Origin of the sequence: Phenylobacterium sp., from assembly GCF_035569475.1 — a bacterium.
Classification (GTDB): Bacteria; Pseudomonadota; Alphaproteobacteria; order Caulobacterales; family Caulobacteraceae; genus Phenylobacterium.
Genome location: NZ_DATMNA010000078.1, coordinates 1 through 55,830 on the forward strand (window position 1 = coordinate 1; position 55,830 = coordinate 55,830).

At 69.8% G+C, this 55,830-nt stretch carries 52 protein-coding genes, 1 other RNA gene and 1 pseudogene (1 of these 54 only partly in view); 32 read left to right on the plus strand and 22 right to left on the minus strand.

The annotated features are described in order from the left end of the window. Positions 1-419, plus strand: a 419-nt coding sequence (locus tag VNW53_RS11790; protein ID WP_325555860.1) for an MFS transporter, incomplete at its 5' end; no start/stop codon positions are given. On the opposite strand, the gene VNW53_RS11795 is transcribed toward VNW53_RS11790, so the two are convergent. Next, on the minus strand, positions 412-1,527 hold the full coding sequence (locus tag VNW53_RS11795; RefSeq protein WP_325555861.1) for an Mrp/NBP35 family ATP-binding protein: 1,116 nt from the start codon (positions 1,525-1,527) through the stop codon (positions 412-414). The genes VNW53_RS11790 and VNW53_RS11795 overlap by 8 nt on opposite strands. Before the next feature lie 128 nt (positions 1,528-1,655). Between VNW53_RS11795 and hflK the strand changes: the two genes are divergently transcribed. From hflK to VNW53_RS11810, 3 genes are read left to right on the plus strand one after another with little or no spacing between them, the layout of a single operon-like run. Next, on the plus strand, positions 1,656-2,858 hold the full coding sequence (gene hflK, locus VNW53_RS11800; RefSeq protein ID WP_325555862.1) for an FtsH protease activity modulator HflK: 1,203 nt from the start codon (positions 1,656-1,658) through the stop codon (positions 2,856-2,858). After that, positions 2,855-3,769, plus strand: a complete 915-nt coding sequence (locus tag VNW53_RS11805) for a protease modulator HflC (protein WP_325555863.1) — start codon at positions 2,855-2,857, stop codon at positions 3,767-3,769. The genes hflK and VNW53_RS11805 overlap by 4 nt, the downstream gene beginning before the upstream one ends. Beyond that, positions 3,769-4,311, plus strand: a complete 543-nt coding sequence (locus VNW53_RS11810) for a GNAT family N-acetyltransferase (RefSeq protein WP_325555864.1) — start codon at positions 3,769-3,771, stop codon at positions 4,309-4,311. Before VNW53_RS11805 ends, VNW53_RS11810 begins: the two co-directional genes overlap by 1 nt. A gap of 151 nt (positions 4,312-4,462) precedes the next feature. Here VNW53_RS11810 and VNW53_RS11815 read toward each other — a convergent pair whose 3' ends face one another. Next, complete coding sequence (locus tag VNW53_RS11815; protein ID WP_325555865.1) at positions 4,463-5,134, minus strand: HAD family phosphatase; 672 nt, start codon at positions 5,132-5,134, stop codon at positions 4,463-4,465. A 48-nt stretch (positions 5,135-5,182) separates the two neighbouring features. Further along, the gene (gene serB, locus VNW53_RS11820) at positions 5,183-6,079 is read right to left on the minus strand and encodes a phosphoserine phosphatase SerB (RefSeq protein ID WP_325555866.1); all 897 of its coding nucleotides are present in this window, start codon (positions 6,077-6,079) and stop codon (positions 5,183-5,185) included. On the opposite strand from serB, the gene miaA reads away from it, so the two are divergent. Then, positions 6,078-7,007: a tRNA (adenosine(37)-N6)-dimethylallyltransferase MiaA gene (gene miaA / locus VNW53_RS11825; protein WP_325555867.1), complete on the plus strand. Its 930-nt coding sequence runs from the start codon at positions 6,078-6,080 to the stop codon at positions 7,005-7,007. The two genes, serB and miaA, sit on opposite strands and share 2 nt — an antisense overlap. Positions 7,008-7,176: 169 nt before the next feature. Continuing rightward, positions 7,177-8,970, plus strand: coding sequence for an acetolactate synthase 3 large subunit (locus VNW53_RS11830; RefSeq protein ID WP_325555868.1), 1,794 nt, complete (start codon positions 7,177-7,179; stop codon positions 8,968-8,970). A gap of 13 nt (positions 8,971-8,983) precedes the next feature. Here VNW53_RS11830 and VNW53_RS11835 read toward each other — a convergent pair whose 3' ends face one another. Further along, the gene (locus tag VNW53_RS11835) at positions 8,984-9,295 is read right to left on the minus strand and encodes a DUF6665 family protein (RefSeq protein ID WP_325555869.1); all 312 of its coding nucleotides are present in this window, start codon (positions 9,293-9,295) and stop codon (positions 8,984-8,986) included. A gap of 92 nt (positions 9,296-9,387) precedes the next feature. Here VNW53_RS11835 and VNW53_RS11840 point away from each other — a divergent pair, with 92 nt between their 5' ends. Then, positions 9,388-9,906, plus strand: a complete 519-nt coding sequence (locus tag VNW53_RS11840; RefSeq protein WP_325555870.1) for a DUF4262 domain-containing protein — start codon at positions 9,388-9,390, stop codon at positions 9,904-9,906. Here the strand turns inward: VNW53_RS11840 and VNW53_RS11845 are convergent. Beyond that, positions 9,903-10,268: a nuclear transport factor 2 family protein gene (locus VNW53_RS11845; protein WP_325555871.1), complete on the minus strand. Its 366-nt coding sequence runs from the start codon at positions 10,266-10,268 to the stop codon at positions 9,903-9,905. The genes VNW53_RS11840 and VNW53_RS11845 overlap by 4 nt on opposite strands. 173 nt (positions 10,269-10,441) lie before the next feature. Here VNW53_RS11845 and ilvN point away from each other — a divergent pair, with 173 nt between their 5' ends. Next, positions 10,442-10,993: an acetolactate synthase small subunit gene (ilvN, locus tag VNW53_RS11850; RefSeq protein ID WP_325555872.1), complete on the plus strand. Its 552-nt coding sequence runs from the start codon at positions 10,442-10,444 to the stop codon at positions 10,991-10,993. A 10-nt stretch (positions 10,994-11,003) separates the two neighbouring features. Here the strand turns inward: ilvN and VNW53_RS11855 are convergent, their stop codons facing one another. Further along, on the minus strand, positions 11,004-11,600 hold the full coding sequence (locus VNW53_RS11855) for an inner membrane-spanning protein YciB (protein WP_325555873.1): 597 nt from the start codon (positions 11,598-11,600) through the stop codon (positions 11,004-11,006). Positions 11,601-11,729: 129 nt separating this feature from the next. Here VNW53_RS11855 and ssrA point away from each other — a divergent pair. The 15 genes from ssrA (at position 11,730) to VNW53_RS11930 (ending at position 26,113) form a co-directional block, all read left to right on the plus strand. Continuing rightward, positions 11,730-12,105: a transfer-messenger RNA gene (gene ssrA / locus VNW53_RS11860) on the plus strand. Positions 12,106-12,200: 95 nt separating this feature from the next. After that, positions 12,201-12,695, plus strand: coding sequence for an SspB family protein (locus VNW53_RS11865; RefSeq protein ID WP_325555874.1), 495 nt, complete (start codon positions 12,201-12,203; stop codon positions 12,693-12,695). 10 nt (positions 12,696-12,705) lie between these two features. Further along, positions 12,706-13,176 carry a PaaI family thioesterase gene (locus VNW53_RS11870; protein ID WP_325555875.1) on the plus strand — a complete coding sequence of 157 codons (471 nt, stop codon included), beginning with the start codon at positions 12,706-12,708 and terminating at the stop codon, positions 13,174-13,176. A 2-nt stretch (positions 13,177-13,178) separates the two neighbouring features. Next, the gene (locus VNW53_RS11875; protein ID WP_325555876.1) at positions 13,179-13,961 is read left to right on the plus strand and encodes a C13 family peptidase; all 783 of its coding nucleotides are present in this window, start codon (positions 13,179-13,181) and stop codon (positions 13,959-13,961) included. A 100-nt stretch (positions 13,962-14,061) separates the two neighbouring features. Further along, positions 14,062-16,302 carry a serine hydrolase domain-containing protein gene (locus tag VNW53_RS11880; protein WP_325555877.1) on the plus strand — a complete coding sequence of 747 codons (2,241 nt, stop codon included), beginning with the start codon at positions 14,062-14,064 and terminating at the stop codon, positions 16,300-16,302. A 165-nt stretch (positions 16,303-16,467) separates the two neighbouring features. Beyond that, positions 16,468-18,114, plus strand: a complete 1,647-nt coding sequence (gene fliF, locus VNW53_RS11885) for a flagellar basal-body MS-ring/collar protein FliF (protein WP_325555878.1) — start codon at positions 16,468-16,470, stop codon at positions 18,112-18,114. Continuing rightward, positions 18,111-19,142 (plus strand): flagellar motor switch protein FliG, encoded by a 1,032-nt coding sequence (fliG, locus tag VNW53_RS11890; protein WP_325555879.1) that lies wholly within the window; start codon positions 18,111-18,113, stop codon positions 19,140-19,142. The genes fliF and fliG overlap by 4 nt, the downstream gene beginning before the upstream one ends. Further along, positions 19,142-19,828, plus strand: coding sequence for a flagellar assembly protein FliH (locus tag VNW53_RS11895; protein ID WP_325555880.1), 687 nt, complete (start codon positions 19,142-19,144; stop codon positions 19,826-19,828). The genes fliG and VNW53_RS11895 overlap by 1 nt, the downstream gene beginning before the upstream one ends. A 10-nt stretch (positions 19,829-19,838) precedes the next feature. Continuing rightward, positions 19,839-20,195 (plus strand): flagellar motor switch protein FliN, encoded by a 357-nt coding sequence (fliN, locus tag VNW53_RS11900; RefSeq protein WP_414693277.1) that lies wholly within the window; start codon positions 19,839-19,841, stop codon positions 20,193-20,195. 28 nt (positions 20,196-20,223) lie between these two features. Then, the gene (locus tag VNW53_RS11905) at positions 20,224-21,594 is read left to right on the plus strand and encodes a sigma-54 dependent transcriptional regulator (protein WP_325555881.1); all 1,371 of its coding nucleotides are present in this window, start codon (positions 20,224-20,226) and stop codon (positions 21,592-21,594) included. A gap of 145 nt (positions 21,595-21,739) precedes the next feature. Beyond that, a complete protein-coding gene (gene flhA, locus VNW53_RS11910) occupies positions 21,740-23,830 on the plus strand; it encodes a flagellar biosynthesis protein FlhA (protein ID WP_325555882.1) in 2,091 nt (696 codons plus the stop codon). A gap of 64 nt (positions 23,831-23,894) precedes the next feature. Further along, the gene (locus tag VNW53_RS11915) at positions 23,895-24,446 is read left to right on the plus strand and encodes an SRPBCC domain-containing protein (RefSeq protein WP_325555883.1); all 552 of its coding nucleotides are present in this window, start codon (positions 23,895-23,897) and stop codon (positions 24,444-24,446) included. 149 nt (positions 24,447-24,595) lie between these two features. Next, the gene (locus VNW53_RS11920) at positions 24,596-24,958 is read left to right on the plus strand and encodes a DUF4282 domain-containing protein (protein ID WP_325555884.1); all 363 of its coding nucleotides are present in this window, start codon (positions 24,596-24,598) and stop codon (positions 24,956-24,958) included. Between the two features lie 17 nt (positions 24,959-24,975). Continuing rightward, entirely contained in the window at positions 24,976-25,515 is a 540-nt protein-coding gene (locus tag VNW53_RS11925; protein WP_325555885.1) for a MarR family winged helix-turn-helix transcriptional regulator, read from the plus strand. A gap of 151 nt (positions 25,516-25,666) precedes the next feature. Beyond that, the gene (locus tag VNW53_RS11930; RefSeq protein WP_325555886.1) at positions 25,667-26,113 is read left to right on the plus strand and encodes a nuclear transport factor 2 family protein; all 447 of its coding nucleotides are present in this window, start codon (positions 25,667-25,669) and stop codon (positions 26,111-26,113) included. A gap of 51 nt (positions 26,114-26,164) precedes the next feature. Here VNW53_RS11930 and VNW53_RS11935 read toward each other — a convergent pair whose 3' ends face one another. The 5 genes from VNW53_RS11935 to VNW53_RS11955 all read right to left on the minus strand — a co-directional run bounded on the left by VNW53_RS11935 (position 26,165) and on the right by VNW53_RS11955 (position 32,045). Next, positions 26,165-26,899: a transporter gene (locus VNW53_RS11935; protein WP_325555887.1), complete on the minus strand. Its 735-nt coding sequence runs from the start codon at positions 26,897-26,899 to the stop codon at positions 26,165-26,167. Positions 26,900-26,901: 2 nt separating this feature from the next. Further along, positions 26,902-28,866 carry an ATP-binding protein gene (locus VNW53_RS11940; protein ID WP_325555888.1) on the minus strand — a complete coding sequence of 655 codons (1,965 nt, stop codon included), beginning with the start codon at positions 28,864-28,866 and terminating at the stop codon, positions 26,902-26,904. Between the two features lie 486 nt (positions 28,867-29,352). Next, the gene (locus VNW53_RS11945; RefSeq protein WP_325555889.1) at positions 29,353-29,778 is read right to left on the minus strand and encodes a flagellar export protein FliJ; all 426 of its coding nucleotides are present in this window, start codon (positions 29,776-29,778) and stop codon (positions 29,353-29,355) included. A gap of 10 nt (positions 29,779-29,788) precedes the next feature. Further along, positions 29,789-31,126: a flagellar protein export ATPase FliI gene (fliI, locus tag VNW53_RS11950; protein WP_325555890.1), complete on the minus strand. Its 1,338-nt coding sequence runs from the start codon at positions 31,124-31,126 to the stop codon at positions 29,789-29,791. A gap of 109 nt (positions 31,127-31,235) precedes the next feature. After that, positions 31,236-32,045: an SDR family NAD(P)-dependent oxidoreductase gene (locus VNW53_RS11955; RefSeq protein ID WP_325555891.1), complete on the minus strand. Its 810-nt coding sequence runs from the start codon at positions 32,043-32,045 to the stop codon at positions 31,236-31,238. A gap of 309 nt (positions 32,046-32,354) precedes the next feature. Here VNW53_RS11955 and ctrA point away from each other — a divergent pair, with 309 nt between their 5' ends. Beyond that, positions 32,355-33,056: a response regulator transcription factor CtrA gene (ctrA, locus tag VNW53_RS11960; RefSeq protein WP_325555892.1), complete on the plus strand. Its 702-nt coding sequence runs from the start codon at positions 32,355-32,357 to the stop codon at positions 33,054-33,056. A gap of 82 nt (positions 33,057-33,138) precedes the next feature. On the opposite strand, the gene fixJ is transcribed toward ctrA, so the two are convergent. Together fixJ and VNW53_RS11970 are read right to left on the minus strand one after the other, a co-directional pair. Beyond that, a complete protein-coding gene (fixJ, locus tag VNW53_RS11965) occupies positions 33,139-33,747 on the minus strand; it encodes a response regulator FixJ (protein ID WP_325555893.1) in 609 nt (202 codons plus the stop codon). Further along, complete coding sequence (locus VNW53_RS11970) at positions 33,731-36,241, minus strand: PAS domain S-box protein (protein WP_325555894.1); 2,511 nt, start codon at positions 36,239-36,241, stop codon at positions 33,731-33,733. Before VNW53_RS11970 ends, fixJ begins: the two co-directional genes overlap by 17 nt. Positions 36,242-36,662: 421 nt before the next feature. Between VNW53_RS11970 and VNW53_RS11975 the strand changes: the two genes are divergently transcribed. From VNW53_RS11975 to VNW53_RS11995, 5 genes are all read left to right on the plus strand, one after another. After that, a complete protein-coding gene (locus VNW53_RS11975; protein WP_325555895.1) occupies positions 36,663-37,049 on the plus strand; it encodes a response regulator transcription factor in 387 nt (128 codons plus the stop codon). Positions 37,050-37,114: 65 nt separating this feature from the next. Then, positions 37,115-39,499 (plus strand): M20/M25/M40 family metallo-hydrolase, encoded by a 2,385-nt coding sequence (locus VNW53_RS11980; protein WP_325555896.1) that lies wholly within the window; start codon positions 37,115-37,117, stop codon positions 39,497-39,499. A 39-nt stretch (positions 39,500-39,538) separates the two neighbouring features. Then, positions 39,539-39,889, plus strand: coding sequence for an arsenate reductase (glutaredoxin) (gene arsC, locus VNW53_RS11985; RefSeq protein WP_325555897.1), 351 nt, complete (start codon positions 39,539-39,541; stop codon positions 39,887-39,889). Positions 39,890-40,039: 150 nt separating this feature from the next. After that, positions 40,040-41,395: a M23 family metallopeptidase gene (locus VNW53_RS11990; protein WP_325555898.1), complete on the plus strand. Its 1,356-nt coding sequence runs from the start codon at positions 40,040-40,042 to the stop codon at positions 41,393-41,395. Positions 41,396-41,422: 27 nt separating this feature from the next. Further along, positions 41,423-42,229 carry a hypothetical protein gene (locus VNW53_RS11995; RefSeq protein ID WP_325555899.1) on the plus strand — a complete coding sequence of 269 codons (807 nt, stop codon included), beginning with the start codon at positions 41,423-41,425 and terminating at the stop codon, positions 42,227-42,229. Positions 42,230-42,284: 55 nt separating this feature from the next. Here VNW53_RS11995 and VNW53_RS12000 read toward each other — a convergent pair whose 3' ends face one another. Next, a complete protein-coding gene (locus tag VNW53_RS12000; protein WP_325555900.1) occupies positions 42,285-43,370 on the minus strand; it encodes a Zn-dependent alcohol dehydrogenase in 1,086 nt (361 codons plus the stop codon). Between the two features lie 168 nt (positions 43,371-43,538). Between VNW53_RS12000 and chrA the strand changes: the two genes are divergently transcribed. Then, the gene (gene chrA, locus VNW53_RS12005) at positions 43,539-44,753 is read left to right on the plus strand and encodes a chromate efflux transporter (protein WP_325555901.1); all 1,215 of its coding nucleotides are present in this window, start codon (positions 43,539-43,541) and stop codon (positions 44,751-44,753) included. Here chrA and VNW53_RS12010 read toward each other — a convergent pair. The 5 genes and pseudogenes from VNW53_RS12010 to ubiG form a co-directional block, all read right to left on the minus strand. Beyond that, positions 44,750-45,682 (minus strand): alpha/beta hydrolase, encoded by a 933-nt coding sequence (locus VNW53_RS12010; RefSeq protein ID WP_325555902.1) that lies wholly within the window; start codon positions 45,680-45,682, stop codon positions 44,750-44,752. The two genes, chrA and VNW53_RS12010, sit on opposite strands and share 4 nt — an antisense overlap. Positions 45,683-45,763: 81 nt before the next feature. Then, entirely contained in the window at positions 45,764-47,395 is a 1,632-nt protein-coding gene (locus VNW53_RS12015) for a long-chain fatty acid--CoA ligase (RefSeq protein WP_325555903.1), read from the minus strand. Positions 47,396-47,533: 138 nt separating this feature from the next. Beyond that, a pseudogene (locus VNW53_RS12020) lies at positions 47,534-47,848 on the minus strand (TolC family protein); the annotation flags it as partial. Positions 47,849-47,972: 124 nt separating this feature from the next. Continuing rightward, entirely contained in the window at positions 47,973-48,776 is an 804-nt protein-coding gene (locus VNW53_RS12025; protein WP_325555904.1) for an FkbM family methyltransferase, read from the minus strand. Between the two features lie 32 nt (positions 48,777-48,808). Beyond that, the gene (gene ubiG / locus VNW53_RS12030) at positions 48,809-49,564 is read right to left on the minus strand and encodes a bifunctional 2-polyprenyl-6-hydroxyphenol methylase/3-demethylubiquinol 3-O-methyltransferase UbiG (protein ID WP_325555905.1); all 756 of its coding nucleotides are present in this window, start codon (positions 49,562-49,564) and stop codon (positions 48,809-48,811) included. A 121-nt stretch (positions 49,565-49,685) separates the two neighbouring features. Here ubiG and VNW53_RS12035 point away from each other — a divergent pair, with 121 nt between their 5' ends. Next, positions 49,686-50,936 carry an aspartate kinase gene (locus VNW53_RS12035; protein ID WP_325555906.1) on the plus strand — a complete coding sequence of 417 codons (1,251 nt, stop codon included), beginning with the start codon at positions 49,686-49,688 and terminating at the stop codon, positions 50,934-50,936. Between the two features lie 244 nt (positions 50,937-51,180). Here the strand turns inward: VNW53_RS12035 and VNW53_RS12040 are convergent, their stop codons facing one another. From VNW53_RS12040 to VNW53_RS12050, 3 genes are all read right to left on the minus strand, one after another. Further along, positions 51,181-52,581, minus strand: a complete 1,401-nt coding sequence (locus tag VNW53_RS12040) for an MFS transporter (RefSeq protein WP_325555907.1) — start codon at positions 52,579-52,581, stop codon at positions 51,181-51,183. A 26-nt stretch (positions 52,582-52,607) separates the two neighbouring features. Beyond that, a complete protein-coding gene (locus tag VNW53_RS12045) occupies positions 52,608-54,341 on the minus strand; it encodes an alpha/beta hydrolase (RefSeq protein ID WP_325555908.1) in 1,734 nt (577 codons plus the stop codon). 166 nt (positions 54,342-54,507) lie between these two features. Then, positions 54,508-54,831, minus strand: coding sequence for a hypothetical protein (locus VNW53_RS12050; RefSeq protein WP_325555909.1), 324 nt, complete (start codon positions 54,829-54,831; stop codon positions 54,508-54,510). A gap of 678 nt (positions 54,832-55,509) precedes the next feature. On the opposite strand from VNW53_RS12050, the gene VNW53_RS12055 reads away from it, so the two are divergent. Further along, positions 55,510-55,830: the 5' portion of an endonuclease domain-containing protein gene (locus tag VNW53_RS12055; RefSeq protein WP_325555910.1), read on the plus strand. The gene runs 87 nt beyond the window's last position; 321 of the gene's 408 nt are visible here — the first part of the coding sequence; its start codon is at positions 55,510-55,512; its stop codon lies off the right edge, out of view.

A 55,830-nucleotide genomic window follows, 5' to 3' on the forward strand; every position in this document is an offset into this window, starting at 1 on the left:
GCGGCTCGGCCTTCATCGTGCTGATCCGCGCCATGGTGGCCGACGTGGCCGACGAACTGCGGCTGGAGACCGGCCGGGAGCGGGCCGGCGTGCTCTACGCCCTGGTGACCCTGACCCAGAAGCTGGGCTCGTCCCTGGCCGTGACCATCATCTACCCGATCCTCGACATGGTCGGGTTCATCCCCAAGCCCGGCGCGGTGAACACACCGGCGGCCATCCGCGGCCTGGAGATGTGCTACGTCTTCGCGCCGATCGTCCTGGTGGTCATCGGCTCGGCTTGCCTGATCGGCTACAAGCTCGACTCCAAGCGGCAGAGCGAAATCCGCACGGCCCTGGAAGACCTCGAAGCGCGCAACTTCGCCGCGTCCATCGAGGTCATGGGCGGCCCCGGGGAGAACATCGCCGCGCGGGCTAGCTGATCAGCCGGCGCGCAATGTCCATGAAGACGTGGGCGGCCGGGCTGTCCGGCTTGGAGGCCACCAGCGGCTCGCCGTCGTCGCAGGCCTGACGCAGCGCCACGTCGATGGGCGCCTGGCCCAGCAGGGGCACGCCGAGCGCCTGGGCCTCGCGCGCCGCGCCGCCCTCGCCGAAGATCGGGATTCGCGCGCCGGTGGCGGGATCGGGGAACCAGGACATGTTCTCCACCACGCCCAGGATCGAGGCGCCGGTCTTGCGGAACATGGTGGCCGCGCGGCGGGCGTCGATCAGCGCGATCTCCTGCGGCGTCGAGACGATCACCACCCCGTCGAGCTGCAGCTTCTGGACCAGGGTAAGCTGTATGTCGCCGGTGCCGGGCGGCAGGTCGATGACCAGCACGTCCAGCGGGTCCTCCGCGGTGCCCCAGACGCTGTTCATCAGGGTGCGCAGGGCGGAAGACGCCATCGGCCCGCGCCAGATGTTGGCCGTGCCGTCCTCGACGATGAAGCCGATGGACATGACCTTCACGCCCCAGGCCATCAGCGGGATCAGCCGCTTCTCCTCGTCGAAGGTCGGCTCCTCGTGCTTGATGCCCATCATGTGCGGGGCCGAGGGGCCGTAGATGTCGGCGTCCAGCAGGCCGGCCTTCAGGCCCAGCCGCGCGAAGGCCGCCGCCAGGTTCACCGCCACGGTGGACTTTCCGACCCCGCCCTTGCCGCTGGCGATGGCGATCACCTTTCCGACGAAGGGCGGGCGCTCGGCCTCGCCCATGGGCGAAAGCTTCGCCTGCGGATCCTCCTGCACGCGCGCGGTCGGGCGGCGGCGCGGGGCGAGGTCGAACTGGGCGCCGGCGCTCTCGGCGGTCAGCACCACCTGGGCTGTGGCGACGCCGGGCACGGCGGCCATGGCCTTCTCGGCCGCGTCGCGGACCGGGGCGTAGAGCCCGGCGTCGGCCGCCGGGATCTCCATCATGAAGGCCGCCTTCTCGCCGCGGATCGTCAGGCCGCGGACCAGACCCGCCGTCGTCAGTCCCTGGCCGGACTTCGGGTCGCGCACGGCGTCCAGGGCGGCCAGGATCGCGGCTCTATCGGGGGCGGGCTGTTCGCTCATGACGCCTTAAGCTTGCTTTGACGGAGGCTGGGTCTCATATCCATGGACCGCGCCGGCCTTATATGGGCGCTGGGCCTGGATCGACCATAACAAAGCCCAAAGCGTAAGAACAAAGACCGACCCGGCAAATGCCCTGGAACGACAACGCCAATCCCGGCCCCTGGGGCTCCCCGCCCTCGGGCGATGACGGTGAGCGCAAGGATTCGCCTCAGCGCCGGCCGGGTGGCGGCGGGCGCGGGCCCAGCCGTCCCGGCGGCCCGGACCTGAACGCCGGCATGGAGCGCCTGCGCGAGCGGCTGCAGGCGCTGTTCGGCGGCGGCGGGCGCGGCGTGCAGCCGGGCGTCATCGCCGTGGTCGCCGGCGCGGCCTTCGCGCTCTGGGCGCTCTCGGGCCTCTACCAGGTCGGGCCCAACGAACAGGCGGTGGTCACCACCTTCGGGGCCTATTCGCGCTCCGAGGCGCCGGGCCTGCGCTACCACCTGCCCTATCCGATCGAGGCGGTGGAGAAGGTGCCGGTCACCAGCCTGCAGCGCCTCGACATCGGCGGCGGCGGAACGGCCGACAGCGATGTGCCGCAGGAAAGCCTGATGCTGACCAGCGACCAGAACATCGTCGACCTCAATTTCAGCGTCACCTGGCGGGTGGCGGACGCCAGGAGCTACGTCTTCGCGACCCGCAATCCGGAAGAGGCGGTCAAGGCCGTCGCCGAGAGCGCAATGCGCGAGGTGATCGGCAAGACCCTGCTGGACTCCATCTTCACCAACGGCCGCGGCAAGGTGCAGTTGGAGACCGCCGACCTGATGCAGAAGACCCTGGACAGCTGGGGCGCCGGCATCCGGGTGGTCGAGGTGCAGATCCGCGCCGTGAACCCGCCGCAGGAAGTGGTCGCCGCCTTCCGCGACGTGAGCAACGCCCAGCAGGACGCCTCCACCGCCGTCAACGAGGGCGAGACCTACTCCAACCGCGTGGTCAACGAGGCCAAGGGCGACGCGGCCAAGATCGTCCAGTCCGCCCAGGGCTATCGCGAGCAGTCGGTGCGCACCGCCACCGGCGACGCGGCCCGCTTCAACTCGATCTACAACGAGTACAGGCGCGCGCCCCAGGCCACCCGCGACCGGCTCTATCTGGAGACCATGGAGCGCGTCCTGGCCGCCTCCAACAAGGTGGTGATCTCCGGCAAGGGCGTGACCGCCCCCGTGATCCTGCCGCCCGACGTCTTCCGCCCGCGCAGCGGCCCGGCCGCGGCCCAGCCGCAGGCCCCCGTGCAGGTCGCGCCGGCGCAGCAGCAGCAGCAGCAGCAACAACCGGCGCCGTCGGGAGCGTACCAATGAGCCGCTCCACGCCCCTGTTCCTCTGGCTGATCCTGGGCTTCGTGGCCTTGATCGTGGTCGCCAACACCCTGTTCGTCGTCGACCAGCGCGAGGAGGCCCTCGTCCTGCGGTTCGGCGAGCCGGTGCGGGTGATCCACGCCCCCGGCCAGCCGGGCGCGGGGCTCAACATCAAGCAGCCTTTCGTCGAGAACGTGATCAAGTTCGACCGCCGCAACCTGGCGCTCGAGGCCGACCAGGAAGAGATCATCGACGCCGACCAGCAGCGGCTCGTGGTCGACGCCTTCCTGCGCTACCGCATCTCCGACCCGTTGCAGTACTACCGCACCCTGCGCAACGAGCAGATCGCCCAGGACCGCCTGGAGCGGCTGGTGAACTCGTCGCTGCGCCAGGTGCTGGGCTCCACCACCCAGTCGGACATCATCTCCGCCCGCCGCGACCAGTTGATGCAGCAATCCAAGCTGGACGTGGCCCGCCGGGCCAAGGAATCGCGCCTGGGGATCGAGGTCATCGACCTGCGCATCAAGCGCGCCGACCTGCCCGAGGCCAACCGGGTCTCGGTCTATCGCCGCATGCAGACCCAGCGCCAGCAACAGGCCGCCCAGATCCGCGCCCACGGCGAGCAGCAGAAGCGCGAGATCATCGCCACCGCCGACAAGCAGGTGGCGATCACCCTGGCCGACGCCCAGCAGATCGGCGAGACGACCCGCGGCGAAGGCGACGCCCTGCGCACCCGCATCTTCGCCCAGGCCTACGGCAAGGACCCCAGCTTCGCGGCCTTCTATCGCTCGATGCTGGCCTATGAGGCGGGCCTGGGCCAGGGCGACACCACCCTGGTGCTCTCGCCCGACAGCGCCTTCTTCAAATACTTCGAGCAAGGGCCCAACGCGGGCGCCGGCGGCGCCAAGCGCTGATGCCGACGCTCGTCCGGCCGGACCTGGCCTACATGGCCAGCTACGTCGACGCCCTGCACGAAGGCTATTCGCGCGACAGCCTGCGGCCCGAGAGCCCGGGGCTGATCGCCCAGATCGCCCGCGAACCCGAATGGTTCGTCCGCCTGGTCAACAATCCGCCGACCACCATCGTCCTGCCCGACGCGACCCTGGGCGAGCGCGTGCCGGAGACCGAGCTCTGGTGGACCGAGGGCGATCGGTTCCTGGGCTCGGCCAGCGTGCGCCATCGGCTGAACGAAATTCTGGAGAAATGGGGCGGCCACATCGGCTATTCGGTCCGTCCCGCCGCCCGCGGCCAGGGCCACGCCACGGCCCTGCTGGCCGCGATGCTGGACCACGTGCGCGCCAACCTGCCGCTGGAACGCGTGACCCTGACGGTCAACCTGAACAACCCCGCCTCCATGCGGGTGATCGAGAAGAACGGCGGCGTCTTCCGCGACGAGGTCCCGCACCCCTGGGTCGAGGGCGACATCGGCCGGCGCTACTGGATCGTGCTGCGCTAATCCCCTTTGAACCGCTCTTCCCGGCGAAGGCCGGGATCCAGATGGAATGACTCAGACGCGCACTCTTTGGGCTCAGAGCCCCTCCGATCAGCCATCGTGCTTTGAGATCTGGATCCCGGCCTTCGCCGGGACGAGCGGCTTGGGTATGGGCTCATGGGGCGCACTGCGCCTCCAGCAGCTCGCGCACCTCATGCAGGTCGCGGGCGATGCGGACGGTGAGGGTGCGCATCTCCTCGGTGGGGTCGAGCATGTCGGGGACCATGATGGTCATCATCCCCGCGGCGCTGGCGGAGCGCACGCCGTTGTGGCTGTCCTCCAGGGCCAGGCAGTCGGCGGGATCGACGCCCAGGGCCTCCGCCGCCTTCAGGAACGGTTCGGGGTGCGGCTTGCCCTGCGTCTGGACGTCCCGTGGGATCAAGGCCTGGAAACGGTCGAGCAGGCCGTGCGGCGTGAGGTTCCGCCGGATGGCCTTGAGGCTGGACGAGGTGGCGATGGCCCGCGGCACACCGGCGCGGTCGAGATAGTCGACGATTTCCAGGACCCCGGCCTTCAGCGCGACGCCCGCATTGCGTTCTTCGTCGGCGTAGACGCGCACGGCCCTCGACCAGGCCTCAAGGTCGAAGCCCGGGCCGAAATGCTCCACCACGATGAGGTCGGAGTCCGTATCCTGCAGGCCCACCATCCGCTGGAAGACGGAGAACGGGATCTCAGCCCCGATGTCGGCGCTGGCCCGCTCCATGGCGTGGAAGATCAGGGTTTCGGTGTCGACCAGCAGGCCGTCCATATCGAAGACGACAGCTTTGACGGTGCGCGGCAGGTTCATGGGGCGGACTAAGCGGAGTCGGCTCGGCAAGCCAAATCAAGGCGGACTTCAGTCTGTAACGAAGGCGTCTTCCGAGTAGCCCTGGAAATAGAGCAGGGTCGTGAGGTCGGTGTGCTCGATCCGCGCGTCGGCCCGCGCGGCCACGATCGGCTTGGCGTGGTAGGCGACGCCCAGGCCCGCGGCCTCGATCATCGCCAGGTCGTTGGCGCCGTCGCCGATCGCCAGGGTCTCGGAAAGCGGGATGTCGCGAGCCTTGGCCTCCTCCATCAGCGCCGCCAGCTTGGCCTCGCGCCCCAGGATCGGCTCGCCGACCCGGCCGGTGAGCGCGCCGTCCGCATCCTCGAGGATGTTGGCCCGGTGGGCGTGGAACAGCGCCGCCTGCGCCACGCGGCTCGTGAAGAAGGAAAAGCCGCCGCTGACCAGCACGCAGCGCGCGCCGTTGGCCGCCATGGTCCGCACCAGGGTCCGCGCCCCGGGGTTCAGCCGCACCCGCTCGTCATAGGTGGCTTGCAGGGCCGTCACCGGCAGGCCCTTCAGCATCGCCACCCGCTCGCGCAACGCGCCCTCGAAGGCCAGCTCGCCGCGCATGGCCCGCTCGGTGATCGCCGAGATTTCCGCCTTCAGCCCGGCGAAGTCGGCCAGTTCGTCCAGGCACTCGACATTGATGATGGTCGAATCCATGTCGGCCACCAGCAGCCGTTTTTTCCGGCCCGCCACCGGCTGGACGCACCAGTCGAGCGCCTGGCCGGCCATGGGCTCCTCGAGCGCCGCGCGCACCGCCGCCAGGTCCGGCGCCTCCAGGAAAACGTCGGTGGCGGCGCTCTCGCCGGCGTCCAGCTTGCGCGACGACGTCCCCTTCGCGCCCACGCTCGCGAAGATCTCGCGCAGCGCCAGCGAGAAAGCGCCTGCGTTGGGCGGCGCAACAACGGTAAGAACCAGATCCATGGCGCCCCGCATCTGGCTGATCGCCGGTCCCACCGCAAGCGGCAAGTCCGCGCTCGCCCTGCGCCTCGCCGAGGCCACAGGCGCCGAGATCGTGGGCGCCGACTCCATGCAGCTCTATGCCGACCTGCGCCAACTCACCGCTAGGCCTTCGCCAAAGGACGAGGCGCGCAGGCCGCACCACCTGTTCGGGACGGTGGACGCCGCCGACGCCTGGTCGGTGGGCCGCTGGCTGCGGGCGGCCCATGAGGCGCTGGCCGCCATCGCCGCGCGGGGCCGCCCCGCCGTGGTGGTCGGCGGCACCGGCCTCTACTTCCGCGCCCTCACCCGAGGCCTGGCCGAGGCGCCGGAAATCCCGCCGGAGGTTCGCCGCCAGACCGCCGCCGACTACGACGCCCTGGGACACGACGCCTTCCGAGACCGCCTCGCCGGGGCCGATCGGGCGGCGGCGGCCCGCATCGAGGTCAATGACCGCCAGCGCCTGAGCCGGGCCTGGGAAGTGTTCGCCGCCACCGGCCGGCCCCTGACCGCCTGGCAGGCCGACAACGCCCTCGCCCTCCCCGCCGGCGCCTGGAGCGCGATCGCCCTCGAGCCGCCGCGCGAGGCGCTCTACGCCCGTTGCGACGCCCGCCTGGCGGCCATGCTGGAAACCGGCGTCCTGGACGAAGTCGCCGCCTTCGCCGCGCGCGGTCTCGACCCCGCCCTGCCGCTGATGAAGGCCGTGGGCTTCCGCGAACTGGCCGCCCACCTGCGCGGCGAGGCGTCGCTGCTCGACGCGCTCGCCGCCGCCCAGCAGCAGACCCGCAACTACGCCAAGCGCCAGACCACCTGGATGCGCGGCCAGATGGCCGGCTGGCCCCGCCTGACCGAAATCGACCCCGAAGGACAGTGGGGGCAGTTTCTTGCTCTTAACCCCGCCTTGACGCCCTAGGCGCAGCATGCGAAACGCCTGATCCAGTCCTTCTAGGAAAATCTCGTGCGCACCATCCTTGTACTCGTAAGGCGGCCCGCCACGGTCTGAGATCCGCTCAGTCCGTCAACGGTCGCTTGCACCAGGCCCCCCGTGGGCCTTTTTTATTGCCCAAACCAGAGCCGACGCCATGACCGCCCACACGCCCACCATTGAAGCCGAAACCACCACCCTGTCCGGGGCCGAAATGGTCGTGCGGGCGCTTATCGACCAGGGCGTCGAGGTGCTCTTCGGCTATCCGGGCGGCGCGGTGCTGCCGATCTATGACGCCCTGTTCGCCGAGCCGCGGCTGCAGCACGTGCTGGTCCGCCACGAGCAGGGCGCGACCCATGCGGCGGAGGGCTATGCCCGCTCCACCGGCAAGCCCGGCGTGGTGCTGGTCACCTCCGGCCCCGGGGCCACCAATGCCGTCACCGGCATCGTCGACGCCCTGATGGACTCCATCCCGCTGATCGTCATCACCGGCCAGGTCGCGACCCACCTGATCGGCACCGACGCCTTCCAGGAATGCGACACCATCGGCATCACCCGGCCGTGCACCAAGCACAACTACCTGGTGAAGGACGTGGCCGACCTGCCGCGCATCCTGCACGAGGCCTTCCATATCGCCACCTCCGGCCGCCCCGGCCCGGTGGTCATCGACATCCCGAAGGACGTGCAATTCGCCAAGGGCGCCTATCAGGGGCCGGCCGAGGTCAAGCACGTCCACAACTACGCGCCGCGCACCAAGGGCGACCCGGCCCGCATCGCCGAGGCCGCGGCGATGATCGCCAAGGCCCGCCGGCCGATCCTCTACACCGGCGGCGGGGTGATCAACGCCGGGCCGGAAGCCGCCAAGCTGCTGCGCGAGTTCGCCGAGCTGACCGGCGCGCCGGTCACCTCGACCCTGATGGGCCTGGGCGCCTATCCGGCGTCGAGCCCGCAGTGGCTGGGAATGCTGGGGATGCACGGCTCCTTCGAGGCCAACAACGCCATGCACGACTGCGACGTGATGGTGGCCATCGGCGCGCGGTTCGACGACCGGGTGACCGGCCGCCTCGACGCCTTCGCCCCCGGCTCACGCAAGATCCACATCGACATCGACGCCTCGTCGATCGGCAAGAACGTGCGCACCGACATCGGCATCGTCGGCGACGCGGGTTCGGTCCTGGCCGACCTGATCGAAATCTGGAAGTCCAAGGCCTATGGGCTGGATCAGCGCGCCATGGCCGACTGGTGGAAGCAGATCGACGCCTGGCGGGCCCGGGACTCCTTCCGCTATGCGCCGGACGCCAAGCTGATCAAGCCGCAGTACGCCATCCAGCGGCTCTACGAGGCGACCAAGGACAGGGACGTCTACATCACCACCGAGGTCGGCCAGCACCAGATGTGGGCCGCCCAGTTCTACCGCTTCGAGGAGCCCAACCGCTGGATGACCTCCGGCGGCCTGGGCACCATGGGCTACGGCCTGCCGGCCGCGGTCGGCGTGCAGATGGCCCACCCGGGCAGCCTGGTCATCGACATCGCCGGCGACGCCAGCGTGCAGATGACCATGCAGGAGATGTCGACGGCCGTGCAGTACGGCCTGCCGATCAAGATCTTCATCCTCAACAACGAGTGGATGGGGATGGTGCGCCAGTGGCAGCAGCTGCTGCACGGCGAGCGCTACTCGCACTCCTACTCCTCGAGCCTGCCCGACTTCGTGAAGCTGGCCGAAGCCTACGGCGGCGTCGGCTTCCGCGCCGAGCACCCCGACGAACTGGACGGCCTGATCGCCGAGATGATCGCGGTGGACAAGCCGGTGATCTTCGACTGCCGGGTCACCAAGGAAGAGAACTGCTTCCCGATGATCCCCTCCGGCAAGGCGCACAACGAGATGATCATGGCCGAGGAAGCCCGCGACCTGGGCTCGATCATCGACGACGCGGGCAAGCGGCTGGTGTGAGCAACGGCTGGGGCTAGCGAGCCCCCAGCCGCACCATCACCTCGCGGGGGATCTGGTAGTCGGCGACGATCTGGGCGCGGTCGCGCAGGCCCATGACCTCGCGCTGAACGAAGTAGCACCAGACCGCATCGGCGGCCTTCTTCAGCACCTCGGCGCGGCCCTCGCCCTCGTGAGCGCGCAAGGCCGCCAGCGCCGCCTCGGCCTTGCGGCCCATCCGCCCCAACGCGGCGGCCTGTTCCTCCGCCACCTCGTGCTGGAAGGCGGCCTCGGCCCCCTCGCCCGACGGGCGCCTCAGCAGGTTGAACAGCATCTCACGCGACGGCATGGCCCCCATGTTGGCGCCATGCCGCCGCCGCGCAAGCTTGACCGTTGACGGCCCTACTTTTGTTCCACTAATGTTCTCGCAAGGGGGCGACGATGCACAACCTGCTGCTGCGGGCATACCATCGCTGGGATACGAAGCGGCGCATTCGCCGCTTCGGCTGGACGGCGATCTACGTCGGCGACTATCAGTCCGCGCCGACCTGGGCCTACACGATCGGGTTTCACGCCTCCCTGGGCGCCCCTGAGGTCATCGTATTCGATGTCCCGATGGCGTCGGCCAATGGGCTCTTTCATGAAATCTACAACGATCTCAAGGCGGGAAAGCTCGTTATGCGCGACAAGGAGGCGTGGCGGCCCGGAGAGTTCGAGCATCCCCTCATCTGGCGCGAAGTGCACCCCAGCCGCCTCTACGACAACGATCCTGAGAACCCGTGGCTGGGCCTGGCCGAGGATTTTGCGACAATCCTCGCGCCCGAAAAGGGGCCTATCGCGGCCTTCCAGTTGGTGATTTCCGACCCCGACGGCCATTTCCCGTGGGAGCCGCAGTACGACGAACGTCTGCGGCCCCTCCAGCGGGAGCTTTATCTTCCAACCGGCACTGCCGGCGGCTAGCCGCCGTAGAAGAACCGCTCCTCGGCGATCTTTCCGTCCTTGAGCGTGTAGACGGCCATCTCGTCCATGGTGATCCGCTGGCCGCTGGCCTTCTGGGTGATATCCATCTTGAAGCGGACCACGAACTGGTCGCCGTTGACGTAGGGGCCCTCGACCTCGACGCCGTGGACGTCGTGGTTGGCGGTCCACCACTCGCCCTTGCCGCGGGCCGCGTCGATGCCGCGGCTGACCGGGTCGCCGCCGCCCGGGGCGCCGGCCTCGACGCTGACCACGTCGGCGGCCCAGTACTTCTCGCCGCTCTCGGCGAACTTGCCCTGCTTGCACAGCGCGACCAGATCGTTGGCGATCTCGTGAGTGGTCATGACGAACTCCCTTGCCTAGCTTGTGGGTCCAATCCTGCGCCGCCCCGATGACGGTCCGGCGTCAGGCCCCCAGTGAAGACGCGCCGTGGGGCGCGAATGCGACACCGACGTTCTAGCCGCCGCTCGTGACAGCGTGCTGGCAGCAGCGCGGCGGCCAAGGCTATAAGGCGGCCATGACCGACACCGCCCAGCCCGCATCCGTCTACGACCTGGCCCACTCCGAGGAGGTCGAGAACCTGGCGACCTTCGCCGTGCTGGTCGACAACGAGCCCGGGGTGCTGCACCGACTGGTCGGGCTGTTCGCGGCGCGCGGCTACAATATCGAGAGCCTGACGGTGGCCGAGACCGACCGTAAGGCCCACACCAGCCGCGTGACCATCGTCACCCGCGGCACGCCCCAGGTCCTGACCCAGATCGAGGCCCAGCTCACCAAGATGGTCTCCACCCGCCACGTGCAGGACGTGACCCGCGACCCCAACGGCCTGGAGCGCGAACTGGCCCTGATCAAGGTCAGGGGCTCGGGCGCCGAGCGCGTGGAGGCGCTGCGCGTGGCCGACATCTTCCGCGCCCGGGTGATCGACACCACCCACACCAGTTTCGTCTTCGAGCTGACCGGCGCGCCCTCCAAGATCGACAAGTTCGCCGACCTGATGCGCCCGCTGGGGCTGGTGGAGATCTCCCGCACCGGGGTGCTCTCCATTCAGCGCGGCGTCGAGGTGCTGTAGAGGCCGGGCCCTACGCCGCCATCGCCTGGGCCTGCGCCTGCGCCGCCTCGGCCGCCATCTGGGCGCGAACCCGCCGTTCCACGATCAGCCGGACCGTGACGAACTGCACGCCGAACAGCCCGAGCTTCGAGGCCATCGGGACCACCGCCACGAAGGCCGGCCACAGGGCCGGAAAGCGCCAGGCTACGATCAGGTTGGCGGCGGCGGTCAGGAACATCAGGCCCGCCCAGACGTAGCCGAACCCGATCATCAGCGGCGCGCCGTGCTCGCCCGCGACCGGCGGCAGGTAGCGCAGCATCCAGCCACGCTTCAGCATCACCGCCCCGATGGCGAGATAGATGATGCTGGGCTTGACCATCAGGAAGCGCAGGTCGTTGGTCATGACGCCGAGCGTCCCGAACACCACCACGAGGCCGAGCGACGCCCATTGCAGCATCTCGACCTTGCGCTTCAGCAGGACCTGGACCGTCACCTGCGCCACGCCCACCAGCAGGGCCGCGGCCGTCGCGGCCCGCACGTCCACCTTCAGCGCCACCAGCACCGCGAAGACGATGGTGGGCAGGAAGTCCGAGATCAGCGGGCGCGCCGCGAAGAGGAGGCCGTTCATGCGAAAACTCCAAGGAAAACCGATGCCTGGGAACCTACCGCCAGCCGCCTCGGCGGCCCAGGCCGCTCACGAAGCCCGCGCGGCGATTGGCGGAAAATCGCCCGCCGTCCACGCTTCGCGAACGAACGAGCACTTCAGTTCTTAACCCGCGCGGCCTATATTGCCGGCGTCAGGGCTTGCTCTGACTATGGAGATAAACGCGCACGCAATAAGCGGACTGGACCCGGGTGCGATTCCCGGCGGCTCCACCATTCTTCTCCCGGGTATCGCCGGGCCCAACTCTGGGATGGAAGTGAGGGGCCGATCAGCATCGACAGACGTGTAAAGGTGTTGCTTTCTTCCGGCCTGACCCACCGTTCCGGGTCTTAAACTAACTGCGAACGATAACTTCGCTGGAGAAGTCCGCCTGGCCGCGTAAGCGGTTCGACGGTTCTCAATCTAAGTCCTAGGGGTTCAGATCCTTAGGCGGGGCCCGGGAGGCGCCTGCCAACAGAAGCCTCCCACTTCATCACCGCGCACCCCATCTATGAAAGCAGCCACGAACCGGCTTTGCGCCTCGCGGCGCAAGCGCTAGGTTCGCGCACCTTCGTTGGAGACCCCATGGCCCAGGACCCGCCGGCCCAGGACTTGATGCGCTATGAGGCGATGGCCCAGGATGCGTTGCGCGGGGTCGTGAAGACCGCGCTGAAGCGCGCGGCCGCGCCCGAAGGCCTGCCCGGCGCGCACCACTTCTACATCACCTTCAAGACCGACGCCCCGGGCGTGTCGGGTCCGCCGGACCTGCTCGGCAAGTACCCCGACGAAATGACCATCGTCCTGCAGCACCAATACTGGGACCTGGCGCCGGGCGAGACCTTCTTCTCGGTGACCCTGCAGTTCGGCGGCCAGCCCAAGCGGCTTTCCGTGCCCTACGCGGCCGTCACCCGCTTCTACGACCCGAGCGTGCAGTTCCTGCTGCAGTTCGAGCCGCCGGTCGCCGCCGAGGCCAAGGCGGCCGAGCCGGAGGCCAAGGCCGCCGCCGGCGCCGACCCCGACGCGCCGCCCGCCGACGGCGAGGCCAAGGTCGTCTCCCTCGATCAGTTCCGCAAGAAATGAGCCGCCCCTGATGGACGACGTCGCCAGCGCCGACCCGCTGACCCTCACCGACGCTGAAATCCTGGAGCGCTTCCAGCGCACCAAGAACCAGCCCACCGGCTCCCAGACCCTGGGCTTCAGGATGCTCTCGGTGAGCCAGGCGACGAAAACCGTCGAGGTGGAGTTCGAGGCCCGCGCCGAGCTGCTGCTGAACCCGATGAAACAGATCCAGGGCGGCTACCTCTGCGCGATGCTGGACGAGTGCATGAGCGTGGCCTGCATGGTGGCCTCGGGCATGACCGCGGTAGCCCCGACGCTGGAGATGAAGACCAGCTTCTTCCGCCCGGGCGCACCGGGAAAGCTGCGCGGCGTCGGGCGGGTGGCCAAGTGGGGCCGCCAGGTGGCCTTCACCGAGGGCGAGCTCTACGACGCCGACGGCCGCCTGCTGGCCAAGGCCACCGGCACCGCCATCCCCACGCCGTTCCAGAACTACAAGAAGTAGCGATGCGGCGGATGGCGCGCCTGGTGTGGCTGATCGGCGCTCTGCTGGTCGGCGCGCTCGGCCTTGCGTCCGCCGCGTCCGCCTCGCCGTTCAGCGACTGGAGCTGGGTGGTCGTGGCCGGCGACTGGCACGCCCACTCCGGCGGCCCGTCCGAGGCCTTCGACAACACCCGCCGCGACGTGATCCATGAGTTCGAGCAGGCGGGCTTCGACCCGGCCAACCTCAAGCAGTTCTCGGTGCGGCCGGAGCGCTATCCCGGCGTGGCCCTGATCAAGTCCGAGCCGCAGGCGATCTACGACGCCCTGGCCGACCTGACCCAGAAGGCCACCGGCGGCTGCCTGGTCTATTTCAGCTCGCACGGCGCGCCGATGGGCGTGGTGGTCGACCAGGAATTCCTTCCCCCCGGCGTGCTGGCGCACATGGTCGACACCACCTGCGGCAAGCGGCCAACGGTGGTGATCATGTCGGCCTGCTTCTCGGGCGTCTTCGTGCCGCCGCTGGCGGGACCCAACCGCATGGTGCTGACCGCCGCCCGGCCCGACCGCTCGTCATTCGGCTGCGGCGAGGCCGACAAGTACCCCTACTTCGACCAGTGCGTGCTGGAGACCCTGCCTAAGGTCGGCAACTTCGCGGTCCTGGGGACCGCGGTGCAGGCCTGCGTCGCCGCGCGCGAGACCCGGGAAGGGATGAAGCCGCCGTCCGAGCCGCAGCTCTTCATCGGCGCGGCGCTCAAGCCCATGCTGCCGTTCTACTCGCTCGCCTCGGGCGGGCCGAAGGGGAACTGACGCGCCTTCGACGAGCGTCCGGCCGCGTTGCAAGCTTGGAATGAATCACCGCGGCGCCTACAACCGGGCGAGCGTTCCGCTCCGGTCTCCAGGGTTCTCGATGCGGTCCATCGTCTTCGCCGTCGCCGCAGCCGCTTTGTTGCTCTCGCCCCAGGCCGGCGCGTTTGCGCAGGACGAAGGCGCGCCGCCTGCAAAGCACGCCGCCCCCGCCGCCAATCTGCCCAGGGCGCCGATCCCCTACGTCAAGCTGCAGCCCAAGCCCGCCAAGCCGAAGCCGAAGCCGGCGGCCACGACGCCATCCGCAGCGCCGCCGCCGCCCGCCCCGCCAAAGTCGGCGCCTGCGGCGCTGCCTGCCGACGAAGCCATCGCCCCCGCGACACCCGCGCTGCCGCCTCCGCTGCAGCCGCAGCCGCAGCCGCAGCCGGCCGCGCGGGCCGTCCCGACCGGGCGGCTCGCCGCCGGCCAGGCCATTCCGCCCGCCGAGCTTGAGGCTTTCGCCGATGGGCTGCTGAAAGACGCCATGGCCCGCGAGCACATCGCCGGGGCCACGGTTTCGGTGGTGCAGAACGGCCAGGTGATCCTGAAGAAGGGCTACGGCTTCGCCAGCCTCAATCCACAGCGGGCGGTCGATCCGGACCGGGCCCTGTTCCGCCTGGGCTCGATCTCCAAGACCTTCACCTGGATCGCCCTGATGAAGGAGGTCGAGGCCGGCCGCATCCGCCTGAACCAGCCGGTGAACCTCTACCTGCCGGAAAAGGCGCAGGTGAAGGACCAGGGCTACGACCAGCCGGTCCGCGTGGCCAACCTGATGGACCACTCGGCGGGCTTCGAGGACCGCGCGCTGGGCCAGCTCTTCGAGCGCAACTACGACCGCGTGCGCCCGATCGACCTCTACCTTCGCCAGGAGCGGCCCAAGCGCGTCCATCCGCCGGGCGCGGTCTCCAGCTATTCGAACTACGGCGCGACGCTCGCCGGCGAGGCGGCGACCTACACCGCCGGCAAGCCCTACGAGCGGCTGGTCGAGGACGAGATCATCAATCCCCTGGGCATGGCCCACACCACCTTCCGCGAGCCGCACGAGCCCAAGGCCGGCCTGCCCGCCCCGATGCCCGCGTCGCTGGTGGGCGACATCTCCGACGGCTACCGCTGGACGCCCCTGGGCTTCGCGCCCCGCGACTATGAGTTCATCGGCCAGATCGCCCCGGCCGGCGCCGGCTCCTCCACGGCCGGCGACATGGCCCGCTACATGCTGATGCAGCTTGCCGGCGGCCAGTTCGGCGGCGCGACCGTCTACGGCCCCGTCACGGCCCAGGCCTTCCGTACGCCCTTGCGCAAGACCCCGGTGGGGATCAACGGCTGGGCGCACGGCTTCATGGTCTTCGACCTGCCCGGCGGTCACCGCGGTTACGGCCACGGCGGCGCGACGCTGTCGTTTTTCTCCAACATGGTGGTGGTCCCCGACCTGAACCTCGGCGTCTTCATCTCCACCAACACCGCCACCGGCCGGCCGCTGGTGACCCGCTTCCCGGAGCGGATCGTGCAGCACTTCTACGCCCCGCCCGAGCCGTTCCCGCGGGCCGGATCGCCGGAGCTCGCCCAGCGCGCGGGCGACTTCGCGGGCTACTACCTGACCACCCGGCGCGCCTATTCCGGCCTGGAGGGCTTCGTCGACCAGTTGAACGGCGCCGCGACCGTCGAGGTCAGCCACGGCGGCCAACTGGCGATCAGCGACGCGGCCGGTGTGCGCGCGTTCGTGCCCGAGGGCCCGTTGGACGAGGGCCGCTTCATCGCGTCCCAGGGCTCGGAACGGATCGCCTTCGACTTCGCCGACGGCGCCGCGCGGGCCTTCCACGTGGCCAACGGGACCCAGGTCTTCGAGCGCGCGCCGGTCTGGCGCCAACCGAGGACGCTGGCCGGGCTGACGGCGCTCGCAGCCAGTGCGGCGCTGATCACCCTGATCGGCATCGGGGTGCGCAACCGCCGCGAGTTCCGCGAGAACCAGATCCAGACCCGCGCCAGCCTGGTGCAGAACATCCAGGCGGTGCTGTGGCTGGTCGCGCTCGGCCTGTTCGGCCTGTGGATCTCCAAGAGCGGCGATCAGGCGCAGATGATGTACCGCTGGCCCGGCGCCCTGATGATCACCGCCTCGGCCTGCGCCCTGGTGGCCGCGGGCCTGACCGCCACCACCTTCATCGTCCTGCCCGCGATCTGGCGGGGCGGCCGGCGGGTGGATTCCTGGACCCACCTTCGCAAGGCCTTCTTCACCCTCACCGTCCTGATCTACGCCGCCTTCTCGACGGACCTGGCCCTGTGGGGCGCGCTCAGCCCCTGGAGCGGTTGAGGCAGAGTTCGTTTCCCGTTCGGCGGATCGAGCCGACCGACCAAGCTGCACCAATCGCCGCCCGTCTAAACCCCGCGTTTACCAAGCACTGGGTAAATCCTGCCTAGCGGTAGGCAATGACAGTTCGCCCGCCCGCGAATTGGGGTTTTTCGGAAGGGCTCGGCGTTGAACCAGATCCTGGCTGCGCTTCAGAGGTTCGGCATCGGACGACTGGCGGCGATCCTCGGGATCGGCGCGGGCGTCGCCGCGGCCCTGTTCTTCGTGACCTCCGGCCTGGGGCAGCCCAAGGCCCTGCTCTATTCCAACCTCGACCTCAAGGAGGCCGGCTCGATCACCCAGGCGCTCGACCAGGGGAACATCAAATATGAGGTCAAGGGCGACGGCTCGACCATCCTGGTGCCGCGCGACCAGGTCGCCTCCACCCGGCTGATGCTGTCGTCCAAGGGCCTGCCGACCGCCGCCTCCGTCGGCTACGAGATCTTCGACAACAGCAACGCCATGGGCCAGACGGACTTCGTCCAGCAGCTCAACCGCCAGCGCGCCCTGGAGGGCGAGCTCGGCCGCACGATCATGAGCCTGGACGGCATCACCTCGGCCCGCGTCCACCTGGTGCTGCCCAAGCGCCAGTTGTTCGAGGAAGAGGCCGAGCAGCCGTCCGCCTCGGTCTCCGTCGGCGTCGGTGGGCGCGAACCCGGCCCCGACCAGGTGCGCGCCATGCAGAACCTGGTGGCCGGCGCCGTACCCAACCTGAAGCCCGACCGCGTCACCGTCATCGACCAGCACGCCAAGACCCTCTCCGGCGGCGAAACCGGCATGGCCGCCGAGGCCGACGGCCGCAAGACCGAGGTCGAGCAGCGCATCGCCAAGCAGTTGAAGACCCTGGTCGAGGGCATCGTCGGGGTCGGCAAGGCCCGCGTGAACGTCAGCGCCGACGTCGACATGGCTCACGTCACCACCCAGAAGGAAGCCTTCGATCCGGACGGCCAGGTCGTCCGCTCGGAAAGCACCACCGACGAGAATTCCAAGGAAGGGACCGCCGGCCAGGGGACCCAGGCCTCGGCCGCGGCCAAGATGCCGGGCGGGACCGGGATCGACCCGGGCGCGGACTCCAGCAACGCCAGCGGCAAGCAGGAATCGACCACCAACTACGAGATCACCAAGACCGTCACGACCCAGGTCACCGAGCCGGGCGCGGTCAAGAAGATTTCCGTCGCCGTCGCCGTCGACGGCGCCTATGGCCCGCCCGACAAGAAGGGCAAGCCCGGGCCCTACACGCCGCGCTCGGCCGCCGAGATCGCCCAGATCGAGACGCTGGTGCAGGCCGCGGTCGGCTACGACCAGGCGCGCGGCGACGTGGTCAAGGTGGTCAACGTCAAGTTCCCGACCGCCGAGGACCCGGACGGCGTCACCGCCGCCAACCCGCTGATGGGCTTCGACAAGAACGACGTCATGCGCGCCGCCGAGTTGGGGGTGATGGGCGTCGTGGCGATCCTGATGATGCTGTTCATCGTCCGCCCGCTGCTGCGCGGCGCCCTGGGCGGCGGAGGCCCGATGGCCATGGTCGGCGGCCCCGGCGTGACGCGCATGGTCACCAGCCCCGACGGCCAGCCGATGCAGATCACCGTCGACCCGATCACCGGCCAGCAGATGCTGCCGGCTCCGCTCAACGAGGGCCTCGAGCAGAAGATCGACATCGCCCGCATCGAGGGCCAGGTGAAGGCCAGCTCCGTCAAGCGGGTGGCCGAGTTCGTCGACAAGCACCCGGATGAATCGGTCTCGATCATCCGTAGCTGGCTGCATGAATCCGCATGAACGCACGGGCGAAATCCAAGGGCATCTCCGACGCCGGCAAGCTGACCGGGCCTGAAAAGGCCGCCGTGGTCCTGCTGGCGCTGGGCGAGGACCACGCCGGCGTCTGGCGCGGCCTGGACGAGGAGGAGATCAAGGTGATCTCCCAGGCCATGGCCGGTCTCGGCCAGGTCACCTCCCAGGTCGTCGAGGACCTCCTGGTGGAATTCGTCTCGGGCATGGGCGGCGGGGCCATCACCGGCTCGGTGGAGCTCACCCAGAAGCTGCTCTCGTCGATCATGCCGGGCGAGAAGGTCGACACCCTCATGGAGGAGATCCGCGGTCCGGCGGGTCGCACCATGTGGGACAAGCTCGGCAACGTGAACGAGGCCGTTCTCGCCAACTATCTGAAGAACGAATACCCGCAGACCGTCGCGGTGGTGCTGTCGAAGATCAAGTCCGAGCACGCCGCGCGGGTGCTCACCTGCCTGCCCGAGGACTTCGCGCTGGAATGCGTCACCCGCATGCTGCGCATGGAGCCGGTGCAGCGCGAGATCCTCGACAAGATCGAGCAGACGCTGCGCACCGAGTTCATGTCCAACCTGGCGCGCACCTCCAAGCGCGACAGCCACGAGATGATGGCCGACATTTTCAACGCCTTCGACCGCCAGACCGAGACCCGCTTCATCACCGCCCTGGAGGAACGCAACCGCGAGGCGGCCGAGCGCATCCGCGCCCTGATGTTCGTGTTCGAAGACCTCTCCAAGCTCGATCCGGGCGGCGTGCAGACCCTGCTGCGCTCGGTCGAGAAGGATCAGCTTGCGCTGGCGCTGAAGGGCGCCTCCGACAGCCTGCGCGACATGTTCTTCTCCAACATGAGCGAGCGCGCCGCCAAGATCATGCGCGAGGACATGGAGACCATGGGTCCGGTCCGCCTGCGCGAGGTCGAGCAGGCGCAGATGACCATGGTGCAGTCCGCCAAGGACCTGGCCAACAAGGGCGAGATCGTCCTGGTCGGCGCCGGCGGCGACGACGACGAGCTGGTGTACTGATGACCGTCTCCGCCCCCAAAGGTCCGGTCGAAAAATTCGGCTTCGATACGATTTTCGAGGCCACCGGCGAGGTGCTGTTCGCATCGCCCCGGCCCAAGCGCACCTTCACCGCCGACGAGGTCGAGCAGATCAGGCGCGCGGCGGAAGCGGCGGGCGAGGCCCGCGCCATGGCCGGCATCGCGAACCGCCAGGCCGAGGCGCTGGGCGTCATCGGCCGCGCCGCCCAACAGGCGCTGCCGGGCCTGGCCGCGGTGGCCCACGAACATCGCGTCGGTTCCGCCGAGCTGGCGCTGGCCTGCGCGCGGGCCATTTCGGCCGCCGCGCTCGACAGGTTCCCGCAGGCCCCGGTCCGCGCCGCCCTGGAAGCGCTGGCCCGCGAGATCGAGGCCGCGCCGCGCCTGATCGTCACCGCCGAGCCGGAGCTGCTGGAGGGGCTGCAGGCCGTGCTGGAAGAGACCGCCCAGGCTGTGGGCTATCCAGGCGCGATCCAGGTCCGCGCCACGCCCGGCGTCGGCCCGCACGCCTTCACCCTCGACTTCGGCGACGGCTCGGCGAGCTTCGATCCCGCCGCCGCCGCCGACCGCGTCGCCCAGGCCCTGCACGCGGCGCTCGCCGCCGAGGGCCTGCACGCCGAACCCCTGATCCCTGGCGGCGGAACCCCCGCTCCAGGCACCCGAGAGCCCTGAAAGCCAGGCCATGTCCGAAACGCCAGATCCCGAAACCTCCGAAGAGCTGAAGCTGGACGAGTTCGCCCAGGGCGAGGGCCCGCTCGCCGAGACGATGAGCGACGAGGAGAAGATCGCCACCGACCTGGCGCCGGTCTTCGACGTCCCGGTGAACATCTCCGCCGTGCTCGGCCGCGCCAGCCTCTCGGTCGCCCAGTTGCTGCAGCTCGGCCAGGGCAGCGTCCTGGAGCTCGACCGCAAGGTCGGCGAGGCCATCGACATCTATGTGAACAATCGCCTGGTCGCCCGCGGCGAGGTCGTCATCGTCGACGAGCGCCTGGGCGTGACCATGACGGAAATCATCAAGGACGGTGACAACGCAGCCTGACGGCGGCGGGGTCTGAGGGAGATCGAATATGCGACTTCTAGTCGTCGGCAGATTGAACGGGCAGCTCTCAACCGCCGTGAAGATGGCGATGAGCGCGGGGGCCAAGGTGAGCCACGTCGAGACCATCGAGGCGGCCACCCACGCGCTCAGGGCGGGGCAAGGCGCCGACCTGATGATGGTCGACTACGAACTCGACATCGCCGGCCTGATCGCCGCCAACGAGGCCGAGCGGATCCGGGTGCCGGTAGTGGCCTGCGGGGTGGCGGCCGACGCGGCCGGCGCCGCCGGGGCCATCCGCGCCGGGGCCAAGGAGTTCATCCCGCTCCCGCCGGACGCCCAACTGATCGCCGCGGTGCTCTCCGCCGTCGCCGACGACAACCGCCCGATGGTGATCCGCGACCCGTCGATGCAGGCGGTGATCGCCATGGCCGACCAGATCGCCCCGTCCGACGCCTCGATCCTGATCACCGGCGAAAGCGGCGTGGGCAAGGAAGTCATCGCCCGCCACGTCCATCAGAAGTCCCGCCGCGCCGCGAAGCCCTTCATCTCGGTCAACTGCGCCGCGATCCCGGAGAACCTGCTGGAGAGCGAGCTGTTCGGCCACGAGAAGGGCGCCTTCACCGGCGCCGTGGCCCGCCGCATCGGCAAGTTCGAGGAAGCCAACGGCGGCACCCTGCTGCTCGACGAAATCAGCGAGATGGACGGACGCCTGCAGGCCAAGCTGCTGCGCGCCATCCAGGAGCGCGAGATCGACCGCGTCGGCGGCGCCAAGCCGGTCAAGGTCGACATCCGCATCCTGGCCACCTCCAACCGCGACCTGGCCCAGGCCGTGCGGGAAGGGACCTTCCGCGAGGACCTGCTCTACCGCCTGAACGTCGTGAACCTGCGGATCCCGTCGCTGCGCGACCGCCCGGGCGACGTGCTGGCCCTGGCCGAGTTCTTCGTGCGCAAGTACGCCGCCGCCAACGGCATGCCGGAACGCGCGCTGTCGGCGGAAGCCAAGCGCCGCCTGGCCGGCCACCGCTGGCCCGGCAATGTGCGGGAGCTGGAAAACGCCATGCACCGCGCGGTGCTGCTGGCCACCGGCCCGGAGATCGAGGAGGACGCCGTGCGCCTGCCCGACGGCCAGCCCCTGTCCGCCGCCGACCCGCACGCCCGCACCGCCCAGGCGGCCTCCCTGGCCGCCGAGACCGCCAGCCGCTCCTATGTCGGCCAGACGGTCGCGGCCATGGAGCAGCAACTGATCATCGACACCCTGGAACACTGCCTGGGCAACCGCACCCACGCGGCCAACATCCTGGGGATCTCGATCCGCACCCTGCGCAACAAGCTGAAGGAATACACCGAGGCCGGCGTCTCCGTGCCCGCGCCCCAGATGGGAGCGGCCAGTGCGGCCTGATCCGCGTCCCGCTCCTCCCGGCGAAGGCCGGGATGCAGATCGCCAAGCGCCGGTTGCGGTTGGATTTCTGCTGAGCCCCTCGAACCCGGGTCTGAGCCATTCCATCTGGGTCCCGGCCTTCGCCGGGATGAGCGGCCTCTAAGAGATGGCCGACGCCTCCGTACCCTCCCGCTACGGCCAGACCCCCACCGCGCGTGAGATGGTGGGCTGGGTGGCGCGTGGCGAGGTGGCCTTGGCGCTTGGCGTCGTCGGCATCGTCGTCCTGCTGATCCTGCCGATCCCGGCGTTCATGCTGGACATGCTGCTGTCGATCTCGATCACCAGCGCCGTCCTGATCCTGATGACCGCCCTGCTCATCAAGAAGCCGCTGGAGTTCACCGGCTTCCCGATGGTGCTGCTGGTCACCACCCTCTTCCGCCTATCGCTGAACATCGCCTCGACCCGCCTGATCCTCGGCCACGGCCACGAGGGGGTCCACGGGGCGGGCCACATCATCGAAGCCTTCGGCAAGCTGATGACCGGCGGCAGCTTCATCATCGGCCTGATCGTCTTCGCGATCCTGGTGATCGTGAACTTCGTCGTCATCACCAAGGGCTCGGGACGCATCGCTGAGGTGGCCGCCAGGTTCACCCTGGACTCCATGCCCGGCAAGCAGATGGCCATCGACGCCGACCTCTCGGCGGGCCTGATCGACGAGACCGAGGCCAAGAAGCGCCGCAAGGAGCTGGAGCAGGAATCGACCTTCTTCGGCGCCATGGACGGCGCGTCCAAGTTCGTGCGCGGCGACGCGGTCGCGGGCCTGATCATCGTCGCGATCAACATCATCGGCGGCATCCTGATCGGGGTGCTGCAACACCACATCCCGATCGGCGTCGCGGCCACCACCTACACCCTGATGACCGTCGGCGACGGCCTGGTGAGCCAGATCCCGGCGCTGATCATCTCCATCGCCGCCGGCTTCCTGGTCTCCAAGTCCGGCGTCGAGGGCTCGGCGGACAAGGCCCTGGTCACCCAGCTCGCCATGAACCCGGTCAGCCTGGGCATGGTCTCGGCCGCCGCCGGCGTGATCGCCGTGGTGCCGGGGATGCCGATCCTGCCGTTCGCGGCCATCTCCATCGGCGCAGGCGCGCTCGCCTGGCGGCGCTCGCAGAAGGCCATGGAGCCGCCACCGGTCGAGATCCAGCCCATGACCGAGGCGGCCGAGGAGCCGATCGCCCAGACCCTCGCCATCGACGAGATCAAGATCGAGCTGGGCTACGGCCTGCTGGGCCTGATCAACGACCTGGAGGGCCGCCGGCTCACCGACCAGATCAAGGCGCTGCGCAAGACGCTCGCCTCCGAATACGGCTTCGTCATGCCCTCGGTTCGCATCCTCGACAACATGCGCCTGCCCTCCCAGGGCTACTGCATCCGTATCAAGGAGATGGAGGCCGGCGCCGGCGAGGTCCGCCTGGGCCACATGATGGCCATGGACCCGCGCGGCGGCCAGGTGGAGCTGCCCGGCGAGCACGTCAAGGAGCCCGCCTTCGGCCTGCCCGCCACCTGGGTGGACGAGGCGCTGCGCGAAGAAGCCACCTTCCGCGGCTACACCATCGTCGATCCGGCCACCGTGCTGACCACCCACCTGACCGAGATCCTCAAAGAGAACATGCCGGACCTGCTGTCCTACTCGGAGGTGCAGAAGCTTCTGAAGGACATGCCGGCCGAGCAGAAGAAGCTGGTCGAGGACCTGGTGCCCTCCATCGTCACGGCCACCACCATCCAGCGGGTGCTGCAGGCGCTGCTGCGCGAGCGGGTCTCGATCCGCGACCTGCCGGCGATCCTGGAAGGCATCGGCGAGGCCGCCCCGCACACCACCTCGGTGACCCAGCTCGTCGAGCAGGTGCGTGCGCGCCTGGCCCGCCAGCTCTCCTTCGCCTACCGCGGCGACGACGGCGCCCTGCCGATCGTCACCCTCACCCCGGAGTGGGAGAACGCCTTCTCCGACAGCCTCGTCGGCCAGGGCGAGGACCGCCAGTTGGCGCTTGCCCCCTCGCGGCTGCAGGACTTCGTGCGCGGGGTGCGCGAGACCTTCGAGCGCGCGGCGCTGGCCGGGGACTCGCCCGTCCTGCTGACCAGCCCCAACATCCGCCCCTACGTCCGCTCGATCATCGAGCGCTTCCGCGGGCAGACCCCGGTGATGAGCCAGAACGAGGTCCACCCCCGCGCCAAGCTCAAGACCGTCGGCACCATCTAAGGCCCTTGCCGCGCCGGCCGGGATGGGCGAACTTTGGTTGAACAGTCAATCAAGAGGTCTCGCCATGCGCGCCTGGACCCTCGCCGCCCTCAGCCTGCTTGCGAGCCGCGCCGCGGCGCAGCCGGCGTCACGCGGGTTCGAGATCAGCGGCGTGGTCCACGCCCCGCCAGCGGCGGTCTGGCAGGCCCTGACCACGGCCGAAGGCTGGCGGCGCATGGGCGTGCCCTTCGCGGTGGTCGACTTCCGCCTGGGCGGGATCATCGAGACCAACTACGCCGCCGACGCGCACGTGGGCCAGGGCGACAACATCAAGAACCAGGTGGCGGCCTACATCCCCGGACGGATGCTGGCGCTGCGCAACGTCCAGGCTCCGCCGAGCTTCCCCTATCCTAAGGAGTTCGCCACGACCGCCACGGTGTTCGAGCTGAAGCCCGAGGGCGCCTCGGCCACGCGGCTGACGGTGACCGGCGTCGGCTACGGTGAGGGCCCGGCCTACGACTGGCTGCTGGACAAGTTCAAGCAAGGCGACGCCTGGACCCTGGACCAGCTCGACCGCAGCTTCCGTGGAACCGCGAAGGCCGCCCCACCGGTCCCGAGCTTCACCAAGGCCCCCTGAACCTCGGCGGCAGGACTTCCCAGCAGGCGCCTCGTCCACGAAGCCCGCCCGCGCCCGCCGGCCCTCTTCCGTTGCAGGCGCCCGCCCGGGCTGGTAGCGGTGCGGGCGACGGAGCGGCGATCTAGGCTTCGAAGAGTCTTAGGAAACGGATGCGGCGACCTCTCAATCGACCCAAGGGTGCGGGTTCCGCCGTCCTCTGGGACCTGCTCACCTTCGAGCACCTGATGACCAACCAGGTGATCCACGTCATCTATTGGGCAGGTCTGGCGCTGATTGCGCTGGGGGCCTTCGGCACCATTGGCGCCGCGGTCGGGGTGGCGATCCGCGACCCCTTCCCGTTCGGCCTGCTGCTGGCCGTGCCGGTGGTGGTCGGCGGCCTGCTGGTGATGGGCGCCCTCGTACTGCTGTGGCGCTCGTTCTGCGAGTTCTACGTGGCGATCTTCAAGATCAGCGAGGACCTCGCCGTGCTGCGCGCCGACGTCGAGGCCGAGCGCAAACGCGCCGCGCCCTAGGCCGGACATCCGACCCCATGCCTCCGCCCGAGCTCGCATCCGTTGATCCGGCCGAGGAATTCCCCTTCGCGGTCGATGACTACGTGCTGCATCTGGTGGTCGCGATCTACCAGTTCCGGGACTCCCGGATGGACGCCGCCCTGCGGACGCTCGGCCTCAACGTCAGCCGCTACCGGGTGCTGGGCGTCCTCGACCGGTTCGGGGCCAGCACCATGACGGAGCTGGCGAACTTCACGGCCATGCAGCGCACCACCCTGACCCGGATCGCCGACCAACTGGTCGCCGCCGGCCTGGTCGACCGCCACGCCGAATCCCGCGACCGCCGCCATGTGGTGCTGGACTTCACCGACCTGGGCCAGGAGACCTATCGCAAGGCCCTGACCGTGGTGCTCAACCTCAATCAGCGCCTGCTGGACGGCGTGCCGGAGGCCGAGCGCCGGTCGACGGCCCGGGTGCTGATGCAGGTGGTCGGAAACCTCGCCCCCAACCAGCTCGCCCGGGACGGCATCATCCATTTCAGCCGCGAGGGGCTGGGCCGCGGCAAGGCGAACGGCTGAGGCCGAACCCGGGCTGTTCGTCGGAGGCCGCAGTTCGATCCCCCGGCGCGCGTTTCGACCCGAAATTTTCGATATCGACGTTACGCCACGCCAAAAATGTGGCTTCCTGTCTCCTGGCGATGACGCCAAGACGAAACCAGGGGGACGGAACATGCGACATGCGCTCGTTGCGGCGACGATCGTGGGCCTGTGCGCGATGGGCTTCGGGGCCTCGGCGGCCGGGGATCCCAAGGACGAGCTCGTCAAGCTGGAGGCCGACTGGTCCAAGGCCAGCGTTGCGAAGGACACCGCCGCGGTCAGCAGGATCGTTGCGCCCGACTGGACCGGCCAGAACCCCAGCGGCAAGCTCACGACCCGCGACAAGATGCTGGCGGACATGAAGAGCGGCGTCGATGCGGCGACATCGATGACCAATCACGACGTCCACGTCCGGCTCATCGGCGACATCGCCATCGTCCAGGGCTCGGACGACGAGAAGAGCACCCACATGGGCAAGGACACGAGCGGCGCCTACACCTGGACGGACGTCTTCCAGAAGAGAGCCGGCCACTGGGTCGCCATCGCGTCGCAGGTGACGCCGGTCGCGCCGGCAAAATAGCCGGTCGTCATGGCCGGACGCCCCGGTCGCCGGTCGGCCGGGGCAGCCGCTTCAAAGCTCGACGCTGAACGCCAGGCAGCTATGAAAGTCCGCTGGGGTATCCCGGCTGGGCAGGCGCCGCCCCAGCACCGCCTGCAGGGACAGGCCCTCGCGAAGCCACCACGTGGCGCCGGCATTGACCTCTGTCTGCCCACTGCCGGGCGTGCGCATGGGCAGATCGTTGGCGTATTCGACGCCGAGGCTGAGGCGCCTGGTCACGGCGCGCTCGATCAGCAGGCTGACGGGCGTGTAGTCCGCTCGTGCGTCGAGCCCCACCCGTTCCAGGCCGAACTGGCCCGACAGCTTCCAGGGGCCGAAGGTCTTGCCGATCAGCAGCAGCATCTCGATCGCGACCCGTCCCTCTCCAAGGCCTCGCTGGGCGGTGGGAAGAGTCAGGTTGGGCTCGATCGCGATGGCGGGCCGGTGCGCCGTCTCCGACAGCCACAGGTATTCGGCGGCGAGCTCGGTGTCGCCGAGCCCTGCCGCCCGCCGGTCGCCATGGGCGGCCTCCACGAACCGCGGCTCGACGGTGAGCTCCCATCGCGGCGCTATCGGGATCGCCAGGTCGAAGCCCAGGGTATTGGAATGCGCCCCGGCATGGATGGCCGACTGCAGGAAGCTGACGAGTTCCGGCCGGTCGGCGATCGCGGTGTCGGTGGTGGCGTAGGGCGGGGAGTCCGCAAGCGCCGGCGAACCGCGGATCAGGCCGCAGAGGAGCGCGGCCGCAAGCGCCGGGAGCGGACGCAACCTCAGGCCACCCGAATCTTGTCTTCCGCCAGCCCGCGCCAGGGTCGCACCGCCAGCAGCGCCTCGTAGAGTTTGGCGACCTGAATGGGCTTGGCGAGGTGAGCGTCCATTCCGGCCGCGAGATATTCGGCCACCTGGTGGGTCATGACGTTGGCCGACAAGGCGACGATCCGCGTCCGAACGGCGCCGGTCTCACGCTCCAGCCGCCGGATCTCGCGCGTCGCCGCCACACCGTCCATCAACGGCATCTGGATATCCATCAGGATGAGGTCGAACCGCCCGCGAGCCCAGGCTTCGACCGCCTGCCGTCCATTCTCCACAAAGACGGGGCGCACGCCGAGCGACTGGAGGACGGTGTTCAGCACGAGCTGATTGGTCGCGTTGTCCTCCGCGGCGAGGACGCGGAGGCCTTCCAGGCTGAACGCCGCGGCGCTCTCGCCGTCGCCGTCGATCGGCGCCGGAGGCGACGGCAGCACGGCGGCCGGGCCCAGCCATGGCAACGGCAGAATGACGCGGAAGACCGTGCCGTCTCCCAACCGGCTTTCAACGGTGATCGCCCCGCCCATCAGCTCGACGATCTGACGGCAGATCGTCAGCCCCAGGCCCGTGCCGCCAAACCGCCGCGTCATGGTGCTGTCGGCCTGGACGAACTTCTCGAACAGCTTGGGCAGCACTTCGGGCGCGATGCCGATGCCGGTGTCGCTGATCGAGATCAGCAAGGCCTTGCCCGCGTCGGAAGGCGCGCCCTCGATCTCGACCCGAACCTCTCCGCTCGGGGTGAATTTCAGGGCGTTGGAGATCAGGTTGTAGAGAACCTGGCGCACGCGCACGGAGTCGCCTCGCCACAGCCCCGCGGCCTCCTGGGCGATCGACATCGAGAACGAAACCCCGCCCGCATTGGCGATCGAGGTGAAGGTCGCATAGGCGCCCGAGACGACCTCGCCGATGTCGAACGGCGCCTGCTCCAGCTCCATCTTGCCGGCCTCGATCTTGGACAGGTCCAGCAGATCGTTGAGCACCGACAACAGGGTCGCGCCGGATTTCTGGACGACATCCAGATGCGCCCTTTGCACGTCGCTCAGCTCTCCCATCGCCATGACCTGGGCCATGCCCAGGACGCCGTTCAGCGGCGTGCGGATCTCGTGGCTCATATTGGAGAGGAACTCGGACTTCATGACGTTGGCCTCTTCGGCCGCGTCCTTCGCGATGGTCAGTTCCGTGAGCGCCTCGCGAAGCGCGTCATGGGTGCTCAACTCGACGAGCAGGGTGTTGAAATGGCGGGTCAGCCGACCCAGCTCGTCATTCGAGCGCGGCGCCACGTGCACCGAGAAATCCTTGGTCCGGCTCACCCGGCCGATCGCCTGCTCAAGGTCGCTGAGCGAGCTGAGGACGTTGCGCATCAGCCCCCGCGCGGCGACGCCGGACAAGGCCGCGCCGAACAAGGCCAGGCCGAGCGCCACCAGGATGTTGCGATTGAGCGAGCGCCAGACTTCGGCCTGGCTGGCGACGAGCATGAGTTCGCCCGCGCGCCGGCCGCGGAGCGTCACCGGAACATAGACCGTGAGGTTTCCCCCGCGATAGATCGCCGTGTCGCGGGCGACCTCCATAGGCTTGAGTTCCGACGCGGATTGGCCGGGCCGCACCAAGACCAGCCGGTCCCCGCTTTGGGAGACGTAACTGGCGGCCATCCCCACATCGTCGTTTTTCAGGATGGCTTCAGCCGTCGCCGCCGCGTGCGCGTCGTGGCCCTCGACCGCGAGGCTGGACACGGCCGCGAGGCTTCGGGCGATGCTCAATTGCTCGGTGACGAGGTCCGATCGATCCGCCGACCAGTCCTGCCATTGGAACAGGCTGAAGGCCAAGGCCAGGGCGCCGAAGGTGGCGGCGACGCACAAGATAATGATCTTGAGAGAAAGAGAATAGTTGCTCCGATGAAACCTGTCTCGGAATTTCAGAATATTTTCCATGGAAGCGCACCATCCGTAACTATACGTATCGACCGGAAGATTTTTGATTCAATCATGCTTTGAAATTGTGCAGTATTATTATGGCCCGCAGGCGTTAATTGATGTCTTTCGCGGTAGATGCTCAGCGCGAATATTTCGCGCCAAAACGCCGCAGTCCGAGACTTGTCGTCTGGATGCGTGAACGCCCGGTCCGGCTAAACCTGGGCGCCGCCCGCAGCGCGGGCCATCTTCTCCGGCCGTCAATTCGGCTGAGGCGCGCCCTGTGCGGTGCGCCTTTGTCGGCGTTTTCCGTGAGGAGCCGCGACGCTACGGCAGGGCCGCCCTGCAGCCGCGCCGAGGTCGGCTAATCCCCAGGGGGCGGACGTCGCGGGCCTGGACCGTGTCCCGGCTATTTGAGGCGCGTCAGCCGGAAGAACCGGGGCGTCGCCTTTCCGCTGAGGGCCTTTCCGATCCACCCGCGTTGATTCGACGCGAGCGGGACCGGCCCTATGCGGCGTTTCCGCTCGCGCGGCGCGCGGCGCGCATGCCGACTTCGTCGAGTTCGGCGTTCTCGCGGCGGCTGGCCTCCTTGACCTCCGCCAGCCGGGCGCTTTCGGCGACCTGCTCGTACTTCTTCTGCTCCTCGAAGGCCTGGGCGAGCGCGTCGCGGGCGCCGCGTTCCTCGGCGGCGATGGCGTCGATCTCGGCCTTCAGCGCGGCCTTGCGGATCTTCAGCCCCTCGGCGTAGCCCGCCAGGTACCAGCCCGCCTCGGCGTTCTGGCCGGCGTGCTTGGCCTCCGCCTCGCCCTCGGCGATCAGCACCGCCAGGCGGGTGTTGGCGTCCGCCAGCCGCTTGGCGATCTCGGCCAGCCGCAGTTGCCGGTTCTCGACCTCGTAGGTGGCCAGCTTGATGAGGGACTCCGACCAGCTCATTTGCGAATACTCACTCGGGGACACTGTTCAGGATGGCGGCGAGCCGCTCGAAGCCGGCGTCGAGGCTGGTGACCTCGTCCTTGTCCTGCGCCAGGAAGCTTTCCAGCGCGGGGTTGAGCGCGATGGCCCGGTCGACCTGCGGGTCGGCGCCGGTGCGGTAGGCGCCGATGCGGATCAGCTCTTCCATGTTGGCGTAGGCCGCCAGCGTCTGGCGGGCCGACTTCACGATCTCGCGCTCGTGCGGGCCGTGGCAGCCGGGCATGGTCCTGCTGATGGACTTGAGGACATTTATCGCCGGAAATCTTCCGCGCTCGGCGATGGCGCGCTCCATGACGATGTGCCCGTCCAGGATGCCGCGCACCGCGTCGGCGATCGGCTCGTTGTGGTCGTCGCCGTCCACCAGGACGGTGAAGATGCCGGTGATCGGTCCGGCCCGGGTGCCGTCCGGGCGGATCGGCCCGGGGCCGGCGCGCTCCAGCAGCTTCGGCAGTTCGGTGAAGACGGTCGGCGTATAGCCCTTGGTGGTCGGCGGCTCGCCGGCGGCCAGGCCGATCTCGCGCTGGGCCATGGCGAAGCGCGTCACCGAGTCCATGAGGCACAGGACCTCCATGTCCTGGTCGCGCAGGTATTCGGCTATGGCCATGGTCATGTAGGCGGCCTGGCGGCGCTTCAGGGCCGGTTCGTCGGAGGTGGCGACCACGACGATAGCGCGCTTCAGGCCCTCTTCGCCCAGCGTCTCCTCGATGAATTCGCGGACCTCGCGGCCCCGCTCGCCGATCAGGCCGACGACGACGGCGTCGCAGTCGGCGTTCTTGGCCAGCATGGACAGCAGCACCGACTTGCCGACCCCGGAGCCGGCGAACACGCCCAGGCGCTGGCCGCGGCAGCAGGTGGTGAAGACGTTCATGGCGCGCACGCCCATGTCCAACCGGCCGCCTACGCGGGCGCGGGCGTGGGCCGAGGGCGGCGCGGCGCGCAGCGGATAGGCCGCCAGGCCCTGGGGCAGCGGGCCCTTGCCGTCGACCGGATGGCCGAAGGCGTCGACGATGCGGCCGAGCCAGGCCTTGGTGGGACGCACCGCCGAGCCCAGCGGCTCGATGCGGATCTCCGCGCCCGGCGCCACGCCCTCGACGGGGCCGAACGGCATCAGCAGCGCGCGGGTGTCGCGGAAGCCGACCACCTCGGCCGACAGGGGCTTTTCGCCGAGGCGGACGATCTCGGCGCGGGCCCCGACCGCCAGCCGGGTCAGCCCGCCGCGGGCCTCGATCAGGAGGCCGTTCACGGCCGCCACGCGGCCGGAGACGGTCAGGGGATCGAGCCGCTCGACCGCGGCCACCAGACTCTTCAAGAACAGCCCTCGAAATCAGGGCCGCAGAGTCGCCTGGTCACGCTTAAGGGGTGGTGAAGATCGGCGCCCTTTGGCGGCTTTGGCGGGGCGCATGCCGAGCAAGGCCCGGCTAGCGCAGGGCCCTGGCCAGCTTCACGGCGGGTTTGGGATATTTGGCGACCATCTTGGCCACCATCAGGGGCCGTCGCTTAACCACCCCTGTCAACATTGGGCGCACCGCGCGCGCCAGCCGAGGCCGCGCCGCGGCGGCGGCCTGGCCGATCCGCCCGCGCCCGAACCACAGCGCCGCGCCCGCCACCGCCAGCAGGCCCACGCCCACCAGGACGCCCGGATGCTTGCGGGCCTGGGTGACGGCGGTCAGCCGCGCGCCCTTGGCCGCCAGCGCCATCTCGCCCATCGGGCGCGTCAGGGCGTGAAGCGACGCCCGCGCCGCGGCCAGCGGCGGGCTGTCCTGGCGCCAGTCCTTGGGCAGCTTGACCAGGGTCGCGGCCACCTTGCCCTTGGCCGCCTTCAGCTCCGCGCGGGCCGCCTTGCCCACCTGCCGGCCGAAGCCCACCAGGGCCCCGGGTTCGCCGCGGTCGCCGATCTGCTGGGCCAGGGCCCGGGCGGCGTGCCCGAGGACGGCCTCGACGCCCGAAGCCTCGATCCAGCTATCGATCCGTCCGAAGCGGGCCGCGGCCGCCCGCGCCACTCGGTCGCAGCCCTCCGCCGTGGCCGTATCGCCGGCCACCGGATGGGCCCGGCCGCCGTCGCGCGCGATCTCGTCGCAGGCGGCGCGCACGCCGTGCTCCTCGTGGGCGGCCAGCACCACCGCGGCCCCGGCCCTCGCCGCCAGCTTCGCCGCTTCCAGGCCCACGCCCGAGGCCGCGCCGGTCACCACAATCACTTGCCCCGCAAGGGGTTTGAACTTCGAAGCCATGGATCCTCCCGACGCGGCCGACAGCGGCCGATCTGGGGATGAAACGGCTGGGCTCCAAGGGCTGTTCCCCCGCGAGTCCGGACCCCCGCGCTTCGGCCGCCGTGTCCAATCACAAAAGATTCAACAGGCCTGCGACTCCGCAGCCGTCCAGCGACTCTTGAAGCGGATTCCGCATCGGATTAACGATTCGGCTCGGACGGACACTCCCGATTAACCAGTCTTAAATTAACTCGCAGGCAGGTTAACGGCGAGGTCCAGGGCGGATTCACTGAATTCGCGGGGCACGCGGGTACGCACTGGGAGAGTGAAATGCGGGTACTGTTGATAGAAGACGACAGCGCCACCGCGCAGAGCATCGAGCTGATGCTCAAGTCGGAGGGCTTCAACGTCTATACGACGGATCTGGGCGAGGAAGGCGTCGATCTGGGGAAGATCTACGACTACGACCTGATCCTCCTCGATCTGAACCTGCCGGACATGAGCGGCATGGACGTCCTGCGCACCCTGCGCGTCGGCAAGATCAACACCCCGATCATGATCCTGTCGGGCTCGGCCGAGATCGACACCAAGGTGAAGACCTTCTCCGGCGGCGCCGACGACTACATGACCAAGCCCTTCCACAAGGACGAGCTGGTGGCGCGCATCCACGCCGTGGTCCGCCGCTCGAAGGGTCACGCCCAATCGGTGATCAAGACCGGCGACATCCTCGTCAACCTTGACGCCAAGACCGTCGAGGTGAACGGCCTGCGCGTCCATCTGACGGGCAAGGAATACCAGATGCTGGAGCTGCTCTCCCTGCGCAAGGGCACGACCCTCACGAAGGAGATGTTCCTCAACCACCTCTACGGCGGCATGGACGAGCCGGAGCTGAAGATCATCGACGTCTTCATCTGCAAGCTGCGCAAGAAGCTGGCCGCGGCCGCCGAAGGCAAGCACCACATCGAGACCGTCTGGGGCCGCGGCTACGTGCTGCGCGACCCGCAGGAAATGGGCGCCGTCGTCGCGGCCTGAGCGCCAAGCCGACCTGTCGCTGACCGGAGAGGGCGTCCCGCCGCAAACGGGGCGCCCTTCTTCTTTGCGCCCGCTTCCACGGTTAGAGCCCGGCCAGCAGCGCCATCCGCACCAGCTCCGACAGGCTCTTGGCGCCCGTCTTCATCATCATGCCGGCGCGGTAGACCTCCACCGTGCGCGGGCTGATCCCCAGGTCGTAGGCGATGACCTTGCTGGTCTTGCCGACCACCACCTGCTCCAACACCTCCCGCTCCCGCTTCGAGAGGCCCGCGAACGCCGACTGGTAGCTGAGGCGCGACTGCTCGTCGTGCAGCGTCCGCTCCTCGCTGTTCATCGCCTTCTTCACGGCCTCCAGCAGGACCTCGTCCTTGAACGGCTTTTCGATGAAGTCGACCGCGCCGGCCTTCATCGCCTCCACCGCGAGCGCGATGTCCCCATGGCCGGTGATCACGATGCAGGCCAGCGACAAGCGGTCCGCCGCCAGCCGCCGCACGAGGTCGACGCCGTCCATGCCCGGCATCCGCACGTCGGTGATCACACAGCCCGCCGCCAGGTCCCGGGCCTCGCGCAGGAAGGCCTCGGCGCTGTCGAAGGTACGCGAGGTCAGGCCGCCGGCCCGCAACAGGAAGGCCAGCGACCGGCGGATCGCCTCGTCGTCGTCGACGATGTAGACCTCAGACGAGTTCGCCATGGGCTATCTCCTCCTCTTGCACGGCGCGTATGCTGAAGTGGAAGGTCGTGCCCTGGCCGGGATTACCCTCGGCCCAGATGCGGCCTCCATGGGCCTCGACGATCGTGCGCGAGATCGACAGGCCCACGCCCATCCCGTGCTTCTTGGTGGTGACGAAAGGCTGGAAGAGCTGGCGGGCGACATCGGGGCTCAGGCCAGAGCCGGAGTCGCTGACCGACACCACCACCATGTCGTCGGGCGCGGGCCGGGCTGCGACCACCAGGTCGCGCTGGGGCGACTCGGCCATGGCCTCCACGCCGTTGCGCATCAGGTTCAGCACCACCTGCTGGATCTGCACCTTGTCGACCATCACCAGCTCGACGCCGGGCGCGATGTCGAACTGCAGGCGCACGCCGCGGTCCTTGGCGCCCACCATGGCCAGGGCGCCGGCTTCCTCCAGCAGCTTCGGCAGGTTCTCGATCTGCCGTTCGGTCTCGCCCTTGGAGACGAAGTCGCGCAGGCGTCGGATGATGTCGCCCGCGCGGAACATCTGCTGGCCGGCCATGCTCAGGGCGTCGCTGACCACGGCCTTGTCCACCGGCTCTTCGGTCAGCAGCCTGAGTGAGCCCTGGATGTAGTTGGCGGTGGCCGACAGCGGCTGGTTCAGCTCGTGCGCCAGGGCCGAGGCCATCTCGCCCATGGCGCTCAGCCGCGAGACGTGGGCGAGTTCCGACTGCACGTCCTGGAAACGGCGCTCGGCCTGCTGGCGCTCGGTGAGGTCGCGGACGAAGCCGGTGAAGAACCGCCGGTCGCCCGAGCGCATCTCGCCGACCGACAGCTCCATGGGGAAGGTCGATCCGTCGCGGTGCGCGCCGACCACCACGCGGCCTACGCCGATCACCCTGCGCTCCCCAGTGGTCAGGTAGCGGGAAAGGTAGCCGTCGTGGGCGCCCCGATAGGGCTCCGGCATCAGGAAGCTGACGTTGCGCCCGATCGCCTCGTGCGCCGTCCAGCCGAACTGGCGCTCGGCGGCGGAGCTGAACGACTGGATGGTCCCGCGCTCGTCGATCACGATCATGGCGTCGGGCACCGAGTCCAGGATCGAGCGAAGGTGGGCCTCGCGGGCCTCCAGTTCGCGGAAAGCCTGCTCCTTGGCCCGGCGGCTCTCGATCAGTTCCTGGATATCGAAGTAGGCGCCCTTCCAACGGTGGATGCGGCCCTCGTCGTTGCGCACCGGCACGCCGCGCTCGAGGAACCAGCGCGGGCCGCGCACGCCGTTCAAGCGGTATTCGATCTCGTAGGGCTCGCCGAGCCCGATGCAGCGGCGAATGTGGGTCTCCACCCGTTCACGGTCGTCGGGATGCACCTTGTCCAGCCAGGCCCAGCCGTCCGTCTCGCCGTTGAACGCGCCGACAAACTGGGTCCAGCGGTCGTTGTAGAAGTCGCGCGCGCCGTCTACGCCGGACGACCAGACCAGCGCCGGCATGGCGTTGGCGATGGAGCGGTACTTCGCCTCCGACTCCGCCAGGGCCTCGCGCACGGCGTAGGACGAGGTCATGTCGATCGTCAGGCCCGCCACGCCGATGATCGCCCCGTCGCGGGCGCGCAGCGGGAACTTGGTCGAGCGCAGGTAGCGGGCTTGGCCATCCGGCGAGGTGAACCGCCCCTCGACCGTCTGGGTCGCGCCGTTGGCGAGCACCTCCTCGTCCGCCGTGGCGTGGTCGTCGAGTTCGGTGATGTCCACCTCCAGCTCGCCGGTCTCCCGGCCGAGGATTTCCTCCACCGGCCGGCCCATCGCCGCGGCGCCCGCCGGATTGATGTAGACGAGGCGAAGGTCGGTATCCTTGGCGTAGATGATGTCCGGGGTCGCCGCGCCCACGCCCTCCATGAAGGCCGCGTTGCGGCGCGCTTCGACCTCCGCCGCCGAGCGCTCAGCCGCGGCCTGCGCCAGGGCGCGGTCGAAACGGCGCAGGCGGCGGATGAACAGGACGAACGCCCAGACCGCCGCCGCCAGGCCCAGCACGATGATCCCCAGCGCCGCCATGGTCCGCTTCCACTGATCGAGGAACTGCCCGTTGAGGGTCAGGGCCTTGCGGCGCTCGCCCTTGAGAAGCTCTTCGATCGCCCGGTTGGCCGGCGCGGTGCTCGCCTGCGGATCGCCGCGCGCCAGGCCGGCGAGCGCGGCCTCGGCCGCAGCGCGCGCGCGGGCCGCCCGTGCAGCCTGTGCGGCGTCCCCCTCGGCCAGGCGTTGGACCGCATCGCCGCGGGTCCGCGCCTGCGCCGCTTCGGCGCGGAAGGCGGCCGGGTCGCGCCGGTCGATCTCCGCGCGGGCCAGGGCCAGGGCCATCTGGTCGGCGCCGTCGATAAGCTGGAAGGTTCTCGCCGCGGACCTCAGCGCCCGCTGGCCATCGCCCCAGATGCGGGCCCGCTCGAAACCGCCGGCCAGCAACAGGCCCGCGGCCAGGATCAGCAAAAGCTGGGTCGCCAGCCGGCTTCTCCCGTGAGCGTCACTCATGCCACGTCTCCGCGAAGGTTGACGCGGCAAACGGCGACCGGAGCCCCTCGGCCCCGCGCCGAACGTCGCGGGATCCAAGGCCGACCCGCCCCGCGACCGACCCCTGACGGCAGCTTAGATCACAGGTTACGCGAGACAGTTGTCCTATTCCCCCCTGGGTTGAACTAAACCCAGCGGCAGGCTTATGGCGATGCGACGCTTTGTCGAGTGAAAAAGCGCCGCCGCATGCCCGCCCCATCCCGTATAACGTTGTTTTTTATGATATATTCTTGATTCAATGCCTGCCTACGTAGGTCTACCTAGGTAGCGCTCCCAAATTTGGCGCGGAGTCCTCGGGTGGTACCCCGAAAACCGACCGGCGCAGGAAGCGCCACGGTAGCGGAGAGCCCGCGCTGGCCATGCCGGCGCAGCGGCGAAGACGATGGATCCCGAGAGCGACACCGCCCCATCCGCGCCCCTCATCCTTCTCGTCGAGGACGACGCCTCCGTGCGCAAGGCGCTGACCTTCGCGCTCGGCATCGAAGGCTACCGCCTTGAGGTGCACGACAGCGCCGAAACCCTGTTGCGGCAGGCCGCCCTGCCGGCGCCCGCCTGCGTGGTCCTGGACCTGAACCTGCCCGGGGCATCCGGCCTGGACGCCCTGGCCGTTCTGCGCGAGCGCGGCCTCGACTGCCCCGCGATCCTGATCACCACCCAGCCCAAGCCCCCCGTCGTGGCCGCCGCCGCCGAACTCGGCGTCCGCATCCTGGAAAAGCCGCTGTTGGGCGACGCCCTGCCCTCCGCCATCCGAGACCTGATTTCGCGCTGAGCAGGCGTGCTTTGCCGCGGGCTTCCCGCTAGGCTCGGCGCAAAATCGCGTCGGGAGGGACGCTCTTGGGACGACTGCTTGCCCTGGCCGCCGCCTTGATCGCGGCGGCGCTGATCGCCTGGGCCGACGCCCGGCCGCCGGAACCGGCGCCGCGCGGGGCCCCGGCGACGGCGTTCTCCGCCGAGCGCGCCATGGCCGACGTGACGGCCATCGCCTCGGTTCCGCACCCCCTGGGCTCACCCGCCCACGACGCGGCCCGCGACGCCGTGATCCGCCGCATGACCGACCTCGGCCTCGCGCCGCAGGTCCACAAGGGCTCCGGCGTCGAGCGGCCGAAGTTCGCGCCGGATGTGCTGCTGGGCGGCTATGTCGAGAACGTCGTGGGGGTCCTGCCCGGCCGTGACCGCGGCCTGCCGGCCCTGGCGCTGATGGCCCACTACGACAGCGTCCCGGCCTCCACCGGGGCCTCGGACGACGCGGCGGGCGTCGCCTCCGCCCTGGAGGTGGTGCGCGCCCTGAAGACCCGCGGCCCGCCCGCCCGCGACGTCATCGTCCTGATCACCGACGGCGAAGAGGCGGGCCTGCTGGGCGCGGACGCCTTCTTCCGCACCGATCCCCTGGCCGGCCACGTGGGCTTCGTCATCAACATGGAATCCCGCGGCTCCGCCGGCCGGGTGCAGATGTTCCAGACCGCCCCCGACAACGGCGGCGCGGTCCAGTTGATGGCCGCCTCCGCCACCCGGCCCGTCGGCACGTCGCTGACCGGCTTCGTCTACCAGCGCATGCCCAACGACACCGACTTCACGGTCTCCCGGCGGGCTGGAGTTCCGGGCCTGAACTACGCCTTCGTCGGCCGTCAGTTCGACTATCACTCGCCTTCGTCGACGCCGGCGACCCAGGACCGCGGGACGCTGCAGGACATGGGCGACCAGGTGCTTGGGCCGGCCGCGGCCGTGGCCTTTTCGCCGACCCTTCCGGCGCGCGCGCCGGACCGGGTCTATGGCCAGACCCCCGGCGGCCTGACCCTGTCCTATCCGCCGGCGGCGGGCTGGGCGGTGTTGGCCGGCGCGGCGGCGTTGCTGGCCTGGGGCGTCACCCGGGCGCGGCGCGTGCAGGCCTTCCCCTGGCTCGACCTGGCGCGCGGCGCGGGCGCGGCCCTGTTCGTGCTGGCGACCGCCGCCGCCGTGCTGCACCTCGCCCGCAAGGCGACCGGCGCCTCCACGGGATTCCTGGAGCAGCGGTTCCTGCTGGCCCAGGCGCCGCGTTGGGAGGCCGCGCTGTTCCTGCTGGGCGTCGGCGTCCTGCTGCTGGCCGCCGCCGAGCTCGCCCGCGGCCGGCGCCTCGTCGCCCTGCTGCCGCTCGCCGCGGGCCTGGGCAGTTGCCTGTTCGGGGGCTTCGACAAGATCGCCCTGGTCGAAGGCTGCGCCGGCGCGGTGCTGGCGCTCGGCGCCTATGGCCGGCCGGTGAGCCGCCCCGGCGCCTGGGCGGGCGTCCTCCTGGCCGGCCTGGCGCTGGCCATCGCCGCCCAGGCCGCCGCGCCGCCGGCCGCCTTCCTGATCGCCTGGCCCCTGGCGCTGGCGGCCCTCGCCGCGGGCCTGACCGCCGTCGGCGCGCATCGCGGGGGCGGCTCCCTCGTCGTGCTGGCGCTGTTCGCCGCGGTGGGACTGGCCTTCGCCGCGGACTTCGCGCACCCCGCCTACCTCAGCCTTGACCTCCCGGAGCTGCTGGCGCCGGCCCTGCTGATCGCCGCCATGGCCGCCTGGCCCCTGGCCCAGACCGAGGAAGGGGCGCCGCCGGCCCGCCTGTTCGGCCTGGTCCTGATCCTCGCCGGCCTGGCGGTGACGCTGTCGGTGCGCCTGAACCATCCCTATGACGCACGCCATCCGCAGGCGACGGCGGTGGCCTATGAGGTCGACCAGGACGCCCGCAAGGGCTGGCGGGTCAGCTCCACCCCGGACCTTCCGGCCTGGTCGGCGGCGGCGCTCAAGGGCGGCGGCGGGGCCATCGGCAAGCACCCGGGCGGACGCCGCGGCGCGCCCATGGACGCGGCCCCGGCCGCCTACGTCGAGGCGCCCGCCCCGCAGATCACCCTGGCCAAGGACCCCGACGGCCAGCTTCGCCTGCACGTCCAGCCGCCGCCGGGCGTGCGGGTCCTGGACCTGAAGCTGACCCCCGACACCGCCGCCACGATCACCGGGATCGGCGGCGCGAGCCTGCGGATGCCCATGAAGCCCGGCGCCCCGACCTTCGTGCGGTGGACCTCCGCCCAGCCCGGGTACGACCTCGTGATCCGCCCCGGCGGCCCCGGCAAACTGACCGCGGCGTACAGCGCCACCCTGGAGCAATGGCCGGCCGGGGTCCCGCCGCTGCCGCCGCGCCCGGCCAATGTGATGCCGTTCGACGTGTCGGACTCCACCGTCTTCGAAGGCGTGCGCCGCCTTGCCTGGTGACGCTTTTCCTCACGCCGCCGGCGCGCTAAGCCGCCGGCCATGAGCGACGCCACCATCTACCACAACCCCAATTGCGGGACCTCCCGCAACACCCTGGCCCTGCTGCGCGAGCGCGGGGTCGAGCCGACGGTCGTCGAGTACCTCAAGGTCGGCTGGACCAAGCCGCAGCTCGAGGGCCTGCTGGCGCAGCTCGGCAGGTCGGCGCACGAGGTGCTGCGGGTGCGTGGCACCCAGGCGCACGAACTGGGCCTCACCGACCCCAACGCCTCGGATGCGGCGCTGATCGCGGCCATGATCCTCGATCCGGCGCTGGTCGAGCGGCCCATCGTGGTCACGCCCAAGGGCGCGGCCCTGTGCCGCCCGGCCGACCTGGTGCTGACGCTGCTCTGAGCTGCGCCGCGCGGCAAATCGACCCGTTCGGTCGACACGCCGGCCGGGCGCCATCTTTCCGCCGCCGACACTGCCGCTCCTGGCGCCTCGTCGGGAACTTGGCTTTGTGAGCCGCAGCCTTTACCAAACCTGCGGCAGCCTGGGGGCAAGATGCGACTTCTGGATCCGCGGCGGGCCGCAGTTGGCCGGGCGCCTTACCTGTGGGCCGGCGCGGCCGCCGCCGTCGGCCTGGCGGTCGGCGCGGGCGTCGCCGTCACCCACCGCGCGCCGAACCCGCCGGCGCCGCCCGGGCCTGCCGCCCTCGCGGCCCTGCAGAACGCCGCCTTCGCCCACGCCGAGGCCCAGCCGGGGCTGACCGCGCCGCAGCAGGTGCCGGTCAAGCTTCAGCGCGGGGAGACGCTCGAGGCCGCGGTTCGCCGCGCCGGCGTCGGCCCCGCCGAAGCCCAGCTCGCAGTAGCCATGCTGTCCAAGGCCATGGACACCGTCCATCTGAAGGCCGGCATGGCGATCGACGCGGCCATCGCCCAGCCCCGCGCCGCGGGCGCCGAACGCGGCGAAGCCCGCCTGATCGGGCTGTCCCTGCGCACCGGCCCGGCCAGCGCCATCACCATCTCGCGCAGCTTCGACGGGGCGCTGCGCCTGCGCGAGCTGGACGAGAAGCTGCGCGACGAGACCGCCGTGGCCGACGGCGCCATCGAGGGCTCCCTCTACGAGAGCGCCCAGCGCATCGGGGCCACGCCCGCGATCACCGCCGAGGTGGCCAAGCTGTTCGCCCACCGCCTCGACTTCCAGCGCGACATCCAGCCCGGCGACGCCTTCAAGCTGGTCTTCGACCGCAAGGTCACCGAGGCCGGCCGCACGGTCGAGGCCGGCGACCTGCAATACGCCGAACTGCACGGCGTGAAATTCTACCGCTTCGCCCGCGGGAACGACGTCGAATATTTCGACGAGTTCGGCAAGAACATCAAAGGCTTCCTGCTGCGCACCCCGGTCGACGGCGCGCACATCACCTCGCTGTTCGGCATGCGCAAGCATCCCGTGCTGGGCTATACTCGCGCCCACCAGGGCATCGACTTCGGGGCCGGGACCGGCACGCCGATCCTGGCCGCCGGCGACGGCGTGGTGGCCCAGGCCGGTCCCTGGGGCGGCTATGGCAATTGGCTGCGCATCCGCCATTCGGAAGGCTGGGACACCGGCTACGGCCACATCTCCCGCTACGCCGCGGGCATCCATCCGGGCGTCCACGTCCATCAGGGCCAGGTGGTGGCCTACGTCGGCGCCACGGGCCTCGCGACCGGCCCGCACCTGCACTACGAGATCTGGAAGAACGGCCAGCGGGTGAACCCGATCGGCGCCAAGGTGCCGCAGGGCACGGTGCTGGCCGGCGGCGACCTCGCCCGGTTCCGGGACCAGAAGGCGCACATCGACGCCCTGCTCACCCATGGCGCGCCCCGCGCGCTCGCCGTGGCCGACACCAGCCGCGAACCGGTGCGCCTGCAACGCTGAACCGAGCTTGGCCGTTGGGAGGAGGCGATGGCCTCGAAACTGACGATCCACTACGCGACGCTGGCGCGGGAAGCCTCCCAGGCCTGGCCCGACGGGGCGGAGGTCGACGACCTCAACGAGCTGATGCGGATGCTCGGCCGCTGGCGCTCGCGGGTCCTGGCCAACACCTTCGTCCACCACCATGGCGCGGTCATCGCCGGCGGCCCGTTCGCGGGCATGCAGTACCTGGACACCGCCGCCGAGGGCGCCCTGATCCCGCGCCTGCTGGGGACCTATGAGAGCGAGCTGCACCCCCACCTGGCGGCGATCGAGGCCGGCGGGCTCGACTGCGTGATCGATGTGGGCTGCGCCGAGGGCTACTACGCCGTGGGCCTGGCGCGGGCCATGCCCGGGGTCACCGTCTACGCCTACGACACCGACGAGAAGGCTCGGGCCAAGTGCGCCGAGCTGGCGGCGCTGAACGGCGTCGCCGACCGGGTGATCGTCGGCGGCGAATTCGCCCCCGACGGCTTCGAGGCCTTCGCCGGGCGCCGCGCCCTGGTCATGGTCGACACCGAGGGCGCCGAGGTCGACATCCTGCAGCCGGCGCTGAGCCCGGCGCTCGCCGGCATGAACGTCATCGTCGAGACCCACGACCTCTACCGGCCGGGCGCCCTGGCCATCATGCGCGAGCGCTTCGCCCCGACCCACGACATCGTCCGCGTCGAACAGGCGCCGAAGGTCTTCGACATGCCCCCCTGGCTGGCCGAGTTGCCGCACCTGGACCAGTTGCTGGCCGTCTGGGAATGGCGCGCCCGCCCAACGCCGTGGCTGGTGATGACGCCGAAGGCTTAAGGCGACGCGGCGCGATCGAAGAAATTGTCCACGCGTAAAGCCGCCTTGCGGCTTCCTAGGCGTCGAAGACGATCACCGACCGCGCCAATTCGCCCTTCTTCATCTCCTCGAAGCCCTCGTTGACGTCCTCCAGCTTGATGCGCTGGGAGATCATCTGGTCGAGCTTCAGCTTGCCGGACATGTAGAAGTCCACGAACCGCGGCATGTCGACGGGGAAGCGGTTGGAGCCCATCAGCGAGCCCTGCAGCTTCTTCTCGCCGAGGAAGGCCGCGCCCATGATCGAGACCATCTGGCCGACCGGGATCATGCCGATGATGTTGGCCGTGCCGCCCCGGCGAAGCATGCCGAAGGCCTGCTCGGCGGTCTTCGCCAGGCCGATGGCTTCGAAGGCGTGGTGCACGCCGCCCTTGGTGGCCTCGATCACTTCCTTCACCGAGTCCACCTCGGAGGCGTTGATGAAGTCGGTGGCCCCGAATTCCATGGCCAGGTTGCCCTTCGAGGCGACCGTGTCGATGGCGAAGATGCGGCTGGCGCCCGCGATCGCCGCGCCGTTGATCGCCGAGAGGCCCACGCCGCCGCAGCCGATCACCGCCACCGTCTCGCCGGGCCGCACGTTCGAGGTGTGGATCGCCGCGCCCACGCCGGTGGTCACCGAACAGCCGATCAGCGCCGCGCGGTCCAGCGGCATGTCCGGGCGGATCGCCACGCAGGCGTGCTCGTGGATCAGCATCTGCTCGGCGAAGGACGACAGGTTCAGGAACTGCATCATCGGGCCGTTGGGGGCCGACAGCCGGGGCTCGTCGTCCTTGCCGCGCTTGGTCTCCGGCGAGACGCACAGGCTCATGTGGCCGGTCAGGCAGAACTCGCAGTGGCCGCAGAAGGCCGACAGGCAGGTGATCACGTGGTCGCCCGGCTTCACGGTGCGGACCTCGGAGCCCACCTGCTCGACGACCCCGGCGCTCTCGTGGCCGAGGACGGCCGGCAGCGGGTGCGGATAGGAGCCCTGCATGAAGTGCAGGTCGGAGTGGCAGAGGCCGGCGGCCGCCGTGCGGATCAGCACCTCGTGCGGGCCGGGCTTGTTGATCTGGACTTGCTCGATCTGAAGCGGCTTGCCCACTTCGCGCAGCACGGCGGCCTTCATCGCGTTCCCTTCAGGATTGGCCCAACTGTCCGGGGGCCTTCGGCGAAAAGCCTTATCGCCGATCAGATGGGCCGGCCAAGGGCTTTCGCCCCAACCGCGCCCAAAACGCCACCTCTCCTCGCCTAAAGGAATCGACAGCCCGACCTGGGGGCCGCAAGACAGGAGCCGATGGACGAAACGCCGCCGCTCAGCCGCGCAGGGCCCAGCCCGGCCGCGGAAGTCTTCCAGGCCTTCCTGGTCCAGGGCCTCACCGCCTTCGGCGGGCCGGTGGCGCACATCGGCTATTTCCGGCGCGAGTTCGTGGAGCGCCGCGCCTGGCTCTCGGAGGGGGCGTTCGCCGACCTGCTGGCGCTGGCCCAGTTCCTGCCCGGTCCCGCCTCGAGCCAGCTCGGCATGGCCATCGGCCTGCGCCGCGCCGGCTATGCGGGCCTGATCGCCGCCTGGATCGGCTTCACCCTGCCGGCGGGTGTGGCGATGATCGCGCTCGCTTACCTGGCGCCGCAACTCGCCGCCGGCTGGGGCGATGGAGTGCTGCACGGCTTGCAGCTCGCCGCCGCGGCGGTGGTGCTGAACGCCCTTGTCGCCATGGCCCGCACCCTGGCGGTCGGGCCGATCCGGGCAGGCATCGCGCTGGGGGCCACCGCCGGGCTGTTGCTGGCCCCCGGGCCGGCGCCGCAGATCCTGGCCCTGATCGCCGGCGGCCTGTTCGGCATGGCCCTGCTGCGCGAGCCGGGCGCCGCCGAGCCGGATGATCCGGCGACCCAGGAGATCCCCCCCGTCGTTTCCGGCGGCGCCCTGGCGGTCTTCGTCCTGCTGCTGGGCCTGCTGCCGTTCCTGGCCGTCTGGCTGGACAGCCCGAGCCTGGGCCTCGCCAGCGTCTTCTACCGCACCGGCGCCCTGGTGTTCGGCGGCGGCCACGTGGTCCTCCCCCTGCTGCAGAGCGAGATCGTCGGTCGGGGCTGGCTCGACCAGGACACCTTCCTGGGCGGCTATGGCGCGGTGCAGGCCCTGCCTGGCCCGCTATTCAGCTTCGCGGGCTTCGTCGGCGCGGCCCAGCAGGTGGCGCCGGGCGGCTGGCGCGGCGGGCTGGTGGCGCTGGCCGCCATCTTCCTGCCGAGCCTCCTGCTGGTGGTCGGCGTCCTGCCGTTCTGGGATCGGCTAAAGGCCCAGCCTGCGGCGCGCGGCGCGCTCGCGGGCGTCAATGCGGTCGTGGTCGGGGTGCTGGCCGCGGCCCTGTGGAATCCCGTGCTGATGACCGCGGTGCGGCGGCCCAGCGACTGGGCCCTGGCGGCGGGCGCCTATGTCTTCCTGGCCGTCGCCAAGCTGCCGCCCTGGCTGGTGGTGATCGGCTTCGCGGCCGTGATCGGGCTCTTCGCGCGCTAGGCTCCGGCCGCCGGGCGCGCTGCGCCGAGGCCCAGGGCGCGGGGCAGGTTGAGGTCGGCCAGGGTCGGCCAGCGGAAGGTCCAGCGGCGGCGCGACGGGATGCAGGCCTCGAGCGCGGCGATCAACTGGTCGGCGGGGCCGTCGTTCAGGAAATGGTTGGCGCCCGGCGTGCGGACGAAGTTGATCGGCCGGCGCGTCACCGTCTCGGCGGCCAGCCGCTCGGCCGCCTCGATGGGGGCGAAGTCGTCCTTGTCGCCGTGGATCATGTGGATCGGGATCGAGAGCCTGGCGAGCGCGCGCTTGGCGTAGGCGAGCTGCGGCCGCTGGCCCGTGCACTCGACGACGGCGTGGCGCAGGTCGCGCGGGATCAGCTTGAGCGCCTTGGAGCCCACGTCCAGCAGCCAGCGCGACGTGGGCCCGGGCTCGCCGAAGAAGCCGGAGAGCAGCACCAGGCTTTCCACCTTGCCCGGATGGGCCTCGGCCATCAGCGACGCGATCGCCGCGCCGTAGCTCTGGCCCACCAGCATCACCCGCTGTCCGCGCGCGGCGGTGAGCAGGGGCGCCAGCGCCTGGGCCTGGGTGCGGATGTCGGTGACCGGCTCGTGCGGCTCGGACACGCCATAGCCCGGGCGGTCGACGACGATCATCTCGCGGTCGGCGGGCAGCTCGGCCAGGGTCTCGGCCCAGTATTCGGCCCAGGAGGGCGCGCCGGTGATCACCACGATCTTCCACGGCGGGGGCGCGGCGCGCGGGGTCTCCAGCGCCGAGATCCGCCAGCCCAGGCCGCCGCCGGCGGCGAAGCTGGTGCGGCGCACGACGGTGTCGGGATAGCTGTCGGAGGTCGGCGCGTGCTCGCTGCGACCGGCGACGGCGCTCTCGATGGAGGCCCACCCCATCGCCAGCAACCCCTTTGGTCTCTTGCGCGCCACGCCGCCGGCCTCCTCAGATGACGTAGTGTCACCTGGGAATTTGCAACGTCCGCTTAAAGGGTTGGTTCGGCGCCATTCATCTCAACTCGCTGTAAGGTGAGGCTGTGTGGCGAGCCGGTCACGCAATTCGCGTTTCAGGACCTTGCCGGTGGGCCCGATCGGCAGGGCCTCGACGATCCGCACCTCGTCCGGCGTCCACCATTTGGCGACCCGGGCGGCGACATGGGCCTTCAGCTCCTCGGGGTCCGCCGTCTGGCCGGGGCGGAGCGTCACCAGCAGCAGCGGCCGCTCGTCCCACTTGGGGTGCGGCACGCCCACCGCCGCGGCCATGGCCACCGCCGGGTGCGAGCAGACCGCGTCCTCCAGGTCGAGCGTCGAGATCCACTCCCCGCCGGACTTGATGACGTCCTTGGCCCGGTCGGTGAGGCGCAGGTAGCCGGCCCCATCGAGGGTGGCGATGTCGCCGGTGTCGAACCAGCCGTCGGCGGTGAAGACCTCGCCCCCGTCGTGCTTGAAATAGGCCGACGAAACCCACGGCCCCCTCACCTGCAGCCGCCCGGCGCTGCGGCCATCGCGGGGCAGCTCCACATCGTCCTCGCCGATGATGCGCAGGTCGACGCCCCAGAGGCCCCGGCCCTGCTTCAGCTTGCGCTGCAGGCTGGCCGCCTCGTCCTCGCCGGCGTGCTCGGGCAGGGGCGTGTTGATGACGCCAAGCGGCGACGTTTCGGTCATACCCCAGATCTGGCGCACCTGGCCGCCCAGCCGGTGCTCGATGCGGCTGACCAGGGCCGCGGTGGGCGCCGAGCCGCCGATGGCGATGGTCTTCACCGAGGTCAGGCGTCCGCCGGTCTGGTCCAGATGGTCGGCCACGCCCACCCAGATGGTCGGCACGCCAAGCAGGAACGTCACGCCCTCGGCCTCGATCAACTCGGCGATGGAGGCCCCATCCAGCGCCCGGCCCGGCAGCACCAGAGTCGCGCCCACCAGCGGGGCGGCGTAGGGCGTGCACCAGGCGTTGGCGTGGTACATCTGGGCGCAGGGCATCACCACGTCGCGCGCCGAGAAGTTGAAGGCGTCCGGCAGGCCCAGCGCCATGGCGTGCAGCACCGTCGAGCGGTGCGAATAGAGCACCCCCTTCGGGTTCCCCGTCGTGCCGGAGGTGTAGCAAAGCCCCGAGGCCTGCCGCTCGTCGATCTCCGGCCACTCGAACTCTTCCGAATTCGCCGCGATCAGGTCCTCGTAGACCAGGGCCTCGCCCGGCGCGTCGCTGGGCAGATGCTCGGCGTCCGTCATCGCTACGAGGCGCCTCACCAGCGGCATCCGGTCCTGCAACTCCGCCACCTGACCGGCGAAGCTGATGTCGAAGAACAGGAAGCTGTCCTCGGCGTGGTTGGCCACCCAGACGATCTGGTCCGAATGCAGCCGCGGATTGATGGTGTGCAGGATCGCCCCGATCCCCGTGACCGCGAAATAGAGCTCGAAATGCCGGTGCGTCGACCACGCCAGCGTCGCCACCCGGTCTCCCGGCTGCACGCCCATGGCGATCAGAGCGTTTGCCATCCGCTTGGTGCGCTTCAGCGCCTCGGCGTAGCCGTAGCGGTGGATCGGCCCCTCCACCGTGCGGTCTACCACCTGGCGCTCCGGATGGTACTGGGCCGCATATTCCAGGATCGAAGGCAGCGTCAGCGCCCGGTCCATCATCAGCGCTTGCATGGGCGAGGCTCCGTTCTGGTCTTGCGCGCAAGGCTAGGGGGAGCGGTTGAAAAGGTCCACGAACCACGCGAACCACACGATCGACTCAGTCGTCGCCAACCGGGGAAAACACGGAAAGGGGTCGGCCAGGGCGTCGGGTCAGACCTGCTTCAGGGGCGGCGGCAGCGTCGCCGTGACCTGGGCGAGCTGGGCTTCCTGGGCGGCGACGTCGATCCGGTTCGCATAGCCCTTGGCCTGCTGGTGCCTCAGGATCTCGACGCTCTTGGTGTCGATATCGATCAGCTGGCGCGCGGCGTCGATCTGGGTCTGCACGGCTGCAGCCTGGATCGCGGCGACCACCACATTGCTGGTCAGCGTCAGGTGCGCCGCGATCATCTGGAAACGGACCGCCTGATCCTGCGCCTTGGCGGTTTCCACGGTGCGGCGCGTCAGGCCGAAGACGTCGAGGGCGTAGGAGACGCTGACCTATGCCGCGCCCCAGGTGGCTTGAATCGGACCGCTTCGCGTCAAACGGAAACACGCAGGCCGCGGGTGAGATTTGAGGGCCCCGACAGCGTCGACGCCAGCCGGGACGCGGCTAGGCCGCCATCCGGGCCTTGAACACCCCGTCGGGGAGGCTCGCGGCGCGGGCCGGGTGGATGAAGAAGTAGTCCTTCCAGGGCCGGTCGCTGGCGGCGTCGAAGCGTTCCTCCAGCCGGTTGCCGTTGAGGGCGAACATGCGGTACCCGCGGCCGCGGAAGAAGGCCACCACCTGCTCCGCCGTGCCGCCGAAGCGGGCGGTCAGCATCTGGGGATGGATCTCCACCATCACGGTGGGCCGGTCGCGGTCGATGACGCCCGCGGCGCCTTGCAGGGCCATCAGCTCCGCGCCCTCGATGTCCATGCGGATGAAGTCGATGCAGCCGATCCCGCGTTCGGCGCAGAAGCCGTCGATGGTCACCACCTGGGTCCGCTGGGTCTCCGACCCGGTGTCCTGCAGGTCGGGCCGGGCCTCGCCGTCAGGGGCCTGGTCGGCGACGAAGGCGTAGGCGCGGCCCATGCGCCCGGTGAGTTTGCGCGGCGTCACCAGCAGCATCTCGCCGGCCTTGTCGCCGACCGCGGCGTTCACCGGCGTCACGCGGTCGCCGATCCGGTGCCAGGCCAGGGTCAGCTTCAGCACCGCGAGCGAAAAGGCCGAGGGCTCGAAGGCGTAGATGGTGGCCTTGGGGGCCACCTGGGTCATGACATAGGAATGGCGCCCGTCGCTGGCGCCCACGTGCAGGCACACCGGCGCCCCGGTCAGGAGATCGGCGAGGTATGGCGTCTCCGGCTCGTGCTTGCGCCACTTCACATTGCGCCGCCAGGCTCGGAAGGCGTGCCCCAACACGCGAAACGAAGGCATCTACTCGTCCTGACACACCACCATGACCGTTCTTAGGCCCGGTCGCGGGCCACGGTCATCATGTAGTTCACATCCGCGTCGTGGCCCTGGCTCCAGCGGCCGCTGAGCGGGTCGAAGACCACGCCGAAGGGCCCGTCCACCGCCAGGGGCTCGCCCGCCAGGAAGCCGCGCAGTTCGTCGGGCTTCAGGAACTTCGACCAGTCGTGGGTGCCGGCCGGGAGCCAGCGCAGGACATATTCCGCCCCCACCTTGGCCAGGGCGAAGGCCTTCAGCGTGCGGTTCAGCGTCGCCACGATCATCATCCCGCCGGGCGCCAGCATGCGCCCGCAGTCGCGCAGGAACTGCCCCGGGTCGGCCACGTGCTCGATCACCTCCATGTTGAGGATCACGTCGAAGGTCTCGCCCGCCGCCAGCAGGGCCTCGGCGGTCGAACAGCGGTAGTCGATGGAAAGCCCCTGCTCCGCGGCGTGCGCGCCCGCCGTGCCGATGTTGCGCTCCGAGGCGTCGACGCCCACCACCGCGAACCCCAGCCGCGTCATGGGCTCCGAGAGCAGGCCCCCGCCGCAGCCGATGTCCAGCAGCCGCAGGCCCTCGAACGGCCGGCGCGCCGCGGGGTCCCGGCCGAACCGGTGCAGGGCCTGGTCGCGGATGAAGCTGAGCCGCGTCGGGTTGAACCTGTGCAGGGGCGCGAACTTGCCCTTCGGGTCCCACCATTCGGCGGCGATCCTCGAGAACCGCTCAACCTCGGCAGGATCGATGCTTGATCGCGCTTGCGCTTGCGAAGCCATGCCTCCCCATAGCGCGCCTGCATCGCAAAACGAAGGCGCGAAGGCGTTGCGAGGCCGATCCGCCGCCGCTATTAGCCTCCCCCTTCCGCAAGCGCGGCAACAAGGCCCGACCCCTAGACCCATGTCCCGGCTGGTGATGAAATTCGGCGGCACGTCGGTGGCCGACCTTGAGCGTATCCGCCGCGTGGCGCGCCTGGTGAACGCCGAGCGGGCGGCAGGCCACCACGTGGCCGTGGTGGTCTCGGCCATGGCCGGCAAGACCAACGAGCTGGTCGCGTGGACCGACGGCTCGGGCGCGGCCGCCCAGGGCCTCTCCCCGTCCGACGACGAATATGACGTGGTGGTGGCCTCCGGCGAGCAGGTGACCGCGGGCCTGCTGGCCATGACGCTCCGCAACATGGGCGTGCCCGCGCGCTCCTGGATGGGCTGGCAGATCCCGATCGTCGCCGACGACGCCCACGGCCGGGCCCGCATCGACGATGTCGAGCCGGAGAAGCTGATCGCGGCCATGGACGCCGGCGAGGTCGCAGTGATCGCGGGCTTCCAGGGCGTGACCCGCGACGGGCGCATCGCCACCCTGGGCCGCGGCGGCTCGGACACCAGCGCGGTGGCCATCGCCGCGGCGGTGAAGGCCGTGCGCTGCGACATCTACACCGACGTGGACGGGGTCTACACCACCGACCCGCGCATCGAAGCCAAGGCTCGGCGGCTGGCCAAGATCTCCTACGAGGAGATGCTGGAAATGGCCTCGCTCGGCGCCAAGGTGCTGCAGACCCGCTCGGTCGAGCTGGCCATGGCCCAGAACGTGCCGGTGCGGGTGCTGTCGAGTTTCGTGGAGCCGGGCGAAGCCCCGGGTCAGGGCACCATCGTGTGCGACGAGGATGAGATCATGGAAAAGCGGATCGTGAGCGGCGTGGCCTACAGCCGCGACGAGGCGAAGATCAGCCTCTTCGGCCTGCCCGACCACCCCGGCGTGTCCTCCGCGATCTTCGGGGCGCTGGCCGACGCCAACGTCAACGTCGACATGATCGTCCAGAGCCACGCGCGCACCGCGGATACGGCCAACATGGAGTTCACGGTCGGCAAGCGCGACGCCGCCCGCGCCGTCGAGATCGTCCGCGCCGCCCAGCCGCAGGTCGGCTTCGACGACGTGCAGGTGAACGACGAGGTCTCCAAGGTCTCGGTGATCGGGGTCGGCATGCGCAGCCACACCGGCGTCGCCAAGACCATGTTCGCGGCCCTCGCCGAGAAGGGCGTCAACATCCAGGTGATCTCGACCTCAGAGATCAAGATCAGCGTCCTGATCGACGCGGCCTACACCGAACTCGCTGTCCGCGCCCTGCACGCGGCCTATGGGCTGGACCAGCTCTAGGCCGGATCGATCTTCGCCGACGGCCGCCGGCTGACGCCTCTCCCCCGAGCGAAGCGAAGAAAGGGAGAGGATGAAGGAGAGGGCGGCGCGGGCAGCGATGATCCGCCGAAGGTTCAGCCATGATCCGCGGCGCCGTCGCCGATCCTCGCCGCGCCGCCGGTGAAGCGCATCGGCCCAGCCGCCCTCTCCTTCATCCTCTCCCTCTCCGCTTCGCGGGGGGAGAGGCGGCGAATGCCGACCAGCTCTAGGCCTTCTCCGCCGATCCGGTCAGCCGGAACGCCGCCCAGGTTCCGGCGACGGCCAGGGGGATCACCGAGACGAACACCCAGAACGAGATGCCCGCCCCGTTGTGCGGCGTGATCCCGCCGGTGAAGCCGGCCAGGTTCGCGGCCACGCCGCTGATCGCCGAGCCGGCCGCGGCCCCGGTCTGGCGCACCGCGGTGATGGCCGAGGAGCCGATGGCGCGGTCCTCATCCGAGAGCGCGGCCAGGAGCCGGCGGCTCATGAACGACCAGGAAAAGCCGAACGCGGCCCCCATCAGCGACCCGCCCAGCAGCACCCAGGCGAAGGCGCCGTCGGCCATGGTGGCGGCCAGGACGGCCAGGCTCACCACCAGGAGCAGGGTCCCGATGCGAATCCAGCGCCCGTCCCAGACCCCGCTCGCCCCAGCCACCAGCATGGCCGCCAGGGTCCAGGCCGCCGACTCCGCCCCGATGGTGTAGCCGGCCCAGAGCGGCGAAAACCCGCGAAGGGTCTGCAACAGCGGCGGGGCGTAGATCGCGAAGCCCATGGTGGCCGCCGTCAGCGCGAACATGGCGAAATAGCCGGAACCGCAGACGGTCCTTAGGTCCCCTGCCCGATGCGGCAGCAGCCGCACCCTCGCCCGGTGGTCGATCCAGATGACCAAGCTCAGCACGGCCAGGCCGGCGGCGACAAGCCCGATGGCCGGCGCCGGCGCCTTGACCACATCGGCTGCGGCTATGGCGGCGACGCCCGCGCCCAGTACGGCGAGCTGCAGCCAGGGAACGCCCGGCCCGCCGCCGGCCTTGGCCGAGCCGCGCAGCAGGAAGGGCGCGGCGGCGCTGAACACCGCCGCCTGCAGGGCGAACAGCCAGAAGACGTCGCGCCAGGTCCCGGTCTCGAGCACCGCGCCGCCGAACAGCGGCCCCAGCACCGTGGCGATCCCCCAGATGAAGCTCACGGACGCGAACATCCGCGCCAGGTGCCGCTCGGGGAACAGCAGCGCTATGGCCACCATGGCGAAGCCGGAAATCCAGCCGGAGCCCAGCCCCTGGATCAGCCGCCCGGCGAGGAAGGTCGCGACGTCGGGCGCCAGCGCGCTCGTCACGCAGCCCAGGGTCATGATCACCCCGGCCATGGCGGTCGCCCCGCGCAGGCCGAAGATCTCCGAGACCCGGCCCGCGCTCGCCCCGGCCAGGATCGCGCCGACCAGGAACCCCGCCGTGGCCCAGCTAAAATAGGCGTAGCCGCCGAGCTGGGCGCCGACGCTGGGCATGATGGTGGCGGTGACCAGGCTGTCGGCGGCGTTCAGCCACACGCCCAGGCAGATCAGCGCGAACCGCGGCAGCCGCCCATCGGCCAGCAGGTCCGCCCAGGTGTTGGGGACGGTCTCAGTCTCGTCCATCCGGGGAGTCTAGCCGATGGCCGGTCTCACCGCGCCCGCGCCGCCCCGGGCGTCGGCAGCTTGAACCCCGGATACCAGTGGGTCGCGGTGCCCGCGGTCACGTACCAGCTCAGCAGCAGGGCGCAGATCAGGGCGCCCGGCACGTAGGAGTTGGTCCGCCGGTAGGTCACCGCCGCGATCGCCCCCACCGTCGCCAGCAGCGGCACGAACTGGATCGCCACGATGGTGTTCAGGGGCTCCGTCGGCGTCAGCAGCAGGCCCGTGCGGAACAGGGTGGCGTATTCGGCGACCAGCAGGACGATGAAGCCCAGGCTCATGGCCAGCTTCCAGGCGCCGGCCTGGAACATGAAACCCTCGCCCTTCACCGCCAGGTTGGCGGCCAGCGCCCGCAGCGCCACCAGGAAGAACGCCGCCCAGAGGATCAGGTAGGGGATCGCCATCACCGCATGGCGGCCGTCCAGCGGGTGCAGGGCCAGCACCCAGAAGCGGAAGTCGACGTTGAAGATCGCATTGACCGCCGCCAATGCCAGGTAGCCCACCGCGATGGTGGCGACCGCGATCCCGGCCGACTTGCCCCAGTGGTTGGTGAAGGCCGGCTTGCCGCCGCGCAGCACGAGGCTCAGCGCCAGGGTGATCGCCGCATTGATCAGCGCCCAGACGATCAACTGGTTCTGGATCGACTGCGGAAAGAGCTGCATCGGGAAGAAGAGCACGCCGAGCTTCATCAGCGGATAGAAGGTCAGCGCCGGGATGGCCGCGGTCAGCACGAAGGCCAGCCACCACCTGCCGCCGCGCTTTTCGGCGACCGGCTGGGCGGGCCTGTTCAGGCTGGCGAACAGCGGGGTGAGCAGCAGGACCTCGAAGGTCCCCAGCAGCAGGCAGACGAAGCCCACGAAGCCGAGGCCGGTGCCGATGTCCTTCCACAGCCAGATCTGGTCGCCCGGCGGCAGGGGATGGGCCGCGCCGGCCAGGCTCTGCTGCAGCCAGTCGACCGCCCCGCCGACGCCGGCGTGGCTGAAGTGCTCCCACGGGTGGGTCACCGGCGGGTTCTCCAGCACGCGGGCGCTGCCGTCGGCGATCGCGCCGTAGATCTTGCCCACCAGGATCGGTGAGGGCTCGCCGAACACCTTGGCGAGCTTCTTGGAATTGGCGACCTCCGAGCCCTTGGGCACGCCCCACATCAGCGGCGCGAACTCGTCGTACTGGCCGAACACCACCGCCAGGTCGTGGAACTTGGCCGGCGCCTTCGCGCCCAGGAAGCCGGGGGTCGAGCCCTCGAAGACGATGGCCTTGTAGCCGTCCGGCTGGGCCGCGGCGGCCGTGGCGATCGGCACCCCGCCCATGGAGTGACCCTCGAGCCCGATGTTCGCCTTGTCGACGAACGGCAGGCTCTGCAGGTAGCGCAGCGCCGCCGGGCCGCCCAGGTCCTTCGACTGGCCCACCGCGCCGTCGGAATAGCCGTGGCCGACCATGTCCATGGCCAGCACCACGAATCCGCGCCGGGCCAGCTCGATGGCGAACGGGCTCTGCATCTCGCGGGTGTTGATGTAGCCGTGGCTGACCAGCACCGCCGGCGCCGGATGGGCCGCGCTGACGCCTGGCGGCACATAGAGCATGCCGGCCTGGGTCAGGCCCTGATCACCGGCGAATCGCACATCCCTGAGCGTGACCCCGCCGGCGGTCTGCACCGCATTGGCCAGGTACGATCCCCCCAGGATCAGGACGACGCCCAGGATAAAGAAGCCCCATTTCCGCAGCATGGCGTCCCCCCAAGGACCTTAGTTCTTGTTGGCCGGGACGATGGGGCCGAGGCGGCCAAAGCTCAAGCTCCCTTGGCATCGCGCCCAAGTGGGGCCTCCTCCATCGTCGGAAGCGGTATCGGCGAGCGACCGCTTTCGGTTGCAGGGCCAGGGGTCACTCTCGACCCTACTCGGACATTGGTGCTTCCGGTGCGATCGGACTAACCTCGATACGAAGGTTCCCGTCCCGCACTGAAAGCCAGCGCTGGAGGTCGGGATTTCGACGATCTGCCAATGCCCACTCTGGATCGCCTTCGGAAGTCGTGAACGAAACGACAAAGATGCCGTCTGTCAGTTCAATGCTGATCTCCGGCAAGCGCCCAAACAGTGATGCGCCCTTAACTTCCCCGCCGGCCAATGCTTCCAACGTCGGTTGACGAGCAGCGTCATCGCTGGTGCTGCCGCATATGATTGACGAGATGCGCTCTATGCGCCAGTCCGCGTCGATCATAAGGCCGAACTGGCCTTCCGGGTTGCCAGGAGTGCCGTTTCGACGGGTGCGCTTACTTGGCCTAAGCTCTCCGAATTCGATGAAGAGAGCGGTCCCGTAACCGCGCCAAACATGGCTCACGGCTAGCCCTACCAAGCCTTCCCTGAACTCACGAAAATTCGGCTCGAGCGCGTCCACATTGCCACCGTAGCAGGAGGTACGAGATGACCGCAAACCACTCACAAATGACATTCCAACGGTCCGCTCCTCTCCCAGATGCGGAGCATCGTGGGAGAGGCTGGGAGAGGGCGGCGCTGGCGGCCGCGACAGCCCTGCCGTTGGACCCGGTGGGCTCCTTGAAGTCTGGAGCGAGTTACAACAGCGGCTGAACTGCGCTGGCGGCTCCTGGTCCGATGGGAGCGCCAGGGACCACGGCCAACGCCGCCCTCACCCAACCTCTCCCACGGCGCGCTCCGCGCCTGGGAGAGGAGCAGGCCTGACGGCGGGTCCGCGCTGGCGCGGATGACCTCAGCCCTGGGTTGAAAGCAGGCATGGGCCCCCGCGCCAGATGAAGCTGGCAGATGTTCGCTAAATGTTCCATGATGCTGCTCTCCCAGGCGCGGAGCGCGCCGTGGGAGAGGATGGGAGAGGGCGGCGCCGGCGGAAAACACCGGCGCTCCCATTGGACCGGGGGTCGTCATGGGCAAGATCGTCTCCGTGGCTTCAAACCTGCGCCGTGATCGTGCGCGCCAGCTGCGGCATGGCCAGACGACCAGCGAAGCGCGCCTTTGGGAAGCGCTTCGGGGCCTCAGGCTGGACGGCTGGAAGTGGCGCCGCCAAGTCCCGGTCGGCCCTTTCATCGTCGACTTTCTCTGCCTCGAGGCCGCTATCGCGGTCGAGCTCGATGGCGGCATCCACGCGGAACAGGCGGATCGCGATGCGCGCCGGGACGCCTATCTCCGGGCCAGGGGCCTTCAGGTGCTGCGGTTCTGGAACAGCGAAGTGTCGGCGGACTTCGAT

Excerpts from the sequence above, each read along its gene's own strand:
- VNW53_RS11990 (WP_325555898.1), top strand. The coding sequence starts at position 40,040 with ATGCGACTTCTGGATCCGCGGCGGGCCGCAGTTGGCCGGGCGCCTTAC.
- VNW53_RS11845 (WP_325555871.1), bottom strand. The coding sequence starts at position 10,268 with ATGACCACTCACGAGATCGCCAACGATCTGGTCGCGCTGTGCAAGCAG.
- VNW53_RS11970 (WP_325555894.1), bottom strand. The coding sequence starts at position 36,241 with ATGAGTGACGCTCACGGGAGAAGCCGGCTGGCGACCCAGCTTTTGCTG.
- VNW53_RS11810 (WP_325555864.1), top strand. The coding sequence starts at position 3,769 with ATGCCGACGCTCGTCCGGCCGGACCTGGCCTACATGGCCAGCTACGTC.
- ubiG (WP_325555905.1), bottom strand. The coding sequence starts at position 49,564 with ATGGCTTCGCAAGCGCAAGCGCGATCAAGCATCGATCCTGCCGAGGTT.
- VNW53_RS12045 (WP_325555908.1), bottom strand. The coding sequence starts at position 54,341 with ATGCTGCGGAAATGGGGCTTCTTTATCCTGGGCGTCGTCCTGATCCTG.
- VNW53_RS12015 (WP_325555903.1), bottom strand. The coding sequence starts at position 47,395 with ATGCAAGCGCTGATGATGGACCGGGCGCTGACGCTGCCTTCGATCCTG.
- VNW53_RS11855 (WP_325555873.1), bottom strand. The coding sequence starts at position 11,600 with ATGAACGGCCTCCTCTTCGCGGCGCGCCCGCTGATCTCGGACTTCCTG.
- VNW53_RS11870 (WP_325555875.1), top strand. The coding sequence starts at position 12,706 with ATGGACGACGTCGCCAGCGCCGACCCGCTGACCCTCACCGACGCTGAA.
- VNW53_RS11940 (WP_325555888.1), bottom strand. The coding sequence starts at position 28,866 with ATGGAAAATATTCTGAAATTCCGAGACAGGTTTCATCGGAGCAACTAT.
- VNW53_RS11925 (WP_325555885.1), top strand. The coding sequence starts at position 24,976 with ATGCCTCCGCCCGAGCTCGCATCCGTTGATCCGGCCGAGGAATTCCCC.
- VNW53_RS11875 (WP_325555876.1), top strand. The coding sequence starts at position 13,179 with ATGCGGCGGATGGCGCGCCTGGTGTGGCTGATCGGCGCTCTGCTGGTC.
- VNW53_RS11975 (WP_325555895.1), top strand. The coding sequence starts at position 36,663 with ATGGATCCCGAGAGCGACACCGCCCCATCCGCGCCCCTCATCCTTCTC.
- VNW53_RS12025 (WP_325555904.1), bottom strand. The coding sequence starts at position 48,776 with ATGCCTTCGTTTCGCGTGTTGGGGCACGCCTTCCGAGCCTGGCGGCGC.
- VNW53_RS11915 (WP_325555883.1), top strand. The coding sequence starts at position 23,895 with ATGCGCGCCTGGACCCTCGCCGCCCTCAGCCTGCTTGCGAGCCGCGCC.
- VNW53_RS12000 (WP_325555900.1), bottom strand. The coding sequence starts at position 43,370 with ATGAAGGCCGCCGTGCTGCGCGAAGTGGGCAAGCCGCTTCAGATCGAG.
- fliN (WP_414693277.1), top strand. The coding sequence starts at position 19,839 with ATGTCCGAAACGCCAGATCCCGAAACCTCCGAAGAGCTGAAGCTGGAC.
- chrA (WP_325555901.1), top strand. The coding sequence starts at position 43,539 with ATGGACGAAACGCCGCCGCTCAGCCGCGCAGGGCCCAGCCCGGCCGCG.
- VNW53_RS12040 (WP_325555907.1), bottom strand. The coding sequence starts at position 52,581 with ATGGACGAGACTGAGACCGTCCCCAACACCTGGGCGGACCTGCTGGCC.
- hflK (WP_325555862.1), top strand. The coding sequence starts at position 1,656 with ATGCCCTGGAACGACAACGCCAATCCCGGCCCCTGGGGCTCCCCGCCC.
- VNW53_RS11840 (WP_325555870.1), top strand. The coding sequence starts at position 9,388 with ATGCACAACCTGCTGCTGCGGGCATACCATCGCTGGGATACGAAGCGG.
- VNW53_RS12035 (WP_325555906.1), top strand. The coding sequence starts at position 49,686 with ATGTCCCGGCTGGTGATGAAATTCGGCGGCACGTCGGTGGCCGACCTT.
- flhA (WP_325555882.1), top strand. The coding sequence starts at position 21,740 with ATGGCCGACGCCTCCGTACCCTCCCGCTACGGCCAGACCCCCACCGCG.
- arsC (WP_325555897.1), top strand. The coding sequence starts at position 39,539 with ATGAGCGACGCCACCATCTACCACAACCCCAATTGCGGGACCTCCCGC.
- VNW53_RS11805 (WP_325555863.1), top strand. The coding sequence starts at position 2,855 with ATGAGCCGCTCCACGCCCCTGTTCCTCTGGCTGATCCTGGGCTTCGTG.
- ctrA (WP_325555892.1), top strand. The coding sequence starts at position 32,355 with ATGCGGGTACTGTTGATAGAAGACGACAGCGCCACCGCGCAGAGCATC.
- VNW53_RS11865 (WP_325555874.1), top strand. The coding sequence starts at position 12,201 with ATGGCCCAGGACCCGCCGGCCCAGGACTTGATGCGCTATGAGGCGATG.
- VNW53_RS11920 (WP_325555884.1), top strand. The coding sequence starts at position 24,596 with ATGCGGCGACCTCTCAATCGACCCAAGGGTGCGGGTTCCGCCGTCCTC.
- miaA (WP_325555867.1), top strand. The coding sequence starts at position 6,078 with ATGGCGCCCCGCATCTGGCTGATCGCCGGTCCCACCGCAAGCGGCAAG.
- VNW53_RS11895 (WP_325555880.1), top strand. The coding sequence starts at position 19,142 with ATGACCGTCTCCGCCCCCAAAGGTCCGGTCGAAAAATTCGGCTTCGAT.
- VNW53_RS11835 (WP_325555869.1), bottom strand. The coding sequence starts at position 9,295 with ATGCCGTCGCGTGAGATGCTGTTCAACCTGCTGAGGCGCCCGTCGGGC.
- VNW53_RS11880 (WP_325555877.1), top strand. The coding sequence starts at position 14,062 with ATGCGGTCCATCGTCTTCGCCGTCGCCGCAGCCGCTTTGTTGCTCTCG.
- VNW53_RS11930 (WP_325555886.1), top strand. The coding sequence starts at position 25,667 with ATGCGACATGCGCTCGTTGCGGCGACGATCGTGGGCCTGTGCGCGATG.
- VNW53_RS12050 (WP_325555909.1), bottom strand. The coding sequence starts at position 54,831 with ATGATCGACGCGGACTGGCGCATAGAGCGCATCTCGTCAATCATATGC.
- ilvN (WP_325555872.1), top strand. The coding sequence starts at position 10,442 with ATGACCGACACCGCCCAGCCCGCATCCGTCTACGACCTGGCCCACTCC.
- VNW53_RS11955 (WP_325555891.1), bottom strand. The coding sequence starts at position 32,045 with ATGGCTTCGAAGTTCAAACCCCTTGCGGGGCAAGTGATTGTGGTGACC.
- VNW53_RS11795 (WP_325555861.1), bottom strand. The coding sequence starts at position 1,527 with ATGAGCGAACAGCCCGCCCCCGATAGAGCCGCGATCCTGGCCGCCCTG.
- VNW53_RS11905 (WP_325555881.1), top strand. The coding sequence starts at position 20,224 with ATGCGACTTCTAGTCGTCGGCAGATTGAACGGGCAGCTCTCAACCGCC.
- fliG (WP_325555879.1), top strand. The coding sequence starts at position 18,111 with ATGAACGCACGGGCGAAATCCAAGGGCATCTCCGACGCCGGCAAGCTG.
- serB (WP_325555866.1), bottom strand. The coding sequence starts at position 6,079 with ATGGATCTGGTTCTTACCGTTGTTGCGCCGCCCAACGCAGGCGCTTTC.
- VNW53_RS11815 (WP_325555865.1), bottom strand. The coding sequence starts at position 5,134 with ATGAACCTGCCGCGCACCGTCAAAGCTGTCGTCTTCGATATGGACGGC.
- VNW53_RS11830 (WP_325555868.1), top strand. The coding sequence starts at position 7,177 with ATGACCGCCCACACGCCCACCATTGAAGCCGAAACCACCACCCTGTCC.
- VNW53_RS11995 (WP_325555899.1), top strand. The coding sequence starts at position 41,423 with ATGGCCTCGAAACTGACGATCCACTACGCGACGCTGGCGCGGGAAGCC.
- VNW53_RS11945 (WP_325555889.1), bottom strand. The coding sequence starts at position 29,778 with ATGAGCTGGTCGGAGTCCCTCATCAAGCTGGCCACCTACGAGGTCGAG.
- fixJ (WP_325555893.1), bottom strand. The coding sequence starts at position 33,747 with ATGGCGAACTCGTCTGAGGTCTACATCGTCGACGACGACGAGGCGATC.